At 60.9% G+C, this 57,671-nt stretch carries 42 protein-coding genes and 8 pseudogenes (1 of these 50 only partly in view); 22 read left to right on the forward strand and 28 right to left on the reverse strand.

Annotated elements, in window-relative coordinates; all coding sequences use genetic code 11:
- The first annotated feature begins 188 nt into the window (after positions 1 to 188).
- From CO656_RS21835 to CO656_RS30300, 7 genes and pseudogenes are all read left to right on the forward strand, one after another.
- Positions 189 to 1,025, forward strand: coding sequence for a GNAT family N-acetyltransferase (locus CO656_RS21835; protein WP_097527118.1), 837 nt, complete (start codon positions 189 to 191; stop codon positions 1,023 to 1,025).
- A gap of 319 nt (positions 1,026 to 1,344) precedes the next feature.
- Positions 1,345 to 2,402 (forward strand): annotated as a pseudogene (locus CO656_RS21840) (IS630 family transposase).
- The gene (gene ltaE, locus CO656_RS21845) at positions 2,387 to 3,595 is read left to right on the forward strand and encodes a low-specificity L-threonine aldolase (protein ID WP_234819548.1); all 1,209 of its coding nucleotides are present in this window, start codon (positions 2,387 to 2,389) and stop codon (positions 3,593 to 3,595) included. Before CO656_RS21840 ends, ltaE begins: the two are co-directional and overlap by 16 nt.
- Before the next feature lie 381 nt (positions 3,596 to 3,976).
- Complete coding sequence (locus CO656_RS21850; RefSeq protein WP_097527120.1) at positions 3,977 to 4,957, forward strand: threonine dehydratase; 981 nt, start codon at positions 3,977 to 3,979, stop codon at positions 4,955 to 4,957.
- Between the two features lie 64 nt (positions 4,958 to 5,021).
- Positions 5,022 to 5,206 (forward strand): annotated as a pseudogene (locus tag CO656_RS30920) (D-amino-acid oxidase); the annotation flags it as partial.
- A gap of 154 nt (positions 5,207 to 5,360) precedes the next feature.
- Positions 5,361 to 5,672: pseudogene (locus tag CO656_RS31420) on the forward strand (cupin domain-containing protein); the annotation flags it as partial.
- A 124-nt stretch (positions 5,673 to 5,796) separates the two neighbouring features.
- Positions 5,797 to 5,997, forward strand: coding sequence for a hypothetical protein (locus CO656_RS30300; protein ID WP_097527121.1), 201 nt, complete (start codon positions 5,797 to 5,799; stop codon positions 5,995 to 5,997).
- A 282-nt stretch (positions 5,998 to 6,279) separates the two neighbouring features.
- Here the strand turns inward: CO656_RS30300 and CO656_RS21870 are convergent, their stop codons facing one another.
- The 3 genes from CO656_RS21870 to CO656_RS21880 are packed head-to-tail and all read right to left on the reverse strand — an operon-like array spanning position 6,280 to position 9,234.
- Positions 6,280 to 7,602, reverse strand: a complete 1,323-nt coding sequence (locus CO656_RS21870; RefSeq protein ID WP_037425815.1) for an FAD-binding oxidoreductase — start codon at positions 7,600 to 7,602, stop codon at positions 6,280 to 6,282.
- Positions 7,603 to 7,630: 28 nt separating this feature from the next.
- Positions 7,631 to 8,056: a RidA family protein gene (locus CO656_RS21875; RefSeq protein WP_097527122.1), complete on the reverse strand. Its 426-nt coding sequence runs from the start codon at positions 8,054 to 8,056 to the stop codon at positions 7,631 to 7,633.
- Complete coding sequence (locus tag CO656_RS21880) at positions 8,056 to 9,234, reverse strand: DSD1 family PLP-dependent enzyme (RefSeq protein ID WP_097527123.1); 1,179 nt, start codon at positions 9,232 to 9,234, stop codon at positions 8,056 to 8,058. The genes CO656_RS21875 and CO656_RS21880 overlap by 1 nt, the downstream gene beginning before the upstream one ends.
- A gap of 91 nt (positions 9,235 to 9,325) precedes the next feature.
- On the opposite strand from CO656_RS21880, the gene CO656_RS21885 reads away from it, so the two are divergent.
- Positions 9,326 to 10,255 (forward strand): LysR family transcriptional regulator, encoded by a 930-nt coding sequence (locus CO656_RS21885; protein ID WP_037425807.1) that lies wholly within the window; start codon positions 9,326 to 9,328, stop codon positions 10,253 to 10,255.
- Here CO656_RS21885 and CO656_RS21890 read toward each other — a convergent pair.
- From CO656_RS21890 to CO656_RS21920, 7 genes are all read right to left on the reverse strand, one after another.
- Entirely contained in the window at positions 10,249 to 11,679 is a 1,431-nt protein-coding gene (locus CO656_RS21890) for an aldehyde dehydrogenase family protein (RefSeq protein ID WP_097527124.1), read from the reverse strand. The two genes, CO656_RS21885 and CO656_RS21890, sit on opposite strands and share 7 nt — an antisense overlap.
- A 200-nt stretch (positions 11,680 to 11,879) precedes the next feature.
- The gene (locus tag CO656_RS21895) at positions 11,880 to 12,320 is read right to left on the reverse strand and encodes an Lrp/AsnC family transcriptional regulator (protein WP_037425803.1); all 441 of its coding nucleotides are present in this window, start codon (positions 12,318 to 12,320) and stop codon (positions 11,880 to 11,882) included.
- A gap of 18 nt (positions 12,321 to 12,338) precedes the next feature.
- Positions 12,339 to 13,124 (reverse strand): homoserine kinase, encoded by a 786-nt coding sequence (locus tag CO656_RS21900; RefSeq protein WP_097527125.1) that lies wholly within the window; start codon positions 13,122 to 13,124, stop codon positions 12,339 to 12,341.
- Positions 13,125 to 13,136: 12 nt separating this feature from the next.
- Positions 13,137 to 14,546, reverse strand: a complete 1,410-nt coding sequence (locus CO656_RS21905) for an aspartate ammonia-lyase (RefSeq protein WP_097527126.1) — start codon at positions 14,544 to 14,546, stop codon at positions 13,137 to 13,139.
- 116 nt (positions 14,547 to 14,662) lie between these two features.
- Positions 14,663 to 16,081 (reverse strand): aldehyde dehydrogenase family protein, encoded by a 1,419-nt coding sequence (locus CO656_RS21910; RefSeq protein ID WP_179864819.1) that lies wholly within the window; start codon positions 16,079 to 16,081, stop codon positions 14,663 to 14,665.
- Complete coding sequence (locus CO656_RS21915; RefSeq protein ID WP_179864823.1) at positions 16,078 to 17,139, reverse strand: homoserine dehydrogenase; 1,062 nt, start codon at positions 17,137 to 17,139, stop codon at positions 16,078 to 16,080. Before CO656_RS21915 ends, CO656_RS21910 begins: the two co-directional genes overlap by 4 nt.
- Before the next feature lie 370 nt (positions 17,140 to 17,509).
- Positions 17,510 to 18,385, reverse strand: coding sequence for a GNAT family N-acetyltransferase (locus tag CO656_RS21920; protein WP_097527128.1), 876 nt, complete (start codon positions 18,383 to 18,385; stop codon positions 17,510 to 17,512).
- Positions 18,386 to 18,616: 231 nt separating this feature from the next.
- On the opposite strand from CO656_RS21920, the gene CO656_RS21925 reads away from it, so the two are divergent.
- The 3 genes from CO656_RS21925 (at position 18,617) to CO656_RS21935 (ending at position 21,629) form a co-directional block, all read left to right on the forward strand.
- Positions 18,617 to 19,240, forward strand: a complete 624-nt coding sequence (locus tag CO656_RS21925) for a M20/M25/M40 family metallo-hydrolase (RefSeq protein ID WP_097527129.1) — start codon at positions 18,617 to 18,619, stop codon at positions 19,238 to 19,240.
- A gap of 18 nt (positions 19,241 to 19,258) precedes the next feature.
- Positions 19,259 to 20,182: a glyoxylate/hydroxypyruvate reductase A gene (locus CO656_RS21930; RefSeq protein ID WP_097527130.1), complete on the forward strand. Its 924-nt coding sequence runs from the start codon at positions 19,259 to 19,261 to the stop codon at positions 20,180 to 20,182.
- A gap of 169 nt (positions 20,183 to 20,351) precedes the next feature.
- The gene (locus CO656_RS21935) at positions 20,352 to 21,629 is read left to right on the forward strand and encodes an FAD-binding oxidoreductase (protein WP_037425787.1); all 1,278 of its coding nucleotides are present in this window, start codon (positions 20,352 to 20,354) and stop codon (positions 21,627 to 21,629) included.
- A gap of 939 nt (positions 21,630 to 22,568) precedes the next feature.
- On the opposite strand, the gene CO656_RS21945 is transcribed toward CO656_RS21935, so the two are convergent.
- Together CO656_RS21945 and CO656_RS21950 are read right to left on the reverse strand one after the other, a co-directional pair.
- On the reverse strand, positions 22,569 to 23,546 hold the full coding sequence (locus tag CO656_RS21945) for a threonine/serine dehydratase (RefSeq protein ID WP_179864820.1): 978 nt from the start codon (positions 23,544 to 23,546) through the stop codon (positions 22,569 to 22,571).
- A complete protein-coding gene (locus tag CO656_RS21950) occupies positions 23,543 to 24,538 on the reverse strand; it encodes an ornithine cyclodeaminase family protein (RefSeq protein ID WP_097527133.1) in 996 nt (331 codons plus the stop codon). The genes CO656_RS21945 and CO656_RS21950 overlap by 4 nt, the downstream gene beginning before the upstream one ends.
- 322 nt (positions 24,539 to 24,860) lie before the next feature.
- Here CO656_RS21950 and CO656_RS21960 point away from each other — a divergent pair, with 322 nt between their 5' ends.
- Entirely contained in the window at positions 24,861 to 25,703 is an 843-nt protein-coding gene (locus CO656_RS21960; protein ID WP_234819549.1) for a GNAT family N-acetyltransferase, read from the forward strand.
- Between the two features lie 196 nt (positions 25,704 to 25,899).
- Here the strand turns inward: CO656_RS21960 and CO656_RS21965 are convergent, their stop codons facing one another.
- On the reverse strand, positions 25,900 to 26,382 hold the full coding sequence (locus tag CO656_RS21965; protein ID WP_179864824.1) for a GNAT family N-acetyltransferase: 483 nt from the start codon (positions 26,380 to 26,382) through the stop codon (positions 25,900 to 25,902).
- A 240-nt stretch (positions 26,383 to 26,622) separates the two neighbouring features.
- Here CO656_RS21965 and CO656_RS21970 point away from each other — a divergent pair.
- Positions 26,623 to 26,744 (forward strand): annotated as a pseudogene (locus tag CO656_RS21970) (haloacid dehalogenase type II); the annotation flags it as partial.
- Positions 26,745 to 26,886: 142 nt separating this feature from the next.
- Here the strand turns inward: CO656_RS21970 and CO656_RS21975 are convergent.
- From CO656_RS21975 to CO656_RS21990, 4 genes are all read right to left on the reverse strand, one after another.
- Complete coding sequence (locus CO656_RS21975; protein WP_097527137.1) at positions 26,887 to 27,366, reverse strand: Lrp/AsnC family transcriptional regulator; 480 nt, start codon at positions 27,364 to 27,366, stop codon at positions 26,887 to 26,889.
- A 179-nt stretch (positions 27,367 to 27,545) separates the two neighbouring features.
- Positions 27,546 to 28,229: a GntR family transcriptional regulator gene (locus CO656_RS21980; RefSeq protein WP_097527138.1), complete on the reverse strand. Its 684-nt coding sequence runs from the start codon at positions 28,227 to 28,229 to the stop codon at positions 27,546 to 27,548.
- Positions 28,230 to 28,329: 100 nt separating this feature from the next.
- On the reverse strand, positions 28,330 to 29,700 hold the full coding sequence (locus tag CO656_RS21985; RefSeq protein ID WP_097527139.1) for an aspartate aminotransferase family protein: 1,371 nt from the start codon (positions 29,698 to 29,700) through the stop codon (positions 28,330 to 28,332).
- Positions 29,701 to 29,708: 8 nt separating this feature from the next.
- The gene (locus CO656_RS21990) at positions 29,709 to 30,710 is read right to left on the reverse strand and encodes a phosphotransferase (RefSeq protein WP_097527140.1); all 1,002 of its coding nucleotides are present in this window, start codon (positions 30,708 to 30,710) and stop codon (positions 29,709 to 29,711) included.
- Positions 30,711 to 31,325: 615 nt separating this feature from the next.
- Between CO656_RS21990 and CO656_RS21995 the strand changes: the two genes are divergently transcribed.
- Complete coding sequence (locus tag CO656_RS21995; RefSeq protein ID WP_037425763.1) at positions 31,326 to 32,015, forward strand: haloacid dehalogenase type II; 690 nt, start codon at positions 31,326 to 31,328, stop codon at positions 32,013 to 32,015.
- Between the two features lie 473 nt (positions 32,016 to 32,488).
- Here the strand turns inward: CO656_RS21995 and CO656_RS22005 are convergent.
- The 3 pseudogenes from CO656_RS22005 to CO656_RS22015 all read right to left on the reverse strand — a co-directional run.
- Positions 32,489 to 33,490, reverse strand: a pseudogene (locus CO656_RS22005) (amidohydrolase); the annotation flags it as partial.
- A gap of 3 nt (positions 33,491 to 33,493) precedes the next feature.
- Positions 33,494 to 34,733, reverse strand: a pseudogene (locus tag CO656_RS22010) (Zn-dependent hydrolase).
- Positions 34,730 to 35,928: pseudogene (locus tag CO656_RS22015) on the reverse strand (diaminopropionate ammonia-lyase). Before CO656_RS22015 ends, CO656_RS22010 begins: the two co-directional pseudogenes overlap by 4 nt.
- Positions 35,929 to 36,028: 100 nt before the next feature.
- On the opposite strand from CO656_RS22015, the pseudogene CO656_RS22020 reads away from it, so the two are divergent.
- Positions 36,029 to 36,130: pseudogene (locus CO656_RS22020) on the forward strand (Lrp/AsnC family transcriptional regulator); the annotation flags it as partial.
- Between the two features lie 148 nt (positions 36,131 to 36,278).
- Here the strand turns inward: CO656_RS22020 and CO656_RS22025 are convergent.
- Positions 36,279 to 38,264 carry a GGDEF and EAL domain-containing protein gene (locus tag CO656_RS22025; RefSeq protein ID WP_179864821.1) on the reverse strand — a complete coding sequence of 662 codons (1,986 nt, stop codon included), beginning with the start codon at positions 38,262 to 38,264 and terminating at the stop codon, positions 36,279 to 36,281.
- A gap of 308 nt (positions 38,265 to 38,572) precedes the next feature.
- Here CO656_RS22025 and CO656_RS22030 point away from each other — a divergent pair, with 308 nt between their 5' ends.
- Positions 38,573 to 39,616, forward strand: coding sequence for a class I SAM-dependent methyltransferase (locus CO656_RS22030; protein WP_097527142.1), 1,044 nt, complete (start codon positions 38,573 to 38,575; stop codon positions 39,614 to 39,616).
- A 247-nt stretch (positions 39,617 to 39,863) separates the two neighbouring features.
- On the opposite strand, the gene CO656_RS22035 is transcribed toward CO656_RS22030, so the two are convergent.
- The 5 genes from CO656_RS22035 to CO656_RS22055 form a co-directional block, all read right to left on the reverse strand.
- Positions 39,864 to 41,111 carry a tetratricopeptide repeat protein gene (locus CO656_RS22035; RefSeq protein ID WP_097527143.1) on the reverse strand — a complete coding sequence of 416 codons (1,248 nt, stop codon included), beginning with the start codon at positions 41,109 to 41,111 and terminating at the stop codon, positions 39,864 to 39,866.
- Between the two features lie 304 nt (positions 41,112 to 41,415).
- Positions 41,416 to 42,753, reverse strand: a complete 1,338-nt coding sequence (locus CO656_RS22040; RefSeq protein WP_037425741.1) for an HlyD family type I secretion periplasmic adaptor subunit — start codon at positions 42,751 to 42,753, stop codon at positions 41,416 to 41,418.
- Between the two features lie 7 nt (positions 42,754 to 42,760).
- Positions 42,761 to 45,088: a type I secretion system permease/ATPase gene (locus CO656_RS22045; RefSeq protein ID WP_037425738.1), complete on the reverse strand. Its 2,328-nt coding sequence runs from the start codon at positions 45,086 to 45,088 to the stop codon at positions 42,761 to 42,763.
- A 19-nt stretch (positions 45,089 to 45,107) separates the two neighbouring features.
- A complete protein-coding gene (locus CO656_RS22050; protein WP_037425736.1) occupies positions 45,108 to 47,117 on the reverse strand; it encodes a hypothetical protein in 2,010 nt (669 codons plus the stop codon).
- Positions 47,118 to 47,229: 112 nt separating this feature from the next.
- Positions 47,230 to 48,936: a hypothetical protein gene (locus tag CO656_RS22055; RefSeq protein WP_097527144.1), complete on the reverse strand. Its 1,707-nt coding sequence runs from the start codon at positions 48,934 to 48,936 to the stop codon at positions 47,230 to 47,232.
- Between the two features lie 507 nt (positions 48,937 to 49,443).
- On the opposite strand from CO656_RS22055, the gene CO656_RS22060 reads away from it, so the two are divergent.
- Both CO656_RS22060 and CO656_RS22070 read left to right on the forward strand, forming a co-directional pair.
- Positions 49,444 to 49,971 (forward strand): hypothetical protein, encoded by a 528-nt coding sequence (locus CO656_RS22060; RefSeq protein ID WP_037425727.1) that lies wholly within the window; start codon positions 49,444 to 49,446, stop codon positions 49,969 to 49,971.
- A 1,315-nt stretch (positions 49,972 to 51,286) separates the two neighbouring features.
- On the forward strand, positions 51,287 to 52,063 hold the full coding sequence (locus CO656_RS22070) for a response regulator transcription factor (RefSeq protein WP_037425724.1): 777 nt from the start codon (positions 51,287 to 51,289) through the stop codon (positions 52,061 to 52,063).
- 197 nt (positions 52,064 to 52,260) lie between these two features.
- On the opposite strand, the gene hppD is transcribed toward CO656_RS22070, so the two are convergent.
- Positions 52,261 to 53,379, reverse strand: coding sequence for a 4-hydroxyphenylpyruvate dioxygenase (hppD, locus tag CO656_RS22075; RefSeq protein WP_097527145.1), 1,119 nt, complete (start codon positions 53,377 to 53,379; stop codon positions 52,261 to 52,263).
- A 131-nt stretch (positions 53,380 to 53,510) separates the two neighbouring features.
- On the opposite strand from hppD, the gene CO656_RS22080 reads away from it, so the two are divergent.
- On the forward strand, positions 53,511 to 53,990 hold the full coding sequence (locus CO656_RS22080) for an Lrp/AsnC family transcriptional regulator (RefSeq protein ID WP_037425718.1): 480 nt from the start codon (positions 53,511 to 53,513) through the stop codon (positions 53,988 to 53,990).
- On the opposite strand, the gene CO656_RS22085 is transcribed toward CO656_RS22080, so the two are convergent.
- Complete coding sequence (locus tag CO656_RS22085; protein WP_037425715.1) at positions 53,987 to 54,445, reverse strand: MarR family winged helix-turn-helix transcriptional regulator; 459 nt, start codon at positions 54,443 to 54,445, stop codon at positions 53,987 to 53,989. The genes CO656_RS22080 and CO656_RS22085 overlap by 4 nt on opposite strands.
- A gap of 78 nt (positions 54,446 to 54,523) precedes the next feature.
- On the opposite strand from CO656_RS22085, the gene hmgA reads away from it, so the two are divergent.
- The 3 genes in view from hmgA to CO656_RS22100 are tightly spaced (at most 12 nt apart) and all read left to right on the forward strand, a layout consistent with a single transcriptional unit that may run on beyond the window.
- Positions 54,524 to 55,891, forward strand: coding sequence for a homogentisate 1,2-dioxygenase (gene hmgA / locus CO656_RS22090; protein WP_097527146.1), 1,368 nt, complete (start codon positions 54,524 to 54,526; stop codon positions 55,889 to 55,891).
- Positions 55,888 to 56,757, forward strand: coding sequence for an MBL fold metallo-hydrolase (locus tag CO656_RS22095; protein ID WP_097527147.1), 870 nt, complete (start codon positions 55,888 to 55,890; stop codon positions 56,755 to 56,757). The genes hmgA and CO656_RS22095 overlap by 4 nt, the downstream gene beginning before the upstream one ends.
- 12 nt (positions 56,758 to 56,769) lie before the next feature.
- Positions 56,770 to 57,671 carry the 5' portion of a fumarylacetoacetate hydrolase family protein gene (locus CO656_RS22100; protein WP_097527148.1) on the forward strand. 115 nt of this gene lie beyond the right edge of the window, so 902 of the gene's 1,017 nt are visible here — the first part of the coding sequence; it begins with the start codon at positions 56,770 to 56,772; its stop codon lies beyond the right edge, outside the window.

Consider the following 57,671-nt stretch of genomic DNA (forward strand, 5'->3'; position numbering starts at 1 on the left):
CGCCCGAAAATGGGCTGGGCGATTATTCGCCCAGCCCAACTCGTGCTTCCAGCAGTATGCCCTTTAACAAAGAGCTTGCGCTTCATTGTTGTCGCAGTACAGCCTGAGATCTCATCGCTCACCCGAGGTGGTAAAACCCTGCCGTTGTTTCCAAGGTGAGCGTGGATACCAATGAAACGGATCAACCCATGCAAACCGAAACGTTCGCTCTCGCGCCTTTCGAGGCTCACCATTTGGATGGTGCTTTGGCTCTGTCACGTGCAGCGGGCTGGGCACACAGGAGAGAAGATTGGGAGATGATATGGTCGCTGAGCGAGGGGCGGGTTGCCCTTGTGGGTGATCGTGTCGTAGGCACAGCTCTCATGACTCCCTTCGGCGACACCTGCTCAGCCATCAACATGATTATAGTCGATGAAAGCCAGCGGGGCCGGGGACTCGGAAGACAATTGACCAGCGCCGTGATGGAACTCGCCGGTGATCGGGAATGCCGTTTGACCGCAACAAGTGACGGCTTACCTCTTTACGAAAAGCTGGGGTTCGTTACGACGCATCAAATCGTCCGCCACCAGGGCGTTATTGGCCGCGTCGATACACCTGAAAATGTCGCGTGGATCGGGCCCGACGCCCTGCCGGCAATCAAAGCGCTCGATCGCGCGGCTTTCGGCGCCGACCGCAATGCGCTCCACGATGCGCTGGTGAAGGAGGGTCCCTTCGCCGTTATCCGGAACGATGGCGATATCGTCGCCTTCGCGGCCACGCGTTTTTTCGGGATGGGTGAAGTCATCGGCCCGGTCGTGGCAGAAAACGCGGCACAGGCGAGGGATTTGATTGCCTTCATCCTCTCCGGCAAGGAAGGTCGTTTCGTGCGCATCGACATCCCTGAACAAAGCGGCCTTTCCTCATTGCTCGAAGGCTGCGGGCTGCCTCACGAGGGCGGAGTCATTGCGATGGTTCGGGGTGCAAAAGGCCGGTCTCAGATATCGGCGGTTCGAACTTTCTGCTTGGCGAGCCAGGCTATTGGCTGACTGCACATGTGAGGAGGCCGTTGTCACTGAAACGGATATTGCGGATTCTGTGGCGGAACAGGGGGCTGGAGGGGAAATCGACGAAATTCATCGATCGGGGGGAGCGCAGCGGAAACCCTGACTGAACTCTACCCGCTACCCCGTCGTCTTTGGAGCGCTGGTAGCGACCCGCTCGTCTGCCTCCATTCCGGGTTCATGCTGGCGTGCAGTCACCAACCAGCTCAAGGCTTCCGGAGGAGGCGGACGTAGGATTGCTTAGGTATGACCGACGAGCGCCGCTTCCGACTCTCATAGGATCCCAAGAAGGCAAGAATCTGAAATCCATGCTGCTAAACAGGAGGTTGGCAATGGGTGCAGCGGTTTTGTTGCTTTCGACGGTGCAGCTCTTCGGCAACTTGCACGGCAGGCGAAGGATGCCAATCAGTCCTGGCGGTTGCTGGCTCTTGCAACAATTTATGACGGCGGCTCGGGTACTGCGCGGATCGGCAGCGTGGTTCTGCAGATCGTGCGGGATTGGGTCCTGCGCTTCAACACGCGCGGCCCCGACGGACTTGCGAATCGCAAGGCCCCGCGGTCGGGCGAAGTTGAACCACGCGCAGCGCCAGGCGCTGGCGAAGATCGTCGAGAGCGGGCGGATCCCTCGATCCACGGTGTCGTCCGCTGGCGGCGCAAGGATCTGGTGCAGTGGATCTTTCAGGAATTCCGCATCTCGATCGGTGAGACGACGGTCGGGCGTGAGTTGAAGGCGTTCGGCTTCGCCAAGCTGTCGGCCCGCCCAGGCCACAACGCGCAGAACGACATCGAGGCGGCCGCTTCTAAAAAAGACTTCCCCGCCCCTCTGGCAGAAATCAGAGCCAAGCTCCCGCAGGGCACGGACATCGACTGTGGTGGGCCGACGAAGCGCGGATAGGCCGAAGAACTGGATTACGCGGCGTTGGGCGCGTCGCGGAACCCGGCCATCCGCGTCCGCGGACCAGCGATCCATGTGGGTCTACATCTTCGGCGCCATCTGTCCGGGAAGGGCAAGGGCGTCGGCCTCGTGCTGCCTTGGCGCGACACCGAAGCCATGCAGGGGCACCTCGCCGAAATCAGCCGGGCCGTAATCTGGCCGGATGGCACGTCACGCCGAAGCTCAAGGTACCCGACAACATTACCATGATGTTTCTGCCGCCGCGCTCGCCGGAACTGAACCCCGTAGAGAACGTCTGGCAGTTCATGCGCGACAACTGGCTCTCGAACCGCATCTTCAAGGACTACAACGATATCGTCGCCCATTGCTGCGCTGCATGGAACAAGCTCGTCAATCAACCGTGGCGCATCATGTCCATCGGACTGAACCAGCGGGCCCATGGTGCTGCTCAATGCGCCTTGGTATAGTTCTCGGTCACAATAAACCGTCGCGCCAGTCATCAATCGAGGAAATACTGATCGCCTTATTGGTGATCCTGCATCACCAAAAGCCGTCAGCAAAATTCGATAGCCCGGCCCAGTCGTTTGGCTGTATCACCAAGACAGCCGCACCCAGGACCTGGACTATGCAAACACCTGTCATCCGCCTTGATTTCCGTTCCGATACGGTCACCCGTCCAACCCTTGGCATGCGTGCGGCGATGGCTGCCGCCGAGGTGGGCGACGATGTCCTTGGCGACGATCCCACGATCAAGGCGCTCGAGGCCCGACTTGCCGCACTGTTCGGCAAGGAAGCGGGACTGTTCATGCCAACCGGCACCATGTCCAATCTCGCTGCGATCATGAGCCATTGCCAGCGCGGCGAGGAATTTCTCTGCGCAACCGGAGCTCATACCTATCTGTGGGAAGCCGGAGGCGCTGCGGTGCTGGGCTCGGTCCAGCCGCAACCCTTGCCGGTGCGCGCCGACGGGACAATCCCCATCGAGGACCTTCACGCCGCGGTGAAGGACGACGATCCGCATTTTGCGATCACGCGACTGGTCACCATCGAGAACACGTTCGCCGGGCGGGTCCTGCCGCGCGATCATCTGGCCGAGGTCCTCGAATTTGCGCGGGAGCGGAAGCTCGCCACCCATCTCGATGGTGCGCGGCTGTTCAACGCGGCTGCGGCGCTCGGCGTTGATGTCGGGTACCTGGCAGAGGGCTTCGATAGCGTGTCGCTGTGCCTTTCAAAGGGGCTGGGGGCGCCGCTCGGATCAGTGCTGGTCGGCGATGCCCCATTGATCGCCAGTGCGCGCCGGTGGCGGAAGATGCTTGGCGGCGGAATGCGGCAGGCAGGGATAATTGCGGCGGCTGGGCTGTACGCGCTCGACCACCACGTCGACCGGCTGGCCGAGGACCACGCCAATGCTCGGGTGCTCGCGCAAGCATTTGCGGGAATTGAGGGGCTGAAGGTGACCCCGCCGCAATCAAACGTGGTCTTTGTCGAGCTCGCGCCCTATCTGGCGACCCGGCTGTCCGAGGCGCTACGTGAACTCGGCATCGCGGCGAGTTTCTGGCCCGGTGGGCGCATGCGCTGGGTCACCCATCTCGATGTCAACCGTGCCGCTGTCGACGAGGCCATCGCGGCAGTGCGCGAGATCACTGAGGGCCGGACATGAGAGGCGTCATCGATCCACAATTGATCGTCAGAATAACAAGCGCCACTGTCGCACCAAACAGCCCCTGCGCCGCCATAGCCCCATGACTGCGCCGGCCCGAAGGGGTTTTGGAGAGCGTGCAGACCGGAATGGGCGGTCGGGACTGGCGGAAAGAGTGCCAAGGCAGGGGCGCTTCCCATATTTACCTGAAGAAGCGCCGATATTGTAGGTGGGGTCTGGTGCGCCGCCAAGGCGTTCCGCCTGGCGGGTCCGAACCTGAGAAGCTGATGCAATACTCAGGCAAAGTAGACGTGGAGATGCCGTAGGTGGCAGAGACCTTCACCACGTTATTGGACTGATAAACGACGCTGGTTACGCGTCGAAGAAACATGGAAGCAAGGCATGCATCTGTTCGCACGCAAGGACCTCGAGGAAGCCGCCGCACTCGTTTACCGGCATATGTCACCTACACCGCAATACGTGTGGCCGCAGATCTCGGAAATGGCAGGGGCCGTGGTCTGGATCAAGCACGAGAACCATACGCCGGCCGGCGCTTTCAAGGTCCGCGGCGGAATCACCTTTATGGATTGGCTCCGCCGCAGCGGGCGTTCGACCAGGGGAATCGTCACGGCAACGCGCGGGAATCATGGCCAGCGCCAGGCCCGTGCTGCGCGGGCAGCCGGTCGTGCCGCCAAAATCGTTGTCCCGCACGGCAATTCGGTCGAGAAGAACGCAGCCATGCGGGCCTTTGGCGGCGAGGTCATCGAGTACGGCCGCGACTTCGACGAGGCCCGTACCGAAGCCCGGCGCCTTGCCGCCGAAACCGGCCTATTCCTGGTACCGCCCTTTCACGAGGAGATCGTCCGGGGTGTCTCAAGCTATGGGTTGGAACTCTTCACCGCGGTGCCCGATCTCGATGCCGTCTATGTGCCCATCGGCTGCGGCTCGGGGATTTGCGGCGTCATCACCGCGCGCGAGGCCCTGGGCCTGAAGACGGAAGTGATCGGCGTAGTTTCGACGCACGCGCCGGCCGCGAAGCTCTCCTTCGAGGCCGGACGGCTGATCGAAACCGAAACGGCGCTGACGTTCGCCGACGGCATGGCCGTGCGCATTCCCGTCGAAGAAGCTTTCGCAATGTACTCGAAGGGCGCCTCACGGATCGTCGCCGTCAGCGACGAGGAGGTCGCCGAAGCGATGCGCCTCATCTACCGCGCGACCCACAATGTCGCCGAGGGTGCCGGCGCCGCGTCACTTGCGGCGCTGCTTAAGGAAGCCTCTGTCATGCGCGGCAGAAAAGTCGGCCTTATCTTGAGCGGCGCAAATGTGGACGCCGAGGTCTTCCAGAAAGTACTGGGCGGGGAGACACCACCGGTGGCGACGTAAGGAAGTGACAGTCGGCGGCACGAGAGCTTAAGGCAGAGTTTTCACTATGGCTATCTCGTCGAAGCCGGCCGATGGTGTGAAGGGCCTTTACCTGGCCGCGGGCGGCTCCGGCCACGGCTTCGGGCTCGGGCCGGTATCGGCCGCTTGGCTGCCGACCTGGTTGCCAATGATACCCCGTGTGTCGACCCCAGCTCCTTCCGCCTGTCGCGTGTCGTTGATGGTTCAAAAGTCAAAGTCGGCGCAATCTGATCGGGGGGCCAGATCCAGAGGAAGCCGTTGGGGAGACGCGCAGAGGGAAGCTAGCGGAATGGATGACGATGCATCCTTTTTCTAGCGACGACGCGGATATCACTTTCACTCAGGTAAATAATGGAGAACTAGATGTCCTACTGAAAACCGTCGACCGAATCCATCATTTGAACCGAAGCGTAGAACTGCCGACCCGGATCGCCTCACCGCGGGCAGCCCCGCTTTCAAGACCTGGTTGCAGGACACCGCCAAGGAGAGCAGAGTCAACACCGGCGTCTTCGAGGCGACGCCCGGCGAAACGCACTCCATCAAGGGCGAAACGTTTGAATTTTGCCATCTCGTCCATGGCGTGATCGAATTGACCGAAAAGGGTAAGGAGCCGGTTATTTATCGCGCGGGCGACAGCTTCGTCATGAAGCCCGGCGATGTCGGAGTTTGGAAGACAATCGAGACGGTGCGGAAAATCTCGTCACAGTCACCTGATCATTCGAGGGAGCGATGCCGTTTCGAGGTGCATTGTCTCCTCGTTTCGCGGGAATGGAGCGAGCCGGCAGGCAAGCCCTTCCGATCGGCTCCATCCCCGAATTGAATTGGCGGTTTTATTCGCCCGTGGCGACGCGCAGGGCGAAGCTGGCGGACTGGACTACGAGGAAATCGCCATCGGCGGCGAGCTCGCAGGCATGTCCATAGCTTGGCGCCCTTCGAAGGGCCAAAGCGTTGCAGCCGCCGACGAGGCCGATCCGGGCTACACGGCGAGCGCCCGGTCGAATTTCGGTCTCCTATGGAGCTAGAGCAATTGCTGCCGCCAACACCGCCACTAGAGCTTATCCAAGGTGCGTTGATCCCGACCCATTGTCGATACCGTTTGCTGACGAGGAGGAGTGGCGAAGGCGATGTGGTGCATCGTCGGGCGGCTCCGACGAAGGCCAGCGGGCGGAACCGACTCACGCCGTTTCATATCCGAGTTGGCGCCCGCGTCGCTGGCGAACAGGTGACGCTTCGGGCTCCTCGCCTAGGCGATCAAGTCGAAATCTGTTGCGCCGCCCTCACGCGCGTCATCTTATCGGACATCATCAAATCCCGCCCACCTTGATTCTGGAGCCATCAAAGAAGCGCGACAGCCGGAAGGGCGTGGGGTCAACGCAAGGCTTATCGTTAGCAACCAAGTCAGCTGCCAGGCGGCCGATACCCGGTCCGAGTCCGAAGCCGTGGCCGGAGCCACCCGCGGCCAGGTATAGGCCCTTCACACCATCGGCCGGCGAGATGACCGGCACCGCGTCCGGCGTGCAATCCACATAGGCTCCCCAACTGTCGGCGACTTCGATGCCCGCCAGCGCAGGGAACTGCTCCGTGACACCTTTCAGAATAGCCGCGATCGTACGGCGGCTCGGCGTTGGGTCGAGAACGCGCATTCGCTCGAAGGGCGATTGCGTATCCTTGTTCCAACTCGCGAGCGCTTCCGGTCCACGGAACATGGATTTGCCGACACCGATCTGGATCGCTTTCAGACGCGCCAGGAACATCGGCATGAACCAGCGGGCGTAGCGAATGCCTTGCGGGGTGATGTCGAGCATCGCCCTGCCGCTGATCGCAAGCGTGTAGCTGCCATCCAACCGACGGGTCAACGCACACTGCGGCGTATAGATCGCCTCACCCAGATCCCTTGTGGGTCGCGTACGAAGCGCCGTCTGACGCACGCTCGCCTGCGGAAACAGAACTCCGTACTGGCGACAAAACATCGACGTCCAGGCGCCGCCGGCGCAGAGAACGGCTTGTGTCCGGATGGTTCCTTTTTCGGTGATCACCCCGGCCACCGCGCCATTGACCAGATCGAGCCCTCGGGCGGCGCACTCCTGGTGGATGGTCGCCCCGAATTTGCGAGCGCCATCCGCGATCGTCGGCGCGGCGATGGCGGGTTCGGCCTTGCCGTCATCGATCGAATGCACTCCGCCGAGCCATCGGCGGCCGTTCGCCGGAATCGCGGCAGCCGCTTCCTTGGCGCTCAGCATCCTGGTATTGACGTTGAACGGGCGAGCCATGTCACGCCATGCTTCCCATTCCGCCAGCTGCCGCGGATCATCGGTAGCGTAGAGCAGGCCGCATCGGCGGAAGCCGACGTCCTCTCCGATCTTCGCCGCAAACTCATCCCAAACTTGCAAAGCGACGCCCGAGAGCGGCAGCTCGCGCTCGTCCCGGTTCTGCCGCCGGCACCAGCCCCAGTTGCGGCTCGACTGCTCGCCTCCGACATGGCCCTTTTCGACCAGGGCGACGGACAGTCCCCGCTCCGCGAGAAGGAAAGCTGCCGTTGCGCCGACGATGCCGCCGCCGATGACCACGGCATCCGCCTTGGCGGGAAGCTCTTGATCGTTCTGTATGCGTTTGACAATTGGAGACATGGGGCTGACCTGAACTTTGGCGGCCGATTTATACGGCCCTGTTTCCTGCCCCTCCGGCAGGAGCATCTGAGGCAATGACGGCTATCGCATCGACTTCGACGAGATAGCCATAGTGAAGTTCCGGCACCGGAACGACGGTACGAGCCGGACGGGAATCCCCTAGTCGCGCCGCATAAACCTGGTTGAAGCGAGGCCAATTGGCCACGCCGACGATGTAGGCGGTCACCCTAACGAGATCGGCCGCGGTTCCGCCTGCGGCTTCCAGAATCGCCAGCAAGTTGTCGAGGGCCTGCGCCGCCTGGGTCTCGAAGCTGTTATCCGCCAGGGCCTCTCCACCCGTGCGGATCGGGAGCTGACCCGAAATGTAGAGATGCTGACCGACGAGCTTCGCTTGTGAGTAGTGGCCCGCCGGGCTTGGTGCTCGATCGGTATTCACAGTCATGGACTTGGGCATCACCAGCCTCCGAAGCGGGTCCAGCGGGTCTCGACAGCGTGCGAGCGGCCGCGGACCACGTGATAGGTTTCGTGCTGCGCAGCGGTCGCACAGGCGTGGTTTGGCAGGATCCGCACCCGGTCTCCGACCGCCAAATCCGGCAGACGTGCGTTCGATCCGGGACGCACGGCGACGATTCCGTGTTCCTGGTTCGCGTCGGCAACGATGACGTCTTGATAGGGCGTGCCATCCACGTCACAGACCAGACCATAGCCCTGGTCGACGGCCTGCTTACCAGTGCCACGGTCCCGCGACAGCGACATCCATCCGCCATCAGTTATGATCCACCCTTTCTCGCGCTGGTGTCCGATGACGGTCGCAAGCACGCTGAGCGCGATGTCGTCGATTTGGCAGACACCGAGCCCAGCCATCACCAGGTCGAAGAAGACGAAGACGCCCGCGCGGACTTCCGTCACTCCAGCGAGATCCGTCGCGTGATGGGCCGTCGGTGTCGAGCCGACGCTGACGACCGGGCAGGGCAGCCCCGCGGTCCGCAGAATGCGCGCCGCCTCCACGACGGCCAATCGTTCCGTCCCCGCGGAGAGCCGCAGCGCCTCGACACCTCCGCCCTTATAGCTGTCGCCGGCGTGGGTGAGGACTCCACGCAGCTCAGCACCTGCCGTCAGCGCCTGCCCGATTTCCACCAGCTGCGCCTGGTTAGTGGGTCGCACACCGGAGCGGTGGCCGTCGCAATCGATCTCGATCATGGCCGGGATGCGCGTCCCGGACCGCCGAGACGCCTCGGCCACCGCTCGCGCCTGCTGAACAGTATCCAGAGTGACCACGAGATCGACGCCGCTTGCCCGCAGCTCCGCGACACGCGCGAGCTTCGCTGGAGCGATGCCGACTGCATAGATCATGTCCCGGACGCCTGCCGCCGCGAACTGTTCAGCCTCCTTCAGGGTAGAGACGGTTGCCGGTCCCGCCGGCGAGCTCATCACCCGCCGTGCCACTTCGATCGACTTGGCGGTCTTCAAATGCGGCCGGAGTGCCACTCCCATGGCGTCAAGTCGGCTTCTGAGCCGCTGAACATTCCTGTCCATTCGGCCAGCGTCCAGGACCAAGCAGGGTGTTTCCAGGTCCTCAAGGCTGGTCGAGGCGGCCAGCCGGGGTGTGGGCTCGATCGTCGCTTGGACCATGATCTGATCTCCAATTCGGGATTTCACCTTGCAGTCAAACCATAAAGATGACAATTAATGACAAGTGAATGTTTGCTTCAGGTGTTCATTAATGTTGACGTCCGATGACCTTGCCTTCTTTTCGGTGCTGACAGGCTCGAAATCTCTCGCGGAAAGCGCGAGAAAGCTGAACGTCACGCCTCCGGCAGTGACACAGCGCCTGCGAGCGCTGGAAGAGAAGGTCGGGGTGCGGCTGATCGATCGGTCCGGACGGCGGCTGCGCCTCACGGAAGAGGGCTCGTTGGTTGCTTCTCACAGCGTTATCGTCAGCGAGACCATCGATTCGCTTGCCGAAGCCCTAGCTGATCGCAGAGGCGCGGTTCGCGGGCACCTCAGGGTCGCCGCACCACACGGCTTTGGACGGCTCTATGTGGCCCCGGTCGTGGAAGCGTTCGCACGAGAGCACGGCGGCGCAACCGCTACGCTGCAGTTGTCCGATCATCCGGCGGCTCTGCTCGTCGAAAGCTATGATGTCGTTGTTCACATTGGGGCGCCGGGGCATCTGGACCAGGTCGTCACGACACTGGCGCCGAACCCTCGAATACTCTGCGCAAGTCCGAGGTACCTCGACTCGGCACCGCCCATTTCAGCGCCCGCCGATCTTGCTCAACATCGCTGTCTTGCCGTTCGGGAAAACGACGAGGACGTGACGCTGTGGCGCTTCAAGGGGCCGCGACAGGAGATGGCGACGGTGCGCGTCAATCCGGTCATGTCGAGCAACGATGGTGCCGTCATCCGCGAGTGGGCGCTTGCCGGTCAGGGCATCATGATCCGTTCCGAGTGGAACGTGGCAGAAGATCTCGCTGACGGACGGCTGCAGCAGGTGCTGCCCAACTGGAAGCTCCCACCGGCCGACATCGTCGCGATGCTCGGCTCGCGTCACGGGCGAAGCGCCCGGACTACTGCCTTCCTGACGATGCTTCGACAAGCGCTGAAGCCGCCGCCCTGGCAAGCGGCTTGTTCGGAACCGGGTGGTCAATAGCCCAGGATGGACTTCGTCTCGAGATACTCCTCAAGCCCGTGCACGCCATATTCGCGCCCATTGCCCGAGTGCTTGTAGCCACCGAACGCGGCCGTCCCGTCCCACGCCGGATAGTTGATGTGAACCTGCCCGGCGCGGATCCGCGCGGCGACTCGTCGAGCCCGCTCCGGATCCGGGGACTGGACATGGGCTCCCAGTCCATAGACCGTGTCGTTGGCGATCGTGATTGCCTCTTCTTCGTCCCGGTAGGGCATGATCGCAAGGACCGGCCCAAAGATCTCCTCGCGAGCGACGCGCATCTCTGGCCGAACCTCGGAAAAAATCGTCGGCTGCGTGAAGAAGCCTCGATCGAGACCTGCCGGGCGTCCCAGTCCGCCGCACAGGAGCTTCGCGCCTTCGTCGATTCCCGCCCGGATCATGGTCTGCACCCGCTCATACTGGGCGCGATTGGCAATGGGCCCCATGGTGGTCGCCGGATCCCTCGGATCGCCGACGCGGATGGCATGTGCGGTTTTGCTGGCCAGATCCTCGACCTCGGCGAGCCGATGGGCGGGCACGAGCATGCGTGTCGGGGCGCTGCACGACTGGCCGACATTGCGCATTCCGGCAAGGACGCCTTTCGGTACCGCCTCGGCGAAATCAGCATCATCGAGCAGGATGTTGGGTGATTTGCCGCCAAGTTCCTGGACCACCCGCTTGACCGTCGGGGCCGCCGCCTGCGCGACGAGTACCCCCGCACGCGTCGAGCCGGTGATTGAGATCATGTCGACCTCTGGGTGGCTGGAGAGAGCTGCGCCGACACTCTCTCCAGTGCCATTGACCAGGTTGAACACGCCTGGCGGAGTGCCGGCATCATGCATCAGTTGGGCGAAGAGCAAGGCGCTGTAGGGGGACAGCTCGCTGGGTTTGAGGACGACGGTGCAGCCCGCCGCGATGGCCGGGGCGGCCTTGGCGGTGATCTGGTAGAGTGGCCAGTTCCACGGGGTGATCAGGGCGCAAACGCCGATCGGCTCCTTGGCCGTTGCGGTGCGCCCATCGACCGTCACGAACCGGTAGTTCTCGAGCACCTCCATCTGGACACGAATGTGTTCCGCGGCAAAAGGAACCTGCGAGGCCCGCGCAAAGCTGATCGCCGCCCCCATCTCCATCACGAGCGCTTCGGCGAACAGCTCCGCTCTCTCCTTCAGGAGCGAATGCACCCTGCCGAGGAGCTCAAGCCTCTCGGGCACAGATGATTGAGAGAAGGCCGGGAAGGCCTTGCGCGCTGCCGCAACCGCGAGATCGACGTGGTTTGCCTCTCCGGCGGCGATATGTCCGACAACCCGTTCCGAGGCGGGATCAACGACGGGCAGACTCGTTGCGTCCGCGTGTTCTTGCCACTCCCCGCCAATATAGAACTGGGTTCCTCGTTCGGTTATCGTCATTTGAACCTCTTGGTAGTGCCATGCGGCCGGGGCGGGCCTGCGTCAGAAGCATGCCTCATTTCACCTGAAGGCGACAATTTATCTCGCCTGAATGTCGGCTTAAGAAGGGCGTTAACAAACCCATCCACGCGCTCGATGTCGAGGCACAGCTGATCCTTTCGGGCGACGTCAAAACAAGATGTGCCTTTGTTTGCGGCGCTCTATTTTCGGATTACCGAGGAGAGAGCAAAGGCAGTCAGTGTATCGCGCACCCCGGGCATCTCAGCTATCAGCTGCCAAATCTGCCGGATGCGATCAGCCTCGGGAGACTCGACCCTGACGAGGAGATCGAAGTCGCCGGTCATAACGTCGCAAGCGACGACTTCCGGGATTTTCCGCAGCGCCTGGATGACGTCGCCGCCCCTCATGCGATCGTGCCGGTAAACGAAGATCAGTGCGGTCGTAACGTGTTGGCTACTCCCATCGCCGGTCACGATCGTATATCCTTTGATGAAGCCTTGTCGCTCCAGTCGCTCGATCCGCACTCGCACGGCGTTGCGCGAAAGATTCACCTTCGCCGACAACTCCGCGTGCGAGATCCGGGCGTTGGCTTTCAATTCGACGAGTATCTGTTCGTCAGTTCGATCGAGAAGATATTTCATGGGGTTGAAGCCGGTCGATCAGCCTAGAATGTCGGGCGTTACTGACCGATAAGCTACCATGGCGATTTCCGGTAGGAAGGTTTTTTCCTTTTGGCTTGCCAAACGCTTCGATGTTGAAGCCATTATGAAACCCGGCAATGCCTCTTTTTCCGCGCCGGTCAGTCTTCGGACCTCTTCATAACCCTGCAGTAGCGCGCGCGCCCGCTCTTTGTTCAGTTCTCCGTTGGATTCCCCCGCCCAACCGACAATCACATCCGCAACCTCCGACAACAGCGTATCATCGTGCCGCAGTCTGAAGTTAATGACCCCGCTTACTTCATCTCCAAGGAAAAAGATATTCTCGTGGACCAACGCGCCGTGAATAGCCCCAGACGGTAGATCTGTTGATGTGCACTTCGCCTTTCGTTCCAAAACAGTATGGACTTGAGCCATCACACGACCCAGGTTTCGGCATTTTGCCGCGCCTGCAATGCTGGACGAGGAGCCCGGTACGAAGCTGACGACCGCAACCAATCGACCTGCGGCCCGGCACGTGGCGTTGCCGTCGTGGGTGCGCAGCGGCTTGGGGCAGGGGACGCCCTTTCGATAGAGCGCCTCCATCGTTTCGAAAGCTCTTTCCAGATCTAAAGGCTGGGCTCCGTTCTCGAAAAGCGTAACGATGAATTCGCCTTCCTTGGCGCGAAACAGGTAGGTCGTCTCGCTGTCGCCGTCAGCGATCCCAATCACTGACAAAAGCGACCTAAACCCATAGGCTGCAGTGATCGACTGGCGATCTTCATCAGAAAGCTCGGTAAAAACAGCCATTTTCCTACCCTATCAGGCCGACGAACTCAGGGACGTTTTGCGAACGCTGCCTTCAAAGAGCTCGTCAATTTGGCCAGGCGCCAAAATTCCTTCCTCTTCCACAACCTGCCGCAATTCCCGCTTTTCAGTCAGCGCCTTTTTGGAAAGATACGCTGCCTTGCTATACCCGATAAGCATTGCCAACGGCGTCGCGAGCACGAGAGACTGGTCTAGGAGGGCCTTGCAGCGGTCGACGTCGACTTCAATACCCTCGATGCATCGCTGCTTAAAAATCTCCATCCCCCGCGTCAGCATCCGCATGGACTGAAGGATGTTGAGAACCATCACTGGCTCCATTGCATTCAGTTGCAACTGCCCCGCGCTGGCCGCGAGCGTTACCGTGAGATCATTTCCGATAACCTGGAACCCGATCTGGTTCATCATTTCCGGAATGACGGGATTGACTTTGCCGGGCATGATTGAGGATCCCGCTTGCACAGGCGGCAGTCGGATTTCACCCAGGCCCCCGCGAGGCCCACTGCTCAAGAGACGCAAATCATTGCAGATCTTGGTCAGCTTCACTGCAATTCGTTTCAGAACGCCGGAGAACGAAACGAACCCGCCCGCATCAGATGTGGCCTCAATCAGGTTTCGGGCTGGAATGACGTGGATCCCCGAAATCTGCGCCAGGTGCACGCAAGCTGCGGCGGAAAAACCGGGAGGCACGTTGATTGAGGTGCCGATCGCAGATCCACCGAGATTGACTTCTTTCAACAGCTTGGAAGCCGACTGCAGTTGGATGATATCTTCGTCGATGAGCTCCGCGAATGCTTCAAATTCCTGCCCAACTGTCATCGGAACAGCATCCTGCAACTGAGTGCGGCCGACCTTCAGCGCAGTCGCATATTCACTCGCCCTTGCACGGAATGCGTCGCGCAAGCCGACCTGGGACGCTATCAGTCCGTCACAAGCGCGAAGAATAGTCAGACGGAGCGCGGTGGGATAGACATCGTTGGTCGACTGGGAAAGGTTCACATCATCATTGGGATGCAACTTTGCGTAGTCGCCCACATTGGCCCCGAGCTTCAAGAGCGCGAGGTTAGTTACAACCTCATTAACATTCATATTCGTGGACGTGCCAGCGCCGCCCTGCATCATATCGATCGGGAAGTTCTCATCGACACCCTTCAGCTCGATGAGATCATCGCAGGCCTCGGAGATCGCCGATGCTTTTTCCACCGGGAGAAGACCAAGCTCAGCGTTCGCGAGCGCTGCCGCTTTCTTGACCATAGCCATAGATTGGATAAGTTCGGGAAAGTCTTTCAGCCGAAGACCCGAAACGTCAAAGTTGAGCTCGGCTCGACGAGTGTGGACGCCGTACAGAACATTGCTAGGGATCGGAAGGGACCCGATCAAGTCGGCCTCTATGCGTTCAGTTCCCATTCTCTACTCTCCCTGATCCAGAATTCCGGCGTGGTGCATTGCATCAGTGATTGCCTTTTGAGCAGGCGGGCTCAACTAGACGCACCGATGAGCTGAGCTGAAGGAAGCGGCGCCTGTCACCGCTTCAGCCGATTGATGCAGACGACCTTCGGCTGGGTCATGTCTTCATAGGCAAACCGAACGCCTTCACGTCCCATGCTGCCATATTTGAAGCCGCCAAAGGGCATCGCGTCGAACCGATAGTCGGACGAGTCATTGATCATGACGCCCCCGGCGTCGATTTGATTGGCGGCATCGAGAGCCTCCTCCAGATCATTGGTGAAGATACCAGCGTGGAGGCTGTATTCCGGGCTGTTTGCCAGCTGGATTGCCTCATCCAGTTCATCGAACGGCTGCAGGATGACAATCGGTGCAAAGACCTCCTCAATCCACAGGTCGCACGTTGCTGGCGCATTCTCCAGTATTGTTGGCGGGTAGAGAGTGCCGGAGGGCTTGTGCCCGCAAACGAGCGTAGCGCCAGCGGCGATTGCGCGCTCGACCATGGCAGCAGCTCGGGCGACCGCCTTTTCGGAAATCATTGGCCCCACGTCGGTATCTACGTCCATCGGATTACCGGTCTTGAGCTTTGCAGTCCGATCGACGAAGTCTGCCTTGAACCGCTCATAGATGGGGCGCTGGACCAGAATTCGCTGCGTGCCGATGCAGTTCTGGCCGGCCGCCCAGTAGGCACCCGACACGCATCCTTCAACCGCCGCGTCAAAGTCGCTGTTTCCCATAACGATAACCGGTGCATTTCCGCCGAGATCCATCGCGAGCTTCTTGATGCCGGCACTCTTCGCAATGGCCTCGCCGGTCTTAAAACCACCCGTGAAGGAGATCATCCGAACGTCCCTGGCCGAAACGAGCGATTTGCCCAGGTCTGCCCCGCCGACAGCTACCGTGATGACTGCCTCCGGCAACCCGCTTTCGAGTAGCACTTCCACCAGCTTGATGGCCGACAAAGGCGTAAGCTCCGACGGCTTCAGGAGTACGGCATTGCCGCCGGCGATCGCGGGCCCGAGCTTGTGGGCCACGAGATTGAGCGGGTCGTTGTAAGGCGTGATCGCAGTGATGATGCCGAGCGGCTCCCGTGTGTACCAGCCCTGACGGGATTCCGACCCGGCATAGGAATCAAAGGGGATCACCTCGCCAGCATTTCGCTTCGCTTCATCCGCCGAAAGCTTCAACGTATTGACACACCGCGTAGCCTCCTTGCGGGCCTGGGTGATTGTCTTCCCGGCTTCCCGCACGATTAGGAGTGCAAATTCCTCCTTTCGGGCTTCAACAGCTGCTGCCGCCTTTTCGAGAATTGCGGAGCGCTCATGGCGGGTCAGGGATCGTGCGATCTGCGCACCCCGATTGGCGCGCTCAAGCAGCAGGTTCACGCTGTCCGTGCTGGTCTCAGAAACCGTTCCGACAAAGCTGCCGTCGAACGGATTGCTGATAATGATCTCGTCTACGGAGGTCTTCTTGCTGAGAGCGAGGCTCTGCATCATGCGGCCTCCTTCGTAGCGGTGCCTGCCTGGGCTTTGTGAATGGCGACGATATCGGACAGCAGCGCATAAGCGGTCTCAACCCGGCCGGCCCCAGGGCCGGTGATGGTGACGCGACCGAGTAGTTCGGTGTCAAGCGATACCGCATTGGACGCGCCGTTTACACCGGCGAGTGGATGCTCGAAGGGAAGCTGCTTCGGAGAAACGCTGCTAGTTACCGTCCCGTCTTCATTCCGAACCGCCGATCCGATTAACTTCCAACGGCTATTTGCTGCGGCTGCGGCTTCGATATCGGAAGGACAAAGCCTGGAGATGCCCGTGCACGTGACTTCTTCGGGCTTGAGGCTTGCCCCCAGCAACTCGTTTGCCAGGATCACCACCTTGAGGCGAACGTCAAAGCCTTCCACATCGGCGGTTGGATCGGCTTCCGCATAGCCGAGTATCTGGGCTTCCCTGACCGCAGTGGCGAAGTCAAGGCCGCATTCCATGCGGCCGAGGACGAAGTTCGAAGTACCGTTCAAGATCCCCTCGAAACCCTTCACCTCTGCGCCGACGAGCGTCTTTTCCGCCATGCGGATGACAGGGGTTCCACTCATGACGGAGCCTTCATATTCGAAATGAACGCCGTTCGCCTTTGCAAGGGCCTTCAGTTCCTGGGCAGCGATCGCGACCGGCCCTTTGTTCGTGGTGACGACATGCTTGCCGGACTGCAGCGCCCAGCGGCAGTGCGAAACAGCTGGCTCGCCGTCCTTCGGGTTTGTAAATGTCGCTTCCACGATGATGTCGGCAGGCGCCGTCTTGATGATGGCCTCGTTGTCGGCTTCCGCGGTGCCGCCAGAAAGCTGCCCGAACCCGCCTTTCGCGAAGTTCGCTTCAACCAGGGTCTTGGCATCAAGGCCGTTCGGCGAAATAACGGACCCGAGATAGAGGTCGCTGACAGCTACGATGTTCAGGCGGAACCCGAGGTCTCGTTCCCAGAGAGGGTTCTTCGTCGCAATGAGTTCGGTGAGAGCGCGATTGACGCCACCAAATCCGATAAGAGCAATGTTGTAGATTGTCATTTGGATTCTCCGGTGAAGCATTGTGTTCCGCAATGATGAGATGCAGACCGCTTCGTCGGAACGGCACAAACAGACCAATCTGCTGTGCGCTTTGCTCATTCCACCGCCGTCTTGCATGATGGCCTGGGGTTGATGATTGAGACACTCAACCCTCAGCCAGGACGGCAAACCCGCAAACGGGCTCAGATCATCGCTGCACCCTCACCACGGGCGACAGTGCCGCGCGAGCGGCATCATCCTCGTACTAAAAGCGGATACTAGTTTCAGCAACAGTATTTCCTGGGCCAGATCATCATCGAGCTTGACGCGTGGAAAAAACTGAAATGCGCTACCCTCCGCGGAGCAAGGCGCCAGTTGGGGTGCTTGTATTTCAGCTCAACGCATGGCCGGCCAAGCCATAGACCCACGGCTCGTTGTCTTTTCGGTTCAGGAACCGGCGGCCCTTGGACATGGTCGTATCCGTCTCGGAAACCGCGAGTCGGCACTGCTGCAGAAATTCGGCAAAGGCCGCCTTGTCACGCGTGTCGATGCGAGCGAACTGTCCTGCAAGCCGCTTCAAATGCACGGCTGTGAGATGGATTGCGTCATGATCATTGCTTGCCACTATTGGGCCGACGACATGGCCGCGCCCGAACTCGTGACGCATGGAATAGCCGACAATTTCGCCACCTCGTCGCAATATAGAAGTTGAAGCATTTTCCGAAAGCAGTGCGAGCAGCTTGCCGCGATCTATGCCGAAGGCCCGCGCATCGAGAGCGGTGATCTCATCGAGTTCGTCGCTTGATGGTTCGCTCAATTCACCGTTCAGGGGCGGCAGAGTCGGAAGCGTCGGTGCGACGTCCCCCTGGTACTGGTATACGATTGCTTCCTTCTTGAAGCCGAGCGACAGGTACAGCTTATAGGCCGCATCGGTCGAGTTTAGGCTTAAGTTGCGGCCGGCGCAGCGTTCAAACACCTGTTCCATGAGCCATCGGGCGTTTCCCTGCGCTTGCGTGCGGGGCGATGTGATCACCAGGCCGACGGTGGCGAAGTCGTCACCGTGCGGAAACCACATCGCGCTTCCGAACACACGTCCGATACCATCCACGGCGACGATGCCGTGGCCGGCGCGGCGCAGGAAATCCCAATCCTTTGGCCGGTGTGGCCAACCAACCCCGATCGACAGCGCGTGAAGCAAGCTCACGTCGACATCGTTGATATCCCGCGCTGTCAATTCAAAGGATTTCAGGCGCACTGATCTTTGCATTTCAGTTCAATCCGCTCCGTCCATCGGAGGCCAACTCTCGAGCAAACAGCGTCTTTGATTCCGCCGCCGATTGCAACATAGGTACACTATTGCACGCAGTGGCCTGCAGGTTTCACTTGTTCGCGGCAACTATGCGAAATCTTCAGCCGAACCGAAGCTATGTTCGGCAGAGAAAACTCCTGCCTCGGCTTAACCTGACTGTCACGGGTCAACTCTGAAGGCAAGGTCCCCATGAACGTCGAAGAGATCCTCGCAAGGTTGATCGCATTTCCCTCTGTCGTGGGCACTCCAAACAGCGCGATTGTCGATTGGATTTGTTCGTACTGTCTGGCAGCGGGGGCTGAAGTGACGGTCCACCCCGGCCCCGAAGGTGGCCGGTCTAATCTGTTTGCCACCATCGGGCCGCGCGAGGGCAGGGGTTATATTCTGTCTGGCCACATGGATGTCGTGCCGGCCGGCGAACGGGAATGGAGTTCCGATCCTTTCGTCCTGCGCAGAGAGGGGGATAAGCTTTACGGCCGCGGCACGTCCGACATGAAAGGTTTTCTCGCCTGTGCTTTGGCCGCATTGCCGAAGCTTGCAGGCATGAACCTACAGCGGCCGGTCGATCTTGCCTTTTCCTATGACGAAGAGGCGGGCGCCCGCGGTGTGCCACAGTTGACGGGGCACGAGCCGCTTGCGGCAGTGAGCTATGGCACCGAGGCGGGGCTTTATCAGCAGGCCGGCATCGACGCGATCATTTGCGGCCCGGGGAATATCGACCGCGCCCATCGTCCCAATGAATACATTGAGACCGGCGAACTCGCGGGGTGCCAGAAGATGGTCGAGGATCTCGGCAAGCACCTTGCCGCATGATGAAAGAGGGTGAATTACATGGCATTTCTCTTCAATTCCGATGCCGCACGCGGGGCAGTTTTTCGTGAGCTCTTTGCGCGCGAGCTCCCGGATGTGGAATTTTTTCATCACAGCGAAACCGTAGACCCGGACAAGGTGCGTTATCTCCTGACTTGGACTGTTCCCGCTGACATCTCGCGCTATTGCAATCTGGAAGTACTGTTTTCCATCGGCGCAGGCGTCGACCAGTTCAACCAGGACGGCGTCCCTGACCATGTAAAAATCGTTCGCATGGTCGAGGATGGCATCATTCGAATGATGCAGGAATATGTTGCCCTCGGCGTTCTGACCCTGCACCGGGAGTTGCCTGCCTATCGGGAGCTGCAGAAACGCCATATGTGGCAGGCTCTTGCCGCTCCGCAGGCGACCGAACGACGAGTGGGCTTCCTGGGTCTCGGTATGTTGGCCCAGGCGGCAATCGAACGCTTGAAGCCGTTTCAGTTTCCGCTATCGGGATGGAGCCGCGGCAGAAAGAAGCTGGACGGCGTCACCTGCTTCCATGGAGCAGATGAGCTTGCCCGCTTTCTGATGCAGACGGATATTCTCGTCTGTCTGCTGCCGCTGACCGACGAGACTCGCGGCATTCTCAATGCCGAGCTCTTCTCGCTGCTGCCGGTGGGCGCACGGCTGCTGCATGTTGGCCGAGGCCCGCAGCTTGACCAGACCGCCCTTATCGAGGCGCTCGACAACGATCATCTGGCCGCAGCAATGCTCGACGTGACGGATCCCGAGCCGCTACCCAAAAACCATCCACTCTGGTCCCATCCGAAGGTGGTGCTAACGCCGCATATCGCCTCCGTGACGCAACCGCATACGGCAGCACAAGCGGTCATAGAAAACATCCGACGACACCGCGCCGGAGAAAATCTGGTCGGCCTCGTCGATCGGACACGCGGCTACTGAACTGCACGCCGCGGAGTTTACCCGCAAACAGAAGATCCTGTGGTTTGCGCCACTAAACGCAGGTAGTTGTTGCGAAACAAGAACGTTTGTGCCGCTGCTAATCCGCAGAAGCGGGCGTACACTCTGGCTATCCGAACCGGGCTTAGATTAGCATGAAGGGTATGCAGCGATGAAATTCGCCTCCTACTGGCATGAAACCTCCGTTCCATTCGCCGGGGGCGTGGTCGGGCCTGTCTCAGGTGACTTCGAGGTCGCGGTGATCGGTGCCGGCTTCACCGGCCTCAGTGCCGCGCGCAAGCTCGCGAAGTCCGGGGTAAAAGTCGCTTTGCTCGAAGCCGAGCATGTCGGCTATGGCGCGTCTGGCCGTAATGGCGGGCACCTCAACAGCGGGCATTTCGCGAGCTTCAGTGCCGCCAAGCGCCATTTCGGGGAAATCCAGGCGCGCCGATTGTGGCGTGCCTACGATGACTCGATCGACATGATCGAAGCGCTCATCGAGGAGGAAAAGATCGACTGCAACTTCCGCAGAGGCGGAAAACTCAAGCTCGCATCCAAGCCTTCTCACGTCGGAAAGCTGCAGGCGATCTTTGAAGAGATTCGCCGCGAGGTCGATCCGTCGGCTGAATGGCTCACTCGTGAGGATCTTCGCAACGAGGTCCGTTCGGGTGCGTTCCACGGGGCGATCCTGTCTCCGAAATCCGCCATGATGCACATGGGCCGCTACGCCAATGGTGTGGCCAATGCCGCCCATCGCTATGGCGCGGCAATCTGGGAGCAGAACCCTGTCATTGGCCGGGAGCGCGCAGCAAATGGTTGGAGGCTCATAACGCCGACCGGTTCGCTTACCGCTCGCCAGGTTATTCTGGCGACTGACGCCTATACATCTGGCGCGTTCGGCTATTTCTCCCGAAGGATGATGCCGATCGCTTCCTTCATCATCGCCACGCGCCCTCTCACCGAACAGGAGATTGCCGCGACTGTTCCGGGAAACCGCAACTTTACAAACTCGCTGAACATCGCGAACTATTTTCGCCTGACGCCGGATAACCGTATGCTGTTCGGCGGCCGGGCGAGATTTTCGGCCGAGTCGAACCAGAAGACCGACGTCAGCTCCGGTCAGCTCTTGCGCAAGCAAATGGTCGGCATATTTCCGCAGCTTGAGAGCGTCGAGATTGACTATTGCTGGGGCGGCCTCGTTGGATGCACCCAAGATCGTTATCCCCGGGCTGGCAGCGCCGACGGTGTGATTTACAGCATGGGCTATTCGGGACACGGAGCTCAGCTGTCGACTTTCATGGGTAACGCCCTGGCCGATATGGCGATGGGGCGAAAGGATGCCAATCCGCTTGAGGGAATGGCTTGGCGCGCCGTGCCGATGCACACCGGCAAGCCTTGGTTCCTGCCAATTGTGGGTGCCTATTACCGGATGAAGGACATGCTTCCCTGAACCATGTTCGCGCCGCGTCAGAGGGCTCGTGGAGCTGGGTTCCGAGAAGATTTTGGCGCGTTCCCCATTTGGAAAGACAAGGGTCTCGAAAACGAGGTTGTCGTCAAAGCTTTGGGCAGATCTGGAATTCGTCGCGCAGTTCATCAAAGGCGATCTCGTTGACGCTGTGGCCAAGGCGAGCAGGCAGTGGCTATGCGCAGCGCTAGGCGCTGGCGAAGATCGTCGAGAGCGGGCTGATGCCCGCGATCCATGCTGTCGTCCGCTGGCGGCGCTTGGATCTGGTGCAGTGGATCTTTCAGGAATTCCGCATCTCGATAGATGAGACGACGGTCAGGCGGGAGTTGCCGCCAAAGGTTTGCGTTCGACGCGGTCTGGAGTCTCAGAAAAAATGTGGCTACCGTCGGGGCCAGTTCGACGGCAGCCAGTTTACCCTGGGAGGAGGGAGAGGGGGCATGCGCGTGGATGGCTTTGATACACTTGGCCTCGGGTCTCCATCCAACGAGTGATATCTTACGCAGCTGCAGGAGCGGTGGGCTGCGGCGTTTCGGGGGGTCGCCAGCATGTTGTTCGGTCTGTTGGCCGCTCTGAAGCTAATTTAGCTGAGGCTTGCCTTGTCCGGCTGGCAGCACGTACGGGTTCGATCTCCGCCCGACGTTGGAGCGGGCGCAAAATGAGCCCGTCAAGGAGGTTCAAAGGCCTGAGCGCCGCTAGCAGGGAACTGCGCCAGAAACGGATTGGCGCACGTAACGGCTTTCCACAACGCGTTGCAGCCTTTCCGGATCACGTGCAGGATTAGCCGCTTAGGGTGGTCGTTGCCAAGCTGATCGCCGAATGGCGTGCTTCGAGCTGCATTCCGGACCGGCAGGTTCTTGCTTGGTGATAAGAAGCGCGGGCGCTCAACTGCGAACGGGGCGCTGAACCGACCGAAGCTGTAACTGATTACGCCGCTACATTGTATATCTCGGCAAGGTCGCTTAGGTCCCAGTTGCCGCCAGACAAGACCGCACAGACTTTTTCGTCGGGCTTGACGTCTATGCTGCCCGCCAACAAGGCTCCAATACCAATCGAGGCGGCTGGTTCAGCGATCAATTTCGCATCCCTGGCAAGAGCACGCATGCCGGCGATGATGTGCTCGTCTTCAACAAGAACAATCTCGTCCACATATCTTTCGATAATCGGGTACGGGTTTTGACCCGGAACACTTAACCTCAAGCCATCCGCAATGGTGTTCTTCAAGGGAAGCGATGTGCGCTCCTTGTTTATCCGGCTATGGAAATACTTCGGCGTCAAGGCAGGCTCGGCCCCGATGACGCGCACCGATGGTTTCGTTTCCTTGATGGCGGTCGCAATTCCCGAGATCAGGCCTCCGCCGCCCACGGGGACAATGACCGTGTCCACATCGTGCAGGTCCTCGAGTATTTCACACCCGATCGTTCCCTGACCGGCCATCACGATGGGGTCCTCAAAAGCGTGAACAGCCGTGTATTTGTTTTCTTCAGCGATTTCATACACCCTTTTCCATCGGGCGGCGGTGTCCCCATCGAAAAGAATGACTTCTGCCCCGAGGGCTTTTGTATTTTCCAGCTTGATTTTGGGCGTGGTGACCGGAAGCACCAATATCGCTTTTACGCCCAGCATCCTGGCGGCATAAGCAAGCCCTTGGGCATGGTTGCCCGATGACGTCGCGATAATGCCGTTTGCGATCTCTTCTCTCGAGAGCGAGAGAGCCTTGTTCAGGGCGCCGCGGATTTTGAATGCGCCAGTAATCTGCAGGGTTTCGGGTTTGAGATACAGCTGACAACCAGCGGCCTTCTCGATTTTCTCCGCACGCAATAGCGGCGTGTGCCTGACGTGCGGTTTCAGCCGTTCCTGGGCTTCACGGATATCCTGAATGGTGGGGTAGTTGCGCATGGTCATTCCTCAAAAAACTGAAAGAAGGTGCCGACGTTATTGGCTATGGCGTTCTGATAGATTTTGCTGGCTGTCGTATTGTCTTGTATGGCCATCCCCGTGGAATCGAAAATCGTGATTTCGTCATCACTTTCTCGTCCAGGCTTCTGTCCCAACAATACCTCGCCGATTTCGCCGTGGATGTCGTTTCTGGTGATGATGTTTCTATCCAATGGGTGCCAGGTCTCGCCCTTTTCTGTGCATTGCGAGATCGAGTCGACGACGAGCTTTGCGTTCCTGAATATCTCCGGATCCAGTTCTTGTTTGCCGCGTTGATCCGTGCCGATGGCAACGATGTGTGTGCCGGGCTTCACCCAATCCGCTTCCACAAGCGACCCTTTCCCGCGGGTCGTCGTGATCAGGATGTCGGCCTGCTCAACGGCTTCTTTCTTGGAGTTGGCCATGATTACAGGAATGCCAAATTCGCGCTCAATATCGGTCTTGTATCTTGAAAGCGTATCCGGGTGATTGTCCCATGCATGGATCTCTTCGATCTTCATGATCTCATTGATCGCCCGGATTTGCATTCTTGCCTGGTTTCCTGTCCCGATCGATGTAATTTTCCTGGCTTCTTTCCTCGCCAGTGCCCTTACGGAAACGGCTCCGGACGCACCGGTTCTGAGACCAAGGATCAAGCTTCCATCCATGACGCAAATCAACGCACCGCTTCTCGCATCAAACAGGAAAATGGTCGCCATGCCATTCGGCACCCCGTGTGCTGTCGGGTTGTCGACGAACCCTCCGGAAGAGGCTTTCATGGAGATCACTTCATTGGCTTTGTAGTACCCAAGCTTGAAGTCGATTTCCCCGCGAGGCGACGGGAGATCTATCCCGATGTAGTCGGGTTGTTCGACCTGATCGCTGTTAAAGCCCTTGTATGCCTCTTCCACCGCGCCGATGACTTCCGTCATGCCGATTAGCCGTCTTACTTCATCCTTCTTAAGCAGCAGCGTTTTCATGCATGACCTCTCTATTTTCTGGCATCGGCACAGCACGCCCAGCACCGTAATCACGATAGTCGGAGAGCGGGGAGATTAGTGGCCGGATTCGCCTCGACCGGAAGCAGATTGTTCTGCGTCGCATAGAAGCTTTGGCAGAGAGTTGCAGCCGGCGCCTTTCCAAGTGCAGGCATCGGCGTATAGATTCCGTCATGGTCGGCACAAGATGCGGCACAGGCGGTAAAGCTTAGCGCGGACGCGTGGCGCATGTCCGTACGTCGGGAGGAACTGCTGTCTTATGCGGGTTACCTTGAACCTTGAAGACACAGGCCGGAACCGCATCATGATCAACCAAGCGATCATTCTCGAGAAGATGACACCAAAGCATCTGGACAGGGCATTGGAATTGTCCCGCCAGGTGCAATGGCCGCATCGGCGCGAGGATTGGGAACTGGTCCAGTCAATCAGCCAGGGAATCGTCGCACTCGAAGAGGATCGCCTCGTCGCGACCATCATGATGACGCCCTATGGCGACGACGCCGCCACCATCAACATGGTCATCGTCGATGCCGCGATGCGCGGCCGCGGCCTCGGCCGGAAGATGTTGGAAGAGGCGCTTGCCAAAGCGGGTGAGCGCACCTGCTATCTGGTGGCGACGCAGGAAGGTCTTCCACTCTACGAGAAAGTGGGTTTTGCTGTGACCGGAGAGACCGTGCAGCACCAGGGCGAGCCGTTGCGGGTCGAGGCACCGGCCCATGTAAAATGGAGCGAGAGCGGCGATCATGCCAGCCTGGTGGCGCTGGATCGCGCGACAAGCGGTCATGACCGTACGGCATTAATGGCGATTCTGCGCGAGCGGGCGAAGTTCGCTGTCATTCGCGATGCCGGCGAGATCCAGGCCTTCGCGGCGATCCGGCCTTTCGGCCGTGGGCTGGTCATCGGACCGGTGGTAGCGAGAAACGCTTCCGAAGCCAGGGCCCTGATCGATTTCCTGCTCGCCCATCACCAGGGCGGGTTCGTCCGTATCGACACGGATGTCTCCACGGATCTTGCAGGATGGCTCACCGCGCGCGGGCTCAACCACGCCGGCTGTGGGATCAAGATGCGACGTCGCGGGGCCGCGTGGGGGCAAAGCAAGCCCACCCATCACCGCAACTACGCGCTGGTCAGTCAGGCACTCGGTTGATCTTGGCGGAAAAAAGGGACTCGCTTGTCGAGTTCGACGGTGCCACCGCTCCATCCGTTCGCCGGCCATTGAAAGCCGTAATGAGACCGGGCTGTCGCAACCGATATAAGGCCGCCGGAACGGTTCCGCGGGTCTGTGGTGTGTCAATGTCGGATATGGGCAGGACGGCATCTCACCCCAACGTCGGGAGCCGCCACTAGAGCGCTTGATACATAACGAAGGCGTCAACATAGCCATGTGTCGGGTGCCTGAACGCGCCGGGCAACGTGCCCACGACTTCAAAACCCATTCTCTGCCATAGCGAAGTGGCGCGCTGGTTGGTGCTCACCACGAAGTTGAACTGCATTGCCCGATACCCGCGGGCGCGGGCGGTTACCAATGAGTGTTCGCACATGGCGCGTGCGACGCCCCTACCTGTCGCATCAGGCGCCGTGACGTATCCGCAGTTGCAAACATGCCGACCACCGCCAGCCTGATTGGGACGCACGTAGTAGGTACCGAGGATGGCGTCCGCTTGCTCGGCAACGAAGACTTCCTTGTCTGCGCCCAACCAGTAGGCGAGAGCCTCAGCGCGGCTCAGATTGCGATCGAGCGCATATGTTTCTCCCGCTCGGATCACGCGCTCGATGACTGACCAGACTGCGGGCGCGTCAGCGGATGAGGCGGGGCGAATATGCATAGCGGCATGATTACCTTTTGCGGCAGGTGCTGAGAAGCGGGTCATGTTGTTTTTGTCCTTATGGCGGCTCCGCCCTCAGGCCTCGACGGTTGCCTCCGCGCGAAATCGAAAGAGCCAACCTGGCCTTTGGTCGAGAAGTTTCTGCTGACGAGTCGAAGAATCCGGCCGGTTCAGCGGCCGAGGCGCGGCCTACGATTGCTCACAACGGAAACGGATCCCTGTCAAAAAAGGGCGAAGCGCATGGCCACTATCCGCCCGAAATTGATGACCTTGGCCTCGGCACGCTGATCAACTTTCAGATGGTGGAGGCGGCACGCGATCTTTACGGCAAGCGAACGAGGGAGCAGAAGATGCTGCAATTCCCCGCTTAGGGCGCTTTGAAATGGAGGTGCATCTATTCTATAGCCCGCCGGTTCTTCGGTTGTCGTCTCTCATCAATCTACCAGCACGAGATGCCGCCTGCTCATCAATGCGCGGCCGCCACACTGCCCGCATCAAGGTCTGCTACGAGGCTTGGAAAAGGCTTTCCAGCGGCAAATGCGCTTTGACCAGGGGCGATTTCAGCACGACGAAGCTGAAGTACCTGTCAATGCCGATTTCCGAATCGAGGAGCCGTTCCATCAACGTCTGATACTCTTCAATTCCGGCGGTGACGAATTTTACGAGATAATCGTAGCCTCCGGAAACCAGATGGCACTCGATGACTTGATCAACCTTCTCGATCGCCGTAAGAAATCTCGCGAAGTCCAGTTGACGGTGGTTCTTCAGCGTGATCTCGGTGAACACCGTCAACGTCTGGCCCAGTTTTCCGATATTGATATGGGCAGAATAACCCTCGATATAGCCCTCCGCCTGTAGCTTTTTCACGCGCAACAAACAGGGACTTGGCGAGAGATTGACAATTTCCGAAAGCTCGACATTCGTCATTCGGCCATTCTTCTGCAATGCGTTAAGTATCTTGACGTCGATGCGATCAAGTTTCATTGGCTAGCTCCCGCTGATGAGGATGGCTGACGCCGCGACTCCGCCGAGAAGCAGTCTCTGGCGGAGCCGGAGAGGAGCTTCCAAGTGGTGCTTGCTCCGCGTCGAACCGGCGGCACCGGCATCGTCAGCGCCGCCTGGCATGTTATGCTCCCGAGCTTTCAGATTCCGGGGAGCGCTGGTCAACGTTGATCGAGCAACTTGATCTGGAGATCTTCCCAGTGCTCCTGGAACGCCTCCCGCGCCGTATCGTAGTGGCGGCTTCTCAAGCTGTTGATGAGCCGCTCGTGTTCCTCCGCCATTTCTTCGGCAGTGGCGTAGAAATCCTGCCGCTGTGCGAGGAGAAGCTCGATCTCGCCCTCGAGGTCTGAATAGGTTCGCTTCAGTCGAGCGCTGCCGCTAGCCGCGATGATCGCGCGGTGGAAGTCACGGTCCGCGGCAACCAGCAGGGATCTGTCGGAGGAGAGAGTCGACGCGTGCATAACCTCAACCGCCTCCAGCGCCTGAGATGGGATGACGCCGGTCAGCACGATCAGACGAATGGCCTCGCCCTCGATGGCGCCGCGCACGCGTGTGATATCGACAATATCGTCGGGTCCGAATTCGGGCACCACAAAGCCTCGGTTCGGTATCTGACGCAGCAGGCCCTGGGTGACGAGCACCTGGGCTGCTGTACGGAATGTGTGCCGCGAGGTCGAATGCTCCTCGCACATCTTCACGTCGCGAAGGAACTCGCCCGGTCGGAAATCTCCCGACAAGATGCGCCGCCGCAAAGCGTGGGTCAGGATTTCCACAGCGCTAGCGGGCAAGGGCTCGACATTCATCTCAAGATCTTCGGCTTGAGTCTTGGCGTGCAGCGGCGGCATGGCTTTGGCTTTGCTCGTTGTTTTGTTTGCATACCTACGCCACATGCGGCGGCGTAGGGCAAGGGAGACGATATTGCGCCTCCCGGCTGCATGGTGGGTCCTAGATCTGCACGGACCGAAGCGCCTCGTCGACGCCCTCGAGCAGACGCGCCGCATTGGCCGATGTGAAGATGAGCGGGGGCCTAATCTTCAGGATATGCGCGTCCGCTCCGGTCGCGGAAATGAGGATGCGCCGGTCGCGCAAGGCATTAACGGCTGCAAGTGCGCGGTCCATGTCCGGCGTTTTCCGGTCTCTATCCTTGACGAGTTCGACGGCGAAATAGAGGCCGGCCCCGCGAACTTCGCCGACGAATTCATATTTCTTCTGTAGGTCCCGGAGGCCGTCGAGGATTTCGCCGCCGACCTTGGCGGCGTTGTCCATCAGGCCCTCTTCGAGGATCGTGTCGAGCACGGCCCTTGCAGCGGCGATAGCGACGGAGTTGCCGCCAAAGGTGTTGAAGTAGCGCATGCTGGATCCGAATTCGGCAATGAGTTCGGGCCGCAGGACTACGCCAGCAACGGGATAGCCGTTGCCCATGGGCTTGCCCATGGTGACGATGTCCGGATCGACCTTGTGGCGGGAGTGACCCCAAAGATGGGTGCCGGTCCGCCCGAATCCGGACTGCACCTCGTCGGCGATGAACAGGCCGCCCGCCTTGCGCACCACTTCCGCCACCGGCGCCAATACGTCCGTCGGATCGACGTAGAGACCATCGGAGGAGAAGACGGAGTCGGCGATGAAGGCCGCTAGGCCGCCGCCATGCCGTTCCATGTCGGCGATCTGCCGCGCGACATCCTCCGCCATCCGCCGGCCGATTTCCTCGACGGGCAGGCGATAGGAATCTGGCGCGGCGATCGTGCGAAGATACGGGTCCAGGGCCGACTTCTTGCCGAGTGACGGCGATATTGCCGCCACCGCGCCGCTGTTGCCGTGATAGGCTTCGGCCGTAACAATGACGCCGGTCTTGCGTGTGTGGTAGCGCGCGATACGCAAGGCGAGATCGTTGGCTTCCGAGCCGGTGCACGTGAACATCGCGCATCCGGTCCGCCCGAGTTCGCCACCGAACGTATTGATCAGGGCTTCAGCATAGTCCAGCAGGGGCTCCTGCATGTAACGCGTGTGGGTACAGAGTACCTCGAGCTGCTTCTGGATCGCCTCGACGACACGCGGATGAGAGTGCCCCAGGGATACCACGTTGTTGTAAGCGTCGAGATATTCGTTGCCGTGCTTGTCATAGAGGAAGACGCCCTTGGCACGGGAGATCTCAACCGGCGACTTGTAGAAGAGCCGATAAGCGGGCCCGAGCAGCCTTTGCCGCCTGGCGATATGCGCCAGATCTTCACTTGTGAGATGAGACGTGTCCTGAGGATTGAAGCCATTTGGCATGTCGCCACGGAAGCCCTTGGGCAGGGTAGTCGCTTGCTTGGACATTACGGTTCCTATCGTGTCAGAAGATCGGAAATCTGTGCGGTCGAAATCGAGTGGAACCACTCGAGGTGGGCCCAGCCGGCTTCGGTATTGCGCAGGATATAGCGGCTATTCTCGGGGAAGATTTCGGCGCGCCAGCACGTCAGCAGCGCACGGACCGCAAGACGGCCCATCGACAGGAAGGGGATGAGCCGGAGTTCCTCGTCCGTCAGTTCGGCGTGGCGGAGATAGCCGCGCAGAACGTCGCGGGGTTCGTCGAACAGGTCACGCCGGTTCCCATGGTCGAACGTTTTTGGCATTTGATTCATCAACGCCGTGGAGACATCGACGGCGACAGCGGTACGGACCGCATCGCCGAAGTCGATGACGCCGGTCAGGAACTGCGGGCTGGCATGATCGACGACTAGGTTCGATGTATTGAAGTCGTTGTGGAGCACTTGCCGCCGGCACAGGTCGAGGCTCGGCTTGACTTCGGCAAACCGCTCAAGCGCGCGGACGGTCCAGGCACGCTTGCCGCCCCCGGGGATGAAGCTCAACAGATCGGTGAGATCGAGCAGATGGGTGACGTCCCATGCCAGCGCCCGGCCGTCTGCGGGATGCGAGAAATCGGCCATGGCATGACGCAGCTTTGCCAGGATTTCGCCGATCCGTTCGCGCTGTGGGGCTGTGGCAGATGTCCGGTCGAGCGGAGTACCTTGGAGGAAGGTGATGAGCCGCACCACGCGCCGCTCGCCGGCACTGGTCGTGATGATGGGCAAATCCCCGTCGTCGACGTCGCGAAGTGCACGGGGGACGGGTAGATCTGGCGCCCGCTGCTCGAGATGACGCATCAGCGCGACCTGGAAATCGAGCTCCTCCATCCGCTCGGAAGGATGAGCGATCTTCAGCACAAACTTCCCCCCGGTCGCGCAATTGAGGAGGAACGTGTCGTCTTTCTCAGTTGCAAAGCGCGTGGCCGAGCCACGCGCGCCATATAGTCGTTCGGCGATTTCTTCGGCTTCCGCTGCGCCCACGGGATGGCACGCCTCGGAAAGCTCAGGGACGCGGGCTGGCCCGCACTGATGCTTGTGACCCATCTTCAACTCATTCAGTTTCTGCCTCGAGAATGGGCAGCTCGATGGTCTCAGTATCTCACGTTCTAATTTTTGTACAACAATTTTTTCGATTGGGACCTTTTGCGGTTGGAGGCATCGGTCTTTTTGCTGCCGGATGAACGATTGACGACCGGGCAGAATGCTCCGATGAGCTCTTGTAATCGCTGGAAAAAAGGGAAAACGGGAGGCTTCAGCCGAGAAATTTGTGTTGATGAATAGCGACGTACTCCAGCTGTGGGAAAGTAGCGGGACGACGACCATTCAAAAAATTGTTGGACAATTGCTTGCCATCGCCGCAAAGTTATGCCAGGGTGCTCCCACTGGCCGGAATGCAGTAATCAAGGTGGAGTGCTCCGCCTGGGTGGATTGGCCTGATATAAAAAGGCACAGGAAACGAAACTGATCAGATGCGGACATCTCAAAGATGTCTGCTTCGCTGCCGCATTGCGGTCTATCCGCACCGCGATCTCATGCCCACTACGATGATCTTGTATCGGCACACTGTGCCGTGGAAACTTGGAAGGAATACACGCCATGACCCAATTTCGACCGAAGTACGTCACCTTCGACTGCTACGGCACGCTCACAAATTTCGATATGGCCGGCGCTGCGCGGCGCGTCTACGGCGAGCGTCTCTCCCCAGAAGCGATGGCCGGCTTTGTCGAGGCTTTTAGAGGCTATCGCCTTGACGAGGTGCTAGGGCCATGGAAACCTTTCCTCGAAGTGGTGCACAATTCCGTCGAGCGCAGCTGCAAACGCATCGGTATCCCGTTCAGACCCGAAGACGCGCAACGCATCTATGACGAAGTGCCAACCTGGGGTCCGCACCCGGACGTCCCGGCTGGCCTGTCCAGGGTGGCCGAGGAAATTCCGCTGGTCATCCTGTCGAACTCCATGAACAGCCTGATCATGTCGAACGTGGAAAAGCTGGGCGCGCCCATCCATATGGTCATCACGGCAGAAGAAGTCGGGGCATACAAACCTCTGATGAAGGGCTTCGAATACATGCTCGACAAGCTCGGCTGCGGGCCCGAAGACATTACTCATGTGTCCTCATCCTTCCGCTACGACCTGATGACCGCCTATGACCTGGGCATCAAGAGCAAGGTCTGGGTCAACCGCGGCCATGAGCCGGCCAATCCCTATTACGAATACACCGAGATCAAGGATATCGGCGGGTTAGCCGCCGCTGTTGGCCTGGAGCCAGCCCTCAAGCGCGCCTGAAAAACTAGCGCTCAGGCGCTGTTGCTACGATGAGACCGGGGCGGTTCATTCGCCCCTTCTCCTATAAGGGGAGCAAGCAGGGCCTTTCGGGGAGCACGAGTGACCTGCTCGCGTTAGAGGACGATGTGTTCGAACGTGACGCAACGACACGTTGAACCGCGCTGGCACACCGGCGTTTCATCGACGCCGGCGTGTTCGCGTGGCTCGTCCGCAAGGTGACCGGGATTCATCGGGAGCGGCCCCTAGATGTTTGTGGACGCGATCTCGTTGACGTCAGCAACCGAGCGTCATCTCACCACCCTGGTTCGAAAATTTTCTTACCGACTGGCAACGGTCACCTGTCGTGCCGCCGACGGCGGCGTCGCTGTCCACCTCGTTCAAGGCAAAGCTCAGTGCGAGCTCCGTCGACGATCCGTCGCGCGTCGTGCCGCCCAGACCGACGATCAGTGGGGCATCCGCATTTTTGCCGGTTGGAAGCGGGCAAAATCTTCCGAGGCCGTCATCGGCTCCTTGCGCACCCCGATGCTGCCGGGCTCGAACACGTCGCCCGCAGCGGCGAAGGCTTCGTCTACAAGCGCCGCGTCGTTCAACAGCGGCACGAATTCCCTCGTATAGCTGACCTCGGCGGTGACATTGTAGGCGAGCGCCGTGCCGTTGGCGATCACGCGCATCTGCTTTTCGATCTCGGCACTCACTTCGGAGCGGAAGCTTCGGGCGTCGCCTAGGATTCTGGCGAGACCCGGCAGCGCGTTTCGAGTCCCGTCGGTGATAAGCTCGGTCACGGAAACGACGCCGATGTCGGTCGGACTGAGGCGACGCGAGACGATCGTCTGCAGGTTTGTCACAAGCGCACAGGCCGCGACGAGCACTTCGTTGCCCCAATGGGGCCGCGCAGCGTGACCGTCGACGCCTCGCAATAGGATCCCGAAATTATCCTCGGCGGACATGATCGCACCGGCACGGGTCTCAAAGTGCCCGACCGGAAGGCCGGGCAGGTTGTGGATGCCGTAGATCTCGTCGAAGGGGAAAGCGGTGCATGATGCCGTCTTCGATCATCGCCAGCGCGCCCTTGCCCCATTCCTCGGCAGGCTGGAACACGAAGCGGACCGTGCCGTCGAACCCGCCTTCCTCGGCAAGCATGCGGGCGGCGCCGAGCAGCATCGCCGTATGGCCGTCATGGCCGCAGGCATGCATGAAGCCGGGATGGCGCGACGCATGGGGCAGGTTCGACTGTTCGGAGATGCGCAGGGCGTCCATGTCGGCCCTGAGCGCAATCGACCGGTTGCCATTGCCCCGCTTCAGTGTCCCGACGACGCCCGTGCCGCCGACTCCTCGGCGACATCGTCGAGCCCGAACCTCCGAAGCTTTGCGGCGACGAAAGCCGAGGTCTGCCTTTCCTCGAAGCCGAATTCCGGATGGGCGTGAAGGTGGCGGCGCCACTCCCGCATCTCAGAGACCAGTCGCCCGAGATCCATCGCCTATTCCTCCTCCGTCATTTTGCGAACGACATCGAGCAGGATGTTGGCGCCGGCAATCAGGTCATCATCCGCGGTGAATTCCTTCGGATTATGGCTGATGCCGCCCTTGCTCGGCACGAAGATCATCGCCGTGGGCGCAATCCGCGCGATCATTTGCGCGTCATGGCCGGCGCCCGACGTCATCCGGCGGCAGGGAAGGGCGCGTGCCTCGGCGGCAGCCTCGATGGTCGCGACGATCCTCTCGTCGAACTTCACCGGCTCGAAGCGCGCCAGGCGTTCCACCGATATCGTGACATCCTCTTCGGCTGAAAGCGTTTCGAGGAAGCGGGCAAGGGCTGCTTCTTCCTGCTTCAGCCGCTCCTCGTCCGGGTCGCGCAGGTCGACCGTGAATGTCGCGCACGAGGGGATGACGTTGATGGCGTTGGGCTCGAATTCCATGCAGCCGACGGTCGCCACCGTCGGCGTGTTCGACGCCTTCACACGCTCCCGCAGGAAGGTGACGACGCGGGCGGCCGCGTGGCCGGCGTCGCGCCGCATGGAGATCGGCGTCGTCCCGGCATGATTGGCATCACCCTCGATCGTCACCTTCTGCCAGGAAATGCCCTGCAGGTTTTCGACCGCGCCGAGCGGGATGCCCTCGCGCTCCAGGACCGGGCCCTGCTCGATATGCAGTTCGATATAGGCTTGCGGCTTCAAAAAGCCTGGTCCCTTATCACCCGCATAGCCCGTCCGCCGGAGCTCGTCGCCGAGCTTCGATCCGTCGGTTCCGACCGTGGCAAGTGCCGCATCGGCATCGAGTCCGCCGGCATAGACGAGCGACCCCATCATGTCGGGCGCATAGCGCACGCCTTCCTCATTGGTGAAGGTGGCCAACGACGATGGGGCGTGACGGCATGAAGCCCGCTTCCTTGAGCGTCTCGATCACCTCGAGGCCCGAAAGCACGCCGTAGCATCCGTCATAGATACCTGCATTGATGACCGTGTCGATGTGCGAACCGAGCATCACCGGCGCGGCATCAGCCATGCCGTCCGCAGCCCAGATGCCGAAGATATTGCCGATCCGGTCGACGGCGACGTCAAGGCCGGCCGCTTCAATCCATGAGACGAGCCGGTCGCGGCCCTCCCTGTCCGCATTGGATGCGGCAAGACGCGTCAGCTGGCCACCTTCGTCGCGGCCGATCGCACCGAGTTCGGAAAGCCGGCCGAGCAGCCGGGCGGAATCGATGGAATGTTTGCTCATGCTGCACCTCGCGTCACGACATCCTCAGGCGAGAGCCCGAGGATCTCTTGGTATTTGCCCGGATCGGTCGCACCCTCCGTATTGACCAGGAAGATGCGCGATTCCGGGCCCATGGAAAGCGCCGCCTTCACTTCGCGATCGGCGACCGCCTTGAGAAAACCGGCGAGGCCGACACCGCCGCTCTCGCCGGCTACGACGGCCGGATCGGTCCCGATCGGATTGGCAAGGCGCCGCATCACCGCAACGGCGTCCTCCTCGTCGACGGTCATGAAGGCATCGGCGACGCGCGACAGGATGCGCCAGGCGACGAGCGACGGCTCGTGGCATTCGAGCATTGCCATGACGGTCGGTTCGCCATGCGGCACCGTCACGGGATGGCCGGCCCGTGCCGTTTCGAACAGGCAGGCGGCGCGGGCGGGATCGACGACGGTAAAGACCGGCCGCCGCTCACCGAGCACGATCGCCAGATGGCCGGCGACCGCAGCGGCGATGCCGCCGACGCCGGACTGGATGAAGACATGGGTCGGCGGCGCCGGCATCTGCCTGAGCGCCTCGCGCACAAGCGCGGTATAGCCTTGCATCACCAGTCCTGGAATGCGCTCGTAACCGGGCCAGGAGGTGTCGGAGACGATCGTCCAGTTGCGTTCATTGGCAACACGCGCGGCCCCCTTGACGGAATCGTCGTAGCTTCCCGCGACACGGATCATCTCGGCCCCGAAGCGCGCAATCGCCGCCACGCGTTCGTCGCTTACGCCGGCATGGACAAAGATCGCCGCCCGCGCGCCGACGAGCTCGGCGCCCTGGGCGACCGACCGGCCATGATTGCCGTCGGTGGCGCAGGCAAAGGTCATGCTACCGGCGATCTTGCGGTCTCAGGGGAATTGAGCTCGGCCATATCGACTGGCCTTCCCAACTTTGCTTCGGCTTCTTCGAGGACGAGACGGATGACGGCATAGGCGCCACCGAGCGCCTTGAAGCTGCCGAGCCCCAGCCGCTGTCCTTCGTCCTTCAGATGAATCGCGGCAACGCCGGTTTCGGCCGCGAGAGCCGGCAGGGAGACGAGCGGCGTCTCGGCATGTTGGTCGCGATAGCCGAGGTGGCGTTCCACGCCCGCCGCCGCGTCCGAGCCGAGGATCGTGGCATGCGCCGTTTCGAGCGGCAGCCGATAATCCGCGTTGCTGTTGGGGATGAACATGAAGACCTCGCTTGTTGTTTGCCGGAAACATATTGCGAAGCGCATGAAAAAGGCGCTGAAAATTCGCGCCTCGTTTTGCAAGTTTGTTTCGGGAGTTACCATGCCACCTCCTAACGCGCCGCAGCTCGATGCCTTCGACCGCCAAATCCTCGAGATCCTGCAGCGCGACAACACGACGCCGCAGCGCACGATCGGTGGGGCTGAGCGTTCCGACGTAAAGGTCGCTTTGCACCTCACAAAGTGGGCAAAGCGGCCTCGGTGCAAGCGTGGCGGCCTGTAGGTCTTCCATTGCCCGTCGAGTCAGCTTCGGCGTTCAATGCGGTGCTTGTCAGCCGGCCGTGCTGGGGGTGTCAGAGCCGCCGCTGGCCTGTTTTTGGCACTGAGGGGAGGCGGAAAGTCTGCGCGGGCGCCGGACGGCCGACATGGAATCCCTGGACCTGGTCGATACGGAATTGTCGCATCAATGCCAGTTGTTCCTCGGTCTCCACGCCTTCCACGAGGATCTTATGGCCGCGATTTCGCACGAGTCCGATAATGTCCTCAAGCATCGCCTTGCCCCGCGGGGTGTCGCAGTCGTGCAGGAAGGAGCGGTCGATCTTCACCGTGTCGAAATCGATCAGCCGCAGCCAGGACAGGCCGGCGAAGCCCGTTCCGAAGTCGTCGAGCCATATCCTGACGCCGAGCGTCTTGAGGTCGCTGATGCAGCGCAGGATATCGGAATGCATCTCCATCTCCAGGCCCTCCGTGATTTCGAGAGCCAGTCGGCCGCCGGCAACGCCGGTTTCGCCGAGAATCGCCGCTACGGAGGCCGCGAAGCCCGGTGATTTCAGCTGGATCGGGGAGACGTTCACACTGACGACGGGCACGTGCTCGGCGGCCAGAAGTTCGCGGCACACTCTCCTGATCGCCCAACGCCCGAGATCCAGGATGGCGCCGGTGCGCTCCGCGACCGGAATGAAGAGGCTGGGGGGCACCGCGGTGCCATCCAGCATTTTCAGCCGCATGAGCGCCTCGACCGCATCGACGCGTCCCGATGCGACGTTTCGAATAGGCTGATAGACGAGCGAGACGAGGTCCTGATCGATGGCAATTTTCAGCAGGGCGGCGATGTTCTCGCTCTCGTCGCTGCTGAGCGGATCATTCGGATCGAAGAGCCGGGCGCAGTTGCGGCCGCTCGCCTTTGCGCCATAAAGCGCCCGATCGGCCTCGTGGATCAGCCTCTCGAGCTTTGAGCCCGTCTGATTTCGGCTGAACGCCGCACCGACGCTGACGGTGACGACCGACATTCCGTCGCGCCGCTGCCCGTGCTCCAGAGCCAGTTTTTCCACGCTGCAACGGATCGCTTCGGCAAGCGCGGCCGCCTCGTCGCTGGTCTCCAGACGGGCGAGCACAATGAACTCTTCGCCGCCGTAGCGGCCGATCGAACCGTTGACCGGCTCGATCGAGTCCTTGAGAGCGCTGGCGACGAGAACGAGACAGCGGTCGCCCTCCTGGTGCCCATAGAAGTCGTTGTATTTCTTGAAGAAGTCCACGTCGATGAGGAACGCGGCGAAACTCGTTCCCTTCTTCTGCCAGTCACTCCAATAGTCGCGGAGCTTCTGGTCGACGGCGCGGCGGTTGTCGAGGCCGGTCAGCGAATCTGTATTCGACAGCCGCAGCAGGGCCCTGCCGCGTTCGGAGGCCTCCTTCTGCTGAATGCGCGCTTCGAAGGCGTTGAGAAAGACCTTGTAGCGCTCCCTGTTGAGCTTCCAGTTCACATAGGAGGTGAAGACGAAGCAGGAGATGTTGAAGGTGCCGAAGGCGAGCCGGTAGGAGACCTCCGCCGGAGAGAAGGACAGCACCGCCGCAAAGAAAATCATCAGGATGGTGACGGATGCGAACAGCGAAACGCGGAACTGGAAGCTGAAGAACAGATTGACGCTCATCATGAAGATCGCGCCGAAGACCATGTAATAGGAGATGCTTTCGGTGTCTGCGGTCATCATCGCCGGATAGAGCCATCCGGCATAGGCGACGACGAGCGCTGCGGCAGCCGTGACGTCGATCGCGTTCGCGCTGGCGTTCAGCCGGATCTGCGCCTCGATCAGCATCAGCGCGACGATCGCAATCGTGAATCGCGCCGCAATCGTATAATGCGCCACATCCGGAACCAGCAGGATGTCGGTAATCGAAAACAACAGATAGACCGCGACAGCGGTCCAGAACCCGTGCCGCGTCGCCTGCTTGCGAGCGCCTTCACCCTCGTTTTCATAGAGCGCGCGCAACTCGGTCGAGGCCGGTCGCGGCGGCTCTCTGTGAAGGTCGATTTCAACTATGTCGGCCAGCCTGTGCTTCATGCACCGATCCATTGCGTTTGCGTCTTCTTGTAAGCCCGAAGTCTCTCTTCGACGAGTGGCACGGGGGCGTCCTGCACTTGCCGCTTGCTTGGGGAGATACTGAGGGCGCGCAGCATTGTTCGGCACATTAGTTCAGGTCCATTAAGTTTTGCTGAATTGGAAATGGGGCAAAGGTGCACGTAATAGTGTAGCAAAACAGGTCAGTCGGGGCGGTCGTTAACCATAATATTCGAAAGGTTGAAATTGGATTTGGCGCACTCGCGGTTCTTGCGCATAATGTTAACGATCTATTAACGGATGAGTCTCGCGTGACCCAAATTCAGATTGCCTTCGACGGCGAAAGCCTTATTACCCCCACCGCCATCACAACCGAACTCTCGACAGCCAAGACGGATCGCCATGACGAGCAGCTCAGAACCGGCGAAGCCGAGGTCGCTCTGGCGCTGATGATTGCCCAGCAGCAGATCGAGCAGCGCCGCGAGCCGCCGTCGATCATTCACCAGCTGATCGGCGCGCTTCACGAGATACGCCGCAAGTCCGATCCGAGCGTCTGGCAGGAGCTGATCCCGATCGTCCAGAACCATCCGGCGGCGAATTACTTCCATGAGGATCCGTTCACGCGCTGGTCCTTCCGCAAACCGCGCGGCTATTCCGGCGACGCGCAGCTGATCGACTTCATCTACGGCCATCCGAGCGTGTCCGAGGAGATCGCCAAGGCCTCTCCGCTTGGGCGCACGCTTTACGAATACACGAAGAATGCGCCGTCCTCGGTAGCCGTCAGGGAACGCCGCGACCTCTTGACCCGGCATGTCGACGCGATCGCCGCCGAAAAGGGGCCCGAGACGGAAATCCTGACGATCGCGGCCGGTCATCTGCGCGAGGCCGATCGCTCGGTGGCGTTGCAGGAGCGGCGGATCAAGCGCTGGATCGCTCTCGATCAGGACCCATTGAGCGTCGGGTCGATGGTTCGCGACTTCAGGGGAACTTGCGTCGAGGCGATCGACGGTTCCGTTCGCGGCCTTCTGACCAGGTCCCAGGAACTGGGCCAGTTCGACTTCATCTACGCCGCCGGCCTCTATGATTACTTGGCGGACAAGGTGGCGGTGAAGCTCACGCAGCGATGCCTCGAAATGCTGAAGCCGGGAGGGATCTTCCTCTTCGCCAATTTCGCGCAGGACATCAGCGACGACGGTTATATGGAGACGTTGATGAACTGGGCGCTGTTGCTGCGCTCGGAAGCGGACATGTGGAGCATTATCAATGCGAGCGTCGACCGCAACGCGATCGACGCGCGGCTGGAATTCGGCGCCAACCGCAACATCGTCTACGGTATCCTGCAGAAGCGTTCCTAATTACAGCGCCGCGCGTCCTATCAGACGCGCAAAGGTCGCTGTAACACCTTGAAAGGCTGCACGTCTTTGTCCTTAAATCGAGATCGATTCAAGGAGACATGAAGTAGGCGACGCCGAGGGCGTTCGCGGGCTTCAGCCCCGTCGCGACCGGCTTTCGTTTCCGTATCCGGCAGGACGCGCAACAGCACGGAAGCCGCCGTCCCGCTCTGTCGAGCGGGACGGCGAAGCTGATTCCAGGCCCGGCCCGTCAGTGTCTCCGTTTCGAGCCGTGGGGGTCGATCCGGATCGGTCTCGCATGCAGATGGGCGAAGACGCCGGCGGGCACGGAAGGCTTGAGGAGTGCGGCCGGAGGCAGGAGCCGAACGGCTATTGCGGGAGCCGCCGGGGTCTCGCGGGAGCGACGGCCCGCCTGCGCTAGTGGCTTCTGCGGCGTCCGCTTGGTTGCCCTCTGCTCTTCCATCGCCGATCGCAACCGCAGGCGCGACACCGCCTCCCGCGATCTGAGCTTGCATCGGAGATGTTCCGGATCGTCGGAAGCGATGCCTTCGAAACTCAGGAAGGTGGCGATGGCAGCGTCTCTCTGGCCTGCGGCCAGCAGACAGACGGCCAGTTTGAACCGGACGAGGCCGAGATGCGCGCTTCGGGCAAGCAGATCCTCGAAGGTTTCGCTCGCCTCATGGTAGCGGGCTTGCGCCATCAGGGCGTCGCCCAGCCGGTGCTGGATCTTGTCCGCCTCCGGCATAGCCGAGAGGAGGCCGCGATAAAGATGTTCCGCTTCGGCGTGGTCTCCCCTTTCGGTGCAGAGCTGTGCCAAGCCGTAGCGGGCATAGACATGCTTGGGGGCTGCATGGATCACCTGCCGATACCCGGTCTCCGCTGCGTCCAGCTTGCCTCGGCTGTGCAGCTCCATGGCGCGCTCGAAGACGAAGTCGATGCTGCGCTGATTGAGACAGTCGCGCAGATTGCGGCCGGTGCGCGTCTTGACGAGGAGGCAGCGGACCGGCTGTTCGCAGACATCGGACCCGTCCTCGCCGCCGCCGCCATCCTCGCGGATAAACTGTTCGTCGGCAAAGGCGTCGAGCAAGCGCTCAGTCCGGTCGGAGGCAAGATCGAGATAGTCGAACCGCAGGCTTGCCCAGTTCTCGCGACGAATGATGCTGGCGGATGCATCCGCCGCCTCGTTCTCGAGGCCCGGCATGCAAAGCAGGCCGGCGCGGCCGGAGCCGTGATTGCCGATCATCAGAATCTCGTCGCAGAACAGGCCGCTCGTCTTGTCGCGGTAGGTTGCCACGCGAAGCGGCAGAAAGGCGCAGTAATCCGCATCGTCGGGTCGCCTTAGCGCCAGGATAAACCACCGCTCCTGCCGGGGCAGGTACTGGCGCAGCCAATCCCAGGAAAGGCAAGGGTGGGAGTCGGGATCGTTGCGATAAAGCTCGTCCCAGGTTTTGCGGATATTCTCAAAATCCTCAATACGCTCAATAATTTCTGTAAACATAGCTCCTCGCAATGAAATAAGTAATGAAAATAAAATGCGACTATGGACTTAAATTATCGAAACATAAGCTAGCAATAAGTGAGAATAGTAGCAATTTGCGAGTTATTTTGCAATGGCTAGGCACGTCAAGAGTGTGGACGACTAAGCAAGAATCCGGCCTCCCCGTCCTATCCGTCGGCCGGCAGGCAAGCCGTCCCTTGACTGCCCACAAATGCGGCCGACCCCGGCCAACGCTCGGTGCGTCAGGGGGTCGGCTTCGTGAGGCTTCGCGGCGACGACGGTGACTGGCTTAAGGCGGCCGGTTCTAGCGCTCCATGAAGGCGCGCGCCATGCTGTCGCGGATCGGCTTCGTCAGGTAGTCGAAGAAGGTCCGCTCGGCCGTCTGGATGAGAATCTCGGCTGGCATGCCGGGCGTCGGGACGAAGCCGGAGACGCGCGAGACTTCGCTCATCGGCAGGCTCACTCTGGCGAGATAGACTTCCTGCATGCCGTTGGTCGCCGGATCGGGCATGGAGTCGGCGGAGACATAGTAGACCTCGCCGTTCAGCACCGGCGTCGTCCGCTGGTTGAGGGCGGTGAGCCTCACGGTCGCCTTCTGGCCGATCTTGACGCTGTCGATCTGGGTGCGCAGCACCTGCGCTTCGATGATAAGCGGCACGTCCGAAGGAAGGATTTCCATGATCGGCTTGCCGGTTTCGACAACGCCGCCGGGCGTGTGATAGTAGAGCCGCACGACCGTGCCGCTAACTGGGGCGTTTATCGTGGCGCGGCGCAACACGCTGGCGGCTCCCGTCAGCTGCTCGCGAACGGAGTCCAGTTCTGCTTCCACCTTCTGGAGCTCTTCCAGGGCCGCTTCACGATAGCTTTCCTCCGTCTGGCGGATCTGCTGCTCCTGCTTTAGGATTTGCGAGCCGGTTTCGGAGATCTCGGAGCGCAGCCTGCCGACCTGCCCCTCGGCGTCGGCAATCGCCCGCTGAATGCTCTTGATCTCCGTCTTTCGGATCAGGTTCTTGTCGAGCAGCGACTTCTTGCCGGCATATTCTTCCTGGAGGAGCGTATGTTGCTGGCGAACCGCCTCGAGTTGCTGCTGGTAACCTTCGGCACGGAACTGAAAACCCTCGATATTCTGTTTGTACAGGCCGATTTCGCTGTCCAGCTTGCTTTTCCAGGCCCGGAAATTGAGCTCCTGGCTTCGAACCATCGGTTCGACTTCGGGATCCTGCAGATGCGGGGCGAGGATTTCCGGCATTTCAATAGTGTCGGCACCCTCCACCTGAGCCATCAGCCTGGCGACGATCGCCTCGAGCCTGGCGCGGCGCAGAAAGAGCTGGCGTTGATTGGCGAGCGCTGCCGTCTCGTCCAACCGCATCAGCGGCTGATCGGCGACGACATGATCCCCCTCGCTGACCAGGATGTCCTCGATGATCCCGCCTTCCAGATGCTGGATGATCTTGTTCTGACCGGTGGCGACGAAACTGCCCTGGGCGATGACGGCGGCGGCGAGCGGCGCGGTGAAGGACCAGAGGCCGAAGCCGCCGAATGTGACCGCCATCAGCGCCAGTCCGGCGATTGTCTGTTTCCAGATCGACCGCGGAACCTCTGCATACCATTCGAGATCGTAAACTTTGACTAGGTCCGTCATGGTTTGCCTACGTGAGCTGGTTGTGGTCGAGCGGGTTGCCTTCGAGGTTCATGCCGCGCGAGGCGAGAGCCTTGAGGACGTCCTGACGCATGCCGAAAAGGGCGACGGTGCCGTTCACCAGGAGCAGGACCTTGTCGACGCTGTTGAGCAGCGCGGGCCGCTGGGTGATGGTGATGACGGTGATTTTCTGCTGCTTGGCATGGGCGAGCGCCCGCGTCAGGGCTGCCTCGCCGGCGCTGTCGAGATTGGAATTCGGCTCGTCCAGCACCACCATGCGCGGGTTGCCGAAGAAAGCCCGGGCCAGCGCAACGCGCTGCTTCTGACCACCGGAGAGCGGTGATCCGTCGGCGGCCACGAAGGTCTCGTAGCCATGCGGCAGCAGGGCGATCATGTCGTGCACGTCGGCGAGCTTGGCGGCCGCATAGATGTCGGCGTCGGTGGCGTCTTCCTGCATGCGGGCGATGTTGGCCTTGATCGTTCCCGGAAACAGCTGAACGTCCTGCGGCAGATAGCCGATGCTTTCGCCGAACTGGCGCTGATCCCAGTTCCGCAAATCCATGAGGTCGAGCCGTACGTTGCCGGATGTCGGCAGGATGGAGCCGACGAGCATCTTGCCGAGCGTCGTCTTGCCGGCTCCGGAACTGCCGATCACGGCAAGCGAGTCGCCCGGATTGAGCGCGAAGGTCACGCCGTTCAGGACCACACGCTTGGTGCCGTTGGGCACGAAGAGCAGCCGTTCGACGTCGAGCCGCCCCTCCGGGCGCGGCAGTTTCAGCCGCTCGAAATTCAGCGGCGAGTTCTGGAGCAGCGAAGAGATACGCCCATAGGCGGCGCGCGACTGGACGACCTGGTTCCAGCCTTCGATCGCTCCTTCAATCGGGCCGAGCGCGCGGCCGGCGACAATCGATGCCGCGATGACCATGCCGCCGGTGAGCGCGCCGTCAAGGGCGAGATGGGCGCCCCAGCCGAGCATCATCACCTGGGTGAGCAGCCGAACGGCCTTGGAAAGCGAGGCAAGGGCGATGTTGCGGTCCTGCGCCAGCACTTGAGCTCGGAGCGACCCTGCCATGTCCTTGCCCCAGATGCGGACCGCCTCCGGGATCATTGCGAGCGCGTTGATGATCTGCGAATTGCGCGACATCGAATCCAGATGGAGGTTGGCTTTGCTCTGGAAGCTGTTGGCTTCGCCGAAGGGAGCGGCCGTCGCCTTCTGATTCAAAATGGTGACGACGAGCAGAAGCAGGGCCGAGGCGATGACGATCGAGCCGAGATGCGGGTGGATCAGGAAGACCGCCAGCACGAAGAACGGCGCGATCGGCGCGTCGAGGAAGGAAAGCAGGGTGCTCGACACGAGGAAGGAGCGAAGCTGCTGCAGGTCGCCCAGTGTCTGATACTCGCGCCCGTTGCTGTGGAGCGAGGCTCGGGCGGCCGCACTGAGGATCGGCGCGCCGAGTTGGGCGGCAACCTCCACCGCCGTCCGCATCAGGATCATGCGGCGAATTCCGTCGAAAACGGCCTGCAGGATGACCGCACCGACGATCAGCGCGGTCAGCATGACCAGCGTGTCGACCGAGCGGCTGGTCAGCACCCGGTCCGAGATCTGAAACAGATAGACGGGAATAGCGAGCACCAGCACGTTGGTGGCGAGGGTGAAAACCATCACGACCATCAGGTTCTGCTTGATCGCCCTTAGACCGGCCTTGAGGCTGGCCGAAAAATCGACCGGCCCGAGACGTTTATGAAAAACGCCGCCGCCTCCGCCACCATTGCCGCCACCGCCCCCTCCGCCGGAGGAGCCTCCCTTGTCGGGGGACTTGGGCTCGGCCTTGATTGGGCCGCGGTCGCCGTCGATCACCACCATACCCGGGATCGAGGTCTTGTCCTTCATTTCGGCCTTGACCTCGACGGTCGGCTTCTCGAAGCGCGGCTCGGGCTTGCGCGCTTCCTGGACGGGCGGACGCTGGCCGGCGACGCCGCCCTGCGGGCCAGGCACGATTTGCGCGACGTTCGCGTTGTCGGCCGTCAACGGGGGCGTCCGTGTCTGTGGCACGACCTCCGGCGCCGCACGCCGTTCGGATACGGGCGGTGCGGCCTTGTTGACATGATTGGTTTCCTGGCTGGTTCTTGCGGCCGCCGCGCCGCGAAGCTGGTCAATCACCTGGTCGAACTCCTTAACAGTGCGATCCAAAATATCTTCCCTGCGGTCTATCCTGCGGAGCAATTGGTGCCCTGCAGCCTCCGCCTTCGGCGTCTGCGGCGAGCTTTGCGCCTCCTCCGCAGCCTCGTTGCCGTTTGTCGTGAAGTGTTTAAAGGACGGATCGCGGTTGTCGGTCATCGTCGCCCCCGCGCTCCGCTCAGGCCAGCATGCTGTGCATGGGATCGGCATTCGTCGTATCGAGCGGAGGCGGCGCGTGATCCGCCGGCTGCGGGCCGGGATCGGGCGCCATCATGTCGGCGCCGAGGAACGCAACCGCTTCGCTTACGAGCGCGTCGGGATCCTGGCCGCCAAGGTAAGGTTCGGTCTTGATCAGCTCGGCCTGGACGAGGATTTCGTCCGAATAGGCGGTGCCCCCCGTATAAATGGTCTGGCCGGCGTCGACGTCGATGATCCCGGCGTAGTTGACCAAGGCGTTCGAACCCGTCGAAATCGTCCAGTCCGCATCCGAATTGGCGACAAGCTTGCTCATGGCGAGCGCAATCTGGTCGCTGTCGCCCAGAATGTTGGTTTGCTTGATGTAGTTGAGGTTGACGAGGTCGCCCGAAATATAAAGCACTCGCAGGCCATCCATGCCGGCGAAAGCGCCATCCTTGAGCACGCCGTCCGGCAGCGATTTTTTCCCGCTTGCAAGATCGCCGAGGGCGTCGAGATAGGAATTCGGCATCGGTTTGACGCTGGACGCGCCACCCGCTTCGACGATCCCCGCTTCGTTCCAGAGCAGGTTGCCGTCGGTGGAGACGGAGCCCTTGCCGCTTGTTCCGAAACCCTCGACTGCTCCGACCAGGTCGTTGTCGAGCAGGATGTTCATCTGCTGGATGATGTTGGCGTCGTAGACACTGCCGCCGATGAAGATGAGATCGTAGTAATGTCCGAGCTCCGCGAGCGAGACGTTGTTGACCGCCGTATTGTCGCCGGTGATGATCGAAGCCATCGAGCCAGCGGACGCCAAAATGGCCGTGTCTTCATCGGTCATCACGGTGAACTGCTCGAACCAGTTCATGATCAAGAGATCGCCCTTGATCTCGGTGATCGCCCAAGCTGTCGGAAAGCCTCCGGCTCCGGCCTGCTCTTCATTGCTCGGCTCCGGATCGAGATGCTTGAACATCGCGATGTTGAAGGCCTCGGTCGGCTTGCCCGGGTCAAGGTTCCAGCCGTTCAGGCTGGGGCTCAGGAGATCGCTGTCAGACACGACGTTGATCTGAACGACTGCATTGAGTTCGACATGGTCACCGGCAACCGCGAGCACATGCGACTGAAGCCAGTTGTTCGTCAGCTCGACGGAATTGACCAGCGTGTTGCCGCCCGCTTCCAGTTCGACCGATGCCTCGATCGTGACCTTGCCTTGGCCTGCCGCGAACTTGCCGCTGGCTTCGGTGGAGGTGGCTGGTTTCTCTTCCGTCGGTTCTTCCGGTGGAGGCAGGTAGTCATCGAGACTCGGCGCTTCCTCGACGAGTTCTCCGTTGACGAAGGTGCCTTCGACGGTTTCGCTTTTCGCGACGACATTGCCTTCCTGCCCGTCCGGTCCCGAGGCGGCGGCATCAAGCTGCTCGGCGGTCGTGCTGATGAAGGTGGCGATTTCCTCCGACGAACCGGGAATCTCCGCATCGCCGAGCGGCGACAACTGCCGCGCCGCCTCGATGAGATCGTTCATCAGGGCGCTGTTGTCCACCTGAAGGGAAAACTTCAGTCCGTGATCGCCAAGGCTGACGAAGTCGTTGTCCGAAAGCCGGATCTGCTGCGATGCGTAGACCGCCACGGAACCGGGCGGATCGATCTGAAATTCGGGTGCGCTCGCGGATGACGCGCTCGAGCTGCCACGGGTGAATAGGTGGGGGTTGTCGATTTCGGCGGCCGGTTGCGCGATCGGTATCTCCGGGGGACGAAGCCCGGGATAGAAGCTCGGGGTCGGCCCGGTCTCCTCCGGCTCGCCCGAACGGTAGGAAATACCCGGGTCGAAATCCTTGAGCTCGTAGGGTGCCTTCACCGCGACCGGCACGGAAGGGAGCTGCGGCGGTTCCTCCTGCGCTTTCTGATGAGCCTTGAATTCTTCATAGGCGTCGCGCAGGCGAATTTCTTCAAGAGCAATGGCGAACAGGCCGACGAAATGGGCGATCGCCTCGGTCGTCTTGTCGAAATACAGGGTCATTGTCAGCCCCCAATTTTTTTATTTCGGTGCTGTTGGACTGCGCGGGGCGAACCCGCGCAGTCCAGTTCAATGCCCGATTGCGAAGTTGCGAACCGGTAGTGTCGCCTCACCGTTATGCGGCGTCTTCGTCTTCGCCAATGGCCGTCGAGCTGTAATTGCCGCCGACGACCGTCATGTCGATGGTGTTGCCCTGCAGGTTGGCACCAAGCACGATCTGCTGGTTGAAGGCGTTGGTGTCGATCACCGCATCGGCCGATGCCGAGGAGATTCCTTCGAGGAAACTATCATCCCCATTGTGGGAACCCCACGTTCCGCCTGAGCCTGCACCGCCGTCGCCGGTCGTAGCGATGCCACCTGCAGCGCCTGCGCCGCCTGCACCGCCTGTGGCTGCACCACCTGCACCGCCGCCAGCAAAGGCATCGCCAGCCCATGCACCCGCGAGAGCAAGGCCGCCATCACCGGCGCCGCCGGTTGCCGCTCCGCCGGTCCCGGCCCCGCCGCCGGCAGCGCCGGTGGATCCGCCGTTTGCAGTGGCACCGCCGCCGCCGCCGCCGCCGCCGCCGTTACCGGCGCCGACACCGGAACCCGTGCCAATGCCAAGGCCTGCACCGAGTGCACCGCCGCCGTCACCGGCATCGTCCGCGCTGCCGCCGTTGGCGTTGCCGGTCTCGCCGACGGCGACGCTGTTGCCGCCGTCGTTGTCGCCGCCGTCGCCGCCGAAGTTCAGGACAGGGATCGCGAAAGCGTCATCGACATCCGAGCCGTCGCCGCCGTCGCCCGCGTCCTCGGCTTCCGCTTCGTCGCTTTCGACGTCACCGGTTTCGCCGCCGTCGCCGGCTTCGTTATCGCCACCTTCACCGCCTTCTGCCGCGCCGACTCCGACGCCGAGACCGAGCCCAAGGCCGAGACCGACGCCTGCACCGCCCGCGCCGCCGGCGCCGCCCGTTGCGATTCCGCCATTAGCGTCGCCGCTGGTGCCACCTGTGCCGACGCCGACGCTTGCAGCGATACCGCCTTCGCCGTCTCCGCCGTCCGCGTCGCCGTCGTTGTCAGCGTCGCCGCCGTCAGCGTCGCCGCCCCCGGCGAAGCCGCCGATCGCGAAGCCACCGTCGCCACCGTCGCCGCCGTCGGCATCGGCATCGTCGCCGCCTTCGCCACCGTCACCGCTGGCGGAAATGCCGTCGTCCGACTTGGCGTAACCGCCATCAGCATCGCCGTTCTGGTAAAGGGTGCCGTCGTTGGAGACGTGGGACAGCTCGTCGTCATCCGACATGATGGCGTTCTGGCTGAAGACGTTACCTACGTCATTGCCGGCGCCGTTGAGCGACTCGTCCAGGATGTCCTTGAAGCTGACGGTCGCCATGCCCTGGATTTCGGAATTGTCGATGTCGACGAAATCGTCATCCGAGGGCTTGTAGCCGTCAAGATCGACGTCCACATCAACTTCGACTTCTGTCTTGCTGTCCACGTCGACGTCAACCTCGGTCTCGTTTTTGTTGACGTTGGCGTTGAGGTTGGCGTTGCCGTTCAGGTTGCCGTTACCGTTCAGGTTGGCATTTCCGTTTCCGTTCAGGTTGCCGTTGCCATTGGCATTGCCGTTCAGGTTGCCGTTGCCGTTCAGGTTGCCATTGCCGTTCAGGTTGCCGTTATAGGATTCGCTGGACTGCTCCTGCTCCTGCTCCTGTTCGGACTCCTGCTCCTGCTCCTGTTCCTGCTCCTGTTCCTGCTCGGACTCCTGCTCCTGATCCTGATCCTGGTATTGATCCTGATCCTGCGATTGGTCTTCCCACGGCCACAAGAAATTCTTGTCCTTACCCATAATGGTCTTCCTCAGTTTGAGGCCGCGACAGCCAAGCCGCCTTTTTCTCTCACGCAGCTAGCGGGTGTGCGGTCCAGGGTTGAAATGAACAAAGCTACTTCAATGAAGAAAATTCGATCTCCGGACGGCCAAGAGCGACCGGGGATCAGGCGTTACAAATATAGTGGTGGATGCCCTCCTCCATGCTGGAGCAACTACTCGGGCCTATCGAAGGGCACCTGCGCATCTGGCGCACTATCGGTCCCAAGGCTCGAGCCTCCCTGCTCGTCGATGCCCGGGCAGTCTGTTGCCAAGTTGAACGAAATGTAAGCTGTCAGTTCGAGCTAGCCCCGTGGGGTAGCTTAGGGCGGCGACGCTCAGTCGAAGGTAGATGGTGCGAAGAAAGAAATTTCGCCGACGGGCCGACGGTAAGAATAGATTTGCAGCTCTACTCCCTTAGGGCTACTTGCAGCGGGCAGGTTTCGGCTCCAAACCTATTCAAAGGGAAACGATGGATTGGAAGCGAGTATGAGCGATGCGGATGGAGGCATTCGGCAACGGCAGGCAGGACCAATGAAGAGATTTCACGAAATCCTTCTTCTGATCGGGCAACTGAACTACACGTGGACGAACACGGAAAGCCTGCTCATCTATCTGATCGCCGGTCTTGCGAACGTGGACAAGGAAACGGCGGTCATTGTTTTCCTGACGCTGAACACGACGCGCGCCCGCATCGAGCTCGTCGAGCGGCTCGCCAAGATGGCCAAGACGCCGGCCGATCGCCGGCAAGAGATATTGGCCGTGACACAGCAGCTCGGGAAACAGGCGAAACTCAGGAACAAGTACAGCCACTGCATCTATTCGTTCGACGAGACCGGGGACCAGGCAAGCACCCAGCTGATGGCCATCTTCGACAGCAAGGAAACCATCAAATACGGCAAGATCGAGCAGATCGACGACGCGGAATTGGCGAGGATCAGCGAGGCCATCGACCATATAATGAAGATCAACAAGGGGATCTGGGATATCGTCGAGCGACATGGCTTTCCGCGATAGCGCGAGGAAGCCATCGGCGTCACGCCCGAGGTCGCGCGCCGTCCGAATGCCGATAACTCCGGCCCACTGCACGCGTCTCCTTAAATCGACTTCGGTTTAAGGACAAAGACATACAGCAATTCAAAGTGCTACAGCGGCCTTTGCGCGTCTGATAAGGCGCGCTGCCCTGCAGTACAGCCGAGCGCGAAAGTCGCGAGGCAATTGTACTTGGTACTGGGTGGAAACCGGAAGGATATGTGAGGAGAGGGAGCCAGCACCGAAACCCTTTCATCTCTTTTAGGATTTTTATGGCGCTGGCTCTTCTTCAATCAGATGAAGGTGATGCCATTCATCTGCGGGTTTCGATGTGTTCTATTTCTTTTTTCAGTATAAATGCGGACAGGGCTTGGGCTCTGTCGTAAATTTCTACGTCAGAATATAAACTGTCATACGCCTTGTCATGCAAACGCAATATAAATACTTCCGAACATACGAAAGACACCATCCGGAACGCATAAAACGCTATGCGATGATTGCAGTGTGATCCGGAATGTGAGGAAGCGATAGATACCAATTATGGTTAGTCTCAGCAGTCGCTCGACGGAGCTGACGCTCTTCGATCCGGCATTGCAGCCGTGGCGGCGAGACCCTCCGGTGGTGGATCAGCTACGGCGGAGAGGGGGCACCGGACCGCCATCTCCGCAATCCCAGGCAGTACTTTCTCCCGTGCGCGTTAAGACAATGTTAATATTGTGAATTCGATACGGCCGCTGCGGCCGGCACGTGGCCGCGCCACGCGCGCCCGCCGGTGCCGATCTTCAGCGTGTGCTTGAGTCTCGGCGGTTGCCCGAGAGGTGCGGGAACCGGCGCAAGGGCCCGCGGATCGCCTGCGTCCCAAGGCTCCGATAACCCTTTCTTGGTATCGCCGTCCATCTGGAACGGGCTAGAACCCGCGGGGCCGCGATCTACATCCTAGGCTTGAATGCCCTCACGGCCCCGCCGGTTGCGCTCCCAGCCCCCTGGGTCCGCCGAACCCCTGAAAAGTAAAGGGTGGGCGAAGCCGGCGGAAAATGCACCGCCGCTTCCCCGCTTGTCCCAGGTATTTGCGTGGATATACCCAAAATTGGTTCGATTTCGGACGGTCTAGATCGTCTCGCCCCACCAATCTAACCCATTTGGGCTGTTTCCCATCGCCCTTATTTACGATACATTAGTCATTACGAATTCTACCGCTGTGGGAATTCGCTTTTTAATCGAATAAATTTTTTAATCACAGGCGTTCTTCAAGAGGGGCTTCACACCCATAAGAATTCAGGGAACGCCCAAGGAGGGATAAATGTATCGTGAGAGTTCTACCCTGAGTAATTTTGAAGACAGCAACAAGGTTTTAGCAAAGAAGAACAAGATTGTAATGCTCGCCAAGGCGGATTTGCTCGCCGAATGCCTGACGCAAGCTATTAGCGGCCGCTTTCAAGGCCATGATGTAGTAAGCCTGTCGGAAGCCGACAGTCTGCTCGATGGTAATCTCGTCGATGTTGCCCTGGTTATGCTCTACCGCATGCCGGCAAGTACTTTCCCATCGATCATCAGAATGATCCATGAATTCCACCCCAAGGCTTCGATCGGAGTGGTGGTGGAGAATGCCGACGAGCTCGACACGTCGATCGCTGGTTTTGTCGACGAGGGCCTCATCCATGGCGTGCTGCCCTTGAACCTGCATCTCGATGTCTGCCTGACTGCCATCGATCTGCTCATGAAGGGTGGCGAGCATTTTCCCGCGGCGCTGCTCCGGCGCCTGGCGCCTCGGAGTTTCGCGGCGGGCGGCTCGCCTGTCCAAAGGCAATCCGTCGTCGAAGAGGCCGACCCGGAGCGGCGGGGTGAGAACGGCAGGGGCGTGCTGACGACCCGGGAGATCCAGATTCTCGATCTGATCTGCATGGGAACGCAGAACAAGATCATTGCCGACCGGCTCGGGCTCTCGGAAAACACCGTCAAGGTGCACGTGCGCAATATCTACAAGAAGATGAACGTGCGCAATCGCACCGAAGCGGCGTCACGCTATTTCCGGCACGAGGGCGATCTGGGCGCGCCGCGGCGCCGCTGGTCCAACTGAGGGAGCGAACTACAGAGCCGTGCGTCTTATCAGATGCACAATTGACACGGTGGCACTTAGAATTGCCTGCATGTTTTTGTCCTCAAATCGACTTCGAGCGAGGACAAACGCAGTAGAGTTCGCGCTGCGCGCCCGACGGGTGCGCGCAGCGCTTCTTTGCGCGTTGATAGACGCGGCGCCTCAGAACGGCTCCGCCTCTATTCGGCCGCGGCCGGCGGCCTATTCAGCGCACCCCGGCGGATCTGGTCGGCTTCGATCGACTCGAACAGCGCCCGGAAATTGCCCTCGCCAAAGCCTTCGTCTCCCTTGCGCTGGATGAACTCGAAGAAGATCGGCCCGATGACCGTTTTCGAGAAGATCTGCAGGAGGATCTTCGTCATGCCGCCATCCACGACGCCTTCGCCGTCGATCAGTATGCCGTGCTTCTTCATGCGCTCGATCGGCTCGTCATGGCCGTGGACGCGCTCGTGCGACATCTCGTAATAGGTGTCCGGCGGCCCGGGCATGAATTTGAGACCGTTCTCGGCCAGCCTGTCGGTCGCGTCATAGATCGCTTCGGTGCCGACGGCGATGTGCTGGATGCCTTCGCCCTTGTACTTCTTCAGATATTCTTCGATCTGGCTGGTGTCGTCCTTCGATTCGTTCAGGGGAATGCGGATCTTGCCGCAAGGCGAGGTGATCGCCCGGCTCAACAGTCCGGTGATGCGGCCGTCGATGTCGAAGAAATGAATCTGCTTGAAGTTGAACAGCTCGCGATAAAAGGCCCACCACTTGTCCATGTTACCGCGGTAGACATTGTGGGTCAGGTGATCGAGATAGTAGAAGCCGACGCCGGCCGGCTTCGGATTGCGCTCGCCGAGCCACTCGAACTCGGCATCGTAGGCGGAACGCCTGTCCCCATAGGTCTCGACGAAATAGAGAAGCGAGCCGCCGATGCCGACGATCGCCGGCACGTCGAGGCTCTTGTCGTCGCCGGCATAGGGTTCGGCGCCCTTGCCAACGGCGTGCTCGAAGGCATGTTTCGCATCGACGACGCGCCAGGCCATCGATGGGGCGCAAGGCCCGTGCTTGTCGACGAAGCGCATCGCATGCGAGCCCGGTTCGGCATTCAGGATGTAATTGATGTCGCCCTGCCGCCAGACAGTGATGTTCTTCTTCCTATGCTTGGCAACCGGCGTATAGCCCATGCGACGGAAGAGCTCCTCCAGCTTCCTCGGTTCGGGATGGGCGAATTCGACGAACTCGAAGCCATCTGTTCCGGCAGGGTTGTCGGCCGATATGGTTGCAGGCGGTGCATCATGTGGAAACGGGCCCATCGAAACTCTCCTCTCACGCTTCAAAACTTCGTTGGAGTATGGCGCAGATCCGATGCATGATGCTTGTATTCTTGCGCAATTTCGCCAAGATCATGCATGACTTGTGCGGTGAATGGCGTAGGTGTGCATGAATGGAGCAGCTTGATGGATTCGATCTCAAGATCCTCGGCGAATTGCAGCGCGACGGGCATCTGACGAACAATGAACTCTCCGAACGCATAGCGCTCTCGCCGTCGCAATGCTCTCGGCGGCGCTCGCGGCTCGAGGCGGAAGGCTTCATCACCGGCTACCAAGCGCAGATCGACAGGCAGAAGCTCGGGCTCGACTTGATGGTGGTCATCTCGGTCACGCTCGCCACCCATAACCGCGACAATGCCAAGCGCTTCGCCAAGCTCGTCTCCGGCCTGCCCGAGGTGCTGGAGGCCTATGCGCTCACCGGCGAGATGGACTACCACCTGCGCGTCGTGACACCCGACCTTGCCGGCCTTTCGCGCTTCGTCAACGACGTGCTGCTGCCGCATGACAGCGTCCAACATGTGAAGACCTCGATCGTCTTGGAGACGCTGAAGAGTTTCGAGGGCCTCCCGATCCCCGAACGCATGAAGACTTAGCCGAGGCGACCGCTGTTCTTCATCGCCCGCTCCACCGCCCGCAAGCCCGCTGAAAGCGCCTCCATATTTTCCGCCCCGAGAATCGACAGCAATTCGGACTGATAGGCGCTCGCGAGCGCCGTCAGTTCCCGATAGGCCTGCTCGCCCGCGGGCGTCAGCGCCAGGTGCTCGAACCGCCGGTCGCGGCCGTCCTCCTCGCGCTTGAGCCAGCGGCGCTGCTCGAGGCCGAAGACGGCGCGGCTGACCTTGGTCTTGTGCATCGCCGAGTGGGCGCCGATCTCGGTCGCGGTCATCGGGCGTTCCGAGCTGCCGAGGGCGGCCAGCGCTCGCCATTCGGGACGGGTCAACTGGTAGCGCGCCTTGTACTGGGCGGCAAAGCGCAGCGCCACGAATTCTGCCGCCCGGTTCAGCCGGTAGGGGAGGAAGGTCTCCAGTTCGAACCCCTTCGTCTCCATCGCCTTCCTCCTTGATAGTTACAAAATCAATAGTTACGCTTGTAACTAATAAGCCGATCAAAAGAGGAGATGCAAGCCATGTTGGGCAAGGCGGAGGAGCGGCGCGGAGCCGTCGTGGGCGAGGAACAGTCGCTTACTTACATGCCCGGTTTCGGCAACGACTTCGAAACCGAAAGCCTGCCCGGCGCCCTGCCGCAGGGGCAGAACAGCCCGCAGAGATGCAACTACGGCCTCTATGCCGAACAGCTCTCCGGCTCGCCCTTCACGGCGCCGCGCGGCACCAACGAGCGCTCCTGGCTCTACCGGATCCGCCCGAGCGTCCGCCACACCGGCCGCTTCGCGAGGCTCGACTATCCGCACTGGAAAACGGCACCGCATCTCGGCGAACAGTCGCTGGCGCTCGGGCAATTGCGCTGGGACCCTTTGCCCACCCCGTCCGGTGACGTGAACTTCCTTCAGGGTATCCGCACCATGACGACGGCGGGCGACGTACTCACTCAGGTCGGCATGGCGGCGCATGCCTATGTCTTCAATGCCGACATGGTCGATGACTATTTCTTCAACGCCGACGGCGAGCTGCTGATCGTCCCGGAAACGGGTGCGATCCAGGTCTTTACCGAGCTTGGGAAGATGGATGTGGCGCCGTCGGAAATCTGCCTGGTCCCGCGCGGCATGATGTTCAAGGTCACTCGTCTTGGGGACGAAGAGGCCTGGCGCGGCTATATCTGCGAGAATTACGGCGCCAAGTTCACGCTGCCGGACCGCGGACCGATCGGCGCCAACTGCCTTGCCAATCCGCGCGATTTCAAGACGCCGGTCGCGGCCTATGAGGACAGGGAGGCGCCTTGCCGGGTGCAGGTGAAGTGGTGCGGCTCCTTCCACGTGGTCGAGATCGGCCATTCTCCCCTCGACGTCGTCGCCTGGCACGGCAACTATGCACCCTACAAATACGACCTCAAGACTTTCTCGCCGGTCGGAGCGATCCTGTTCGATCATCCTGATCCGTCGATCTTCACGGTGCTGACGGCGCCGTCCGGCGAGGAGGGGACTGCCAATGTCGACTTCGTCCTCTTCCCGCCGCGCTGGCTGGTCGCCGAGCACACCTTCCGGCCGCCCTGGTACCACCGCAACATCATGAGCGAGTTCATGGGGCTGATCTACGGGCGCTACGATGCCAAGGAGGAGGGCTTCGTGCCCGGCGGCATGAGTTTGCACAACATGATGCTGGCGCACGGGCCGGACGCATCCGGCTTCGAAAAGGCGACGAACAGCGAGTTGAAACCGGTGAAGCTCGACAATACCATGGCCTTCATGTTCGAGACCCGTTTCCCGCAGCAACTGACCCGCTTCGCCGCCGAACTGGAAACGCTGCAGGAGAATTACATCGACTGCTGGGCCGACCTCAAAAAGCGCTTCAACGGGACGCCGGAGGGCGATTGGTCTTGAGTGCACGCCTTGTCTTGCTCGGCAGTAAGGGCGGCCCGGCGATCCGGCCAGGCGGCCCCTGGCCGACATCGTCGCTGCTCGAGATCGCAGGCCGCACGATCGTGGTCGACTGCGGGCTCGGCGTCACCCGTGGGCTGACCGATGCCGGCGTGCCGCTCAAGGCGCTGGACCTGATCATCGTCACCCACCTGCATTCGGACCACGTCCTGGAACTGGGGCCGCTGATCCACACCGCCTGGACTGCGGGGCTCGCGCATCCCGTGTGCGTCTTCGGACCGGCCGGCACACGCGCCTACTGGCAGGGCTTCCTTCAGTCGATGGCCTTCGACGTCGACATCCGCATCGTCGACGAGGGCAGGCCGGATCTCAGGTCGCTTGTTGAGGTCACCGAATTCTTCGAAGGTGAAGTCTTCTCGGAGAATGGTCTCACCGTGTCGGCGCTGCGCGTCGACCACCCGCCGGTCACCGACTGTTTCGCTCTGCGCTTCGATCATCCGGAGGGCACGGTGGTGTTCTCCTCCGACACGGCCTACTTCCCGCCGCTTGCGGATTTTGCAAGCGGCGCCGACATTCTCGTCCACGAAGCGATGCTCGCTGCAGGGGTCGATCGTCTGGTGGCGCGCACCGGAAATGGCGCGCGGTTGAAGGAGCATCTGCTGGCGAGCCACACATTCGCCGAGCAGGCGGGCGCGATCGCAGAGACCGCCGGCGTCGGCCGGCTCGTGCTTCATCACCTAATTCCGGCCGATGATCCGGAGATCTCGCAGGCCGACTGGATCGCGGCGGCGCGCAAAAGCTGGCCGGGCGCCTTGACGATCGCGTCCGACGGCCTTGTTGTGGAGATTGCGGACGATTCGTCCGGGTAGAGGGAGGACTGCATGAAACTGGCGACGCTGAAAGACTCCACACGTGACGGCAAGCTTGTGGTCGTTTCCCGCGATCTCACGCGCTGCTCGGAAGTCGGGCACATCGCCCGCACGCTGCAGGCGGCGCTGGATGATTGGGCGCATGCGGGGCCGCGGCTGGCGCGCGTCGCCCAGGGGATCGAGACCGGCTCGCAGCCGACAATGCGTTTCCATGAGCACGATGCCGCTTCGCCCTTGCCGCGGGCCTTCCACTGGGCCGACGGCTCGGCCTATGTCAATCACGTCGAGCTCGTCAGAAAGGCGCGCGATGCCGAGATGCCGGCGAGCTTCTGGAACGATCCGCTGATCTACCAGGGCGGCTCCGACAGCTTCCTCGGGCCCCGCGACCCGATCCTGATGGCCGACGAGGCCTGGGGCATCGACATGGAGGGCGAGGTGGCGGTGATCGTCGATGACGTGCCGATGGGCGCGACGCTCGAGGAGGCACGCGCGGCGATCCGCCTCGTCATGCTCGTCAACGACGTGTCGCTGCGCGGGCTAATCCCCGCGGAACTCGCCAAGGGTTTCGGCTTCTACCAGTCGAAACCGTCTTCCGCCTTCTCGCCGGTCGCCGTGACGCCCGATGAATTGGGCGATGCCTGGGACGGCGGCAAGCTGCACCTGCCGCTTCGCATCGACTTGAACGGCAAGCCCTTCGGCCGCGCCAATGCGGGGATCGACATGACTTTCGATTTTCCGCAACTGATTGTGCATGCGGCCCGCACACGGCCGCTCTCTGCCGGCACCATCATCGGCTCGGGGACGGTTTCGAACAAGCTCGACGACGGAGCGGGCAAGCCGGTTTCGGAGGGCGGCGTCGGCTATTCCTGCATCGCGGAGCTGCGCATGATCGAAACGATCGAGAGCGGCGCGCC

It is taken from the genome of Sinorhizobium sp. FG01, from assembly GCF_002531875.1.
GTDB classification, from domain to species: domain Bacteria; phylum Pseudomonadota; class Alphaproteobacteria; order Rhizobiales; family Rhizobiaceae; genus Sinorhizobium; species Sinorhizobium fredii_C.

Bases quoted from the DNA above. Each gene is read 5' to 3' on its own strand.
- CO656_RS21895 (WP_037425803.1), bottom strand. From the start codon at position 12,320: ATGAAATATCTTCTCGATCGAACTGACGAACAGATACTCGTCGAATTG.
- CO656_RS22050 (WP_037425736.1), bottom strand. From the start codon at position 47,117: ATGACCCTGTATTTCGACAAGACGACCGAGGCGATCGCCCATTTCGTC.
- hppD (WP_097527145.1), bottom strand. From the start codon at position 53,379: ATGGGCCCGTTTCCACATGATGCACCGCCTGCAACCATATCGGCCGAC.
- CO656_RS21905 (WP_097527126.1), bottom strand. From the start codon at position 14,546: ATGGGAACTGAACGCATAGAGGCCGACTTGATCGGGTCCCTTCCGATC.
- CO656_RS21925 (WP_097527129.1), top strand. From the start codon at position 18,617: ATGAACGTCGAAGAGATCCTCGCAAGGTTGATCGCATTTCCCTCTGTC.
- CO656_RS21850 (WP_097527120.1), top strand. From the start codon at position 3,977: ATGCATCTGTTCGCACGCAAGGACCTCGAGGAAGCCGCCGCACTCGTT.
- CO656_RS22045 (WP_037425738.1), bottom strand. From the start codon at position 45,088: ATGACCGACAACCGCGATCCGTCCTTTAAACACTTCACGACAAACGGC.
- CO656_RS21890 (WP_097527124.1), bottom strand. From the start codon at position 11,679: ATGACGATAACCGAACGAGGAACCCAGTTCTATATTGGCGGGGAGTGG.
- CO656_RS22060 (WP_037425727.1), top strand. From the start codon at position 49,444: ATGAGCGATGCGGATGGAGGCATTCGGCAACGGCAGGCAGGACCAATG.
- CO656_RS21975 (WP_097527137.1), bottom strand. From the start codon at position 27,366: ATGAAACTTGATCGCATCGACGTCAAGATACTTAACGCATTGCAGAAG.
- CO656_RS21960 (WP_234819549.1), top strand. From the start codon at position 24,861: ATGATCAACCAAGCGATCATTCTCGAGAAGATGACACCAAAGCATCTG.
- CO656_RS22085 (WP_037425715.1), bottom strand. From the start codon at position 54,445: ATGGAGACGAAGGGGTTCGAACTGGAGACCTTCCTCCCCTACCGGCTG.
- CO656_RS21995 (WP_037425763.1), top strand. From the start codon at position 31,326: ATGACCCAATTTCGACCGAAGTACGTCACCTTCGACTGCTACGGCACG.
- CO656_RS21935 (WP_037425787.1), top strand. From the start codon at position 20,352: ATGAAATTCGCCTCCTACTGGCATGAAACCTCCGTTCCATTCGCCGGG.
- CO656_RS21930 (WP_097527130.1), top strand. From the start codon at position 19,259: ATGGCATTTCTCTTCAATTCCGATGCCGCACGCGGGGCAGTTTTTCGT.
- CO656_RS22035 (WP_097527143.1), bottom strand. From the start codon at position 41,111: ATGTTTACAGAAATTATTGAGCGTATTGAGGATTTTGAGAATATCCGC.
- CO656_RS21900 (WP_097527125.1), bottom strand. From the start codon at position 13,124: ATGGCTGTTTTTACCGAGCTTTCTGATGAAGATCGCCAGTCGATCACT.
- CO656_RS22080 (WP_037425718.1), top strand. From the start codon at position 53,511: ATGGAGCAGCTTGATGGATTCGATCTCAAGATCCTCGGCGAATTGCAG.
- CO656_RS21915 (WP_179864823.1), bottom strand. From the start codon at position 17,139: ATGACAATCTACAACATTGCTCTTATCGGATTTGGTGGCGTCAATCGC.
- CO656_RS21965 (WP_179864824.1), bottom strand. From the start codon at position 26,382: ATGCATATTCGCCCCGCCTCATCCGCTGACGCGCCCGCAGTCTGGTCA.
- CO656_RS21870 (WP_037425815.1), bottom strand. From the start codon at position 7,602: ATGTCTCCAATTGTCAAACGCATACAGAACGATCAAGAGCTTCCCGCC.
- CO656_RS21885 (WP_037425807.1), top strand. From the start codon at position 9,326: ATGTTGACGTCCGATGACCTTGCCTTCTTTTCGGTGCTGACAGGCTCG.
- CO656_RS21950 (WP_097527133.1), bottom strand. From the start codon at position 24,538: ATGAAAACGCTGCTGCTTAAGAAGGATGAAGTAAGACGGCTAATCGGC.
- CO656_RS22025 (WP_179864821.1), bottom strand. From the start codon at position 38,264: ATGAAGCACAGGCTGGCCGACATAGTTGAAATCGACCTTCACAGAGAG.
- CO656_RS21835 (WP_097527118.1), top strand. From the start codon at position 189: ATGCAAACCGAAACGTTCGCTCTCGCGCCTTTCGAGGCTCACCATTTG.
- ltaE (WP_234819548.1), top strand. From the start codon at position 2,387: ATGCGCCTTGGTATAGTTCTCGGTCACAATAAACCGTCGCGCCAGTCA.
- CO656_RS21985 (WP_097527139.1), bottom strand. From the start codon at position 29,700: ATGTCCAAGCAAGCGACTACCCTGCCCAAGGGCTTCCGTGGCGACATG.
- CO656_RS21880 (WP_097527123.1), bottom strand. From the start codon at position 9,234: ATGGTCCAAGCGACGATCGAGCCCACACCCCGGCTGGCCGCCTCGACC.
- CO656_RS22040 (WP_037425741.1), bottom strand. From the start codon at position 42,753: ATGACGGACCTAGTCAAAGTTTACGATCTCGAATGGTATGCAGAGGTT.
- CO656_RS21875 (WP_097527122.1), bottom strand. From the start codon at position 8,056: ATGCCCAAGTCCATGACTGTGAATACCGATCGAGCACCAAGCCCGGCG.
- CO656_RS22070 (WP_037425724.1), top strand. From the start codon at position 51,287: ATGTATCGTGAGAGTTCTACCCTGAGTAATTTTGAAGACAGCAACAAG.
- CO656_RS21980 (WP_097527138.1), bottom strand. From the start codon at position 28,229: ATGCCGCCGCTGCACGCCAAGACTCAAGCCGAAGATCTTGAGATGAAT.
- hmgA (WP_097527146.1), top strand. From the start codon at position 54,524: ATGTTGGGCAAGGCGGAGGAGCGGCGCGGAGCCGTCGTGGGCGAGGAA.
- CO656_RS21910 (WP_179864819.1), bottom strand. From the start codon at position 16,081: ATGATGCAGAGCCTCGCTCTCAGCAAGAAGACCTCCGTAGACGAGATC.
- CO656_RS21945 (WP_179864820.1), bottom strand. From the start codon at position 23,546: ATGACCATGCGCAACTACCCCACCATTCAGGATATCCGTGAAGCCCAG.
- CO656_RS21920 (WP_097527128.1), bottom strand. From the start codon at position 18,385: ATGCAAAGATCAGTGCGCCTGAAATCCTTTGAATTGACAGCGCGGGAT.
- CO656_RS22055 (WP_097527144.1), bottom strand. From the start codon at position 48,936: ATGGGTAAGGACAAGAATTTCTTGTGGCCGTGGGAAGACCAATCGCAG.